The sequence below is a fragment of the Mesorhizobium amorphae genome (assembly GCF_014843845.1).
GTDB lineage: Bacteria > Pseudomonadota > Alphaproteobacteria > Rhizobiales > Rhizobiaceae > Mesorhizobium > Mesorhizobium amorphae_A.
In genome coordinates, this window is the sequence record NZ_JHQS01000008.1 from 57,547 (window position 1) to 115,217 (window position 57,671).

The 57,671-nt window shown below is 63.8% G+C and carries 53 protein-coding genes (2 of these 53 only partly in view); 33 read left to right on the plus strand and 20 right to left on the minus strand.

The window, feature by feature from the left end:
• The 3 genes from DH08_RS04365 to DH08_RS04375 form a co-directional block, all read left to right on the plus strand.
• Positions 1-1,279 carry the 3' portion of a long-chain-fatty-acid--CoA ligase gene (locus tag DH08_RS04365; RefSeq protein ID WP_192178074.1) on the plus strand. Its footprint begins 701 nt before the window's first position, so 1,279 of the gene's 1,980 nt are visible here — the last part of the coding sequence; the start codon falls outside the window, past its left edge; it ends in the stop codon at positions 1,277-1,279.
• 8 nt (positions 1,280-1,287) lie between these two features.
• A complete protein-coding gene (locus DH08_RS04370; RefSeq protein WP_192178075.1) occupies positions 1,288-2,019 on the plus strand; it encodes a class I SAM-dependent methyltransferase in 732 nt (243 codons plus the stop codon).
• 227 nt (positions 2,020-2,246) lie between these two features.
• A complete protein-coding gene (locus tag DH08_RS04375) occupies positions 2,247-2,570 on the plus strand; it encodes a hypothetical protein (RefSeq protein WP_192178076.1) in 324 nt (107 codons plus the stop codon).
• Positions 2,571-2,616: 46 nt separating this feature from the next.
• Here DH08_RS04375 and DH08_RS04380 read toward each other — a convergent pair whose 3' ends face one another.
• Entirely contained in the window at positions 2,617-3,339 is a 723-nt protein-coding gene (locus DH08_RS04380) for an HAD family hydrolase (protein WP_120012245.1), read from the minus strand.
• 5 nt (positions 3,340-3,344) lie between these two features.
• Positions 3,345-4,988 (minus strand): glucose-6-phosphate isomerase, encoded by a 1,644-nt coding sequence (gene pgi, locus DH08_RS04385; RefSeq protein WP_192178077.1) that lies wholly within the window; start codon positions 4,986-4,988, stop codon positions 3,345-3,347.
• Positions 4,989-5,239: 251 nt separating this feature from the next.
• Between pgi and pdxR the strand changes: the two genes are divergently transcribed.
• Both pdxR and DH08_RS04395 read left to right on the plus strand, forming a co-directional pair.
• Positions 5,240-6,733, plus strand: a complete 1,494-nt coding sequence (gene pdxR / locus DH08_RS04390) for a MocR-like pyridoxine biosynthesis transcription factor PdxR (RefSeq protein WP_006202854.1) — start codon at positions 5,240-5,242, stop codon at positions 6,731-6,733.
• Between the two features lie 197 nt (positions 6,734-6,930).
• Positions 6,931-8,520, plus strand: coding sequence for a trimethylamine methyltransferase family protein (locus tag DH08_RS04395; RefSeq protein ID WP_192178078.1), 1,590 nt, complete (start codon positions 6,931-6,933; stop codon positions 8,518-8,520).
• A gap of 21 nt (positions 8,521-8,541) precedes the next feature.
• Here DH08_RS04395 and DH08_RS04400 read toward each other — a convergent pair whose 3' ends face one another.
• Positions 8,542-8,940 (minus strand): hypothetical protein, encoded by a 399-nt coding sequence (locus tag DH08_RS04400; protein WP_192178079.1) that lies wholly within the window; start codon positions 8,938-8,940, stop codon positions 8,542-8,544.
• A 162-nt stretch (positions 8,941-9,102) separates the two neighbouring features.
• Here DH08_RS04400 and DH08_RS04405 point away from each other — a divergent pair, with 162 nt between their 5' ends.
• Positions 9,103-9,522 carry a GFA family protein gene (locus DH08_RS04405; RefSeq protein ID WP_006202851.1) on the plus strand — a complete coding sequence of 140 codons (420 nt, stop codon included), beginning with the start codon at positions 9,103-9,105 and terminating at the stop codon, positions 9,520-9,522.
• A gap of 111 nt (positions 9,523-9,633) precedes the next feature.
• On the opposite strand, the gene DH08_RS04410 is transcribed toward DH08_RS04405, so the two are convergent.
• Positions 9,634-11,439, minus strand: a complete 1,806-nt coding sequence (locus DH08_RS04410) for an IlvD/Edd family dehydratase (protein WP_192178080.1) — start codon at positions 11,437-11,439, stop codon at positions 9,634-9,636.
• A gap of 148 nt (positions 11,440-11,587) precedes the next feature.
• Here DH08_RS04410 and DH08_RS04415 point away from each other — a divergent pair, with 148 nt between their 5' ends.
• On the plus strand, positions 11,588-12,037 hold the full coding sequence (locus DH08_RS04415) for an SRPBCC family protein (protein WP_192178081.1): 450 nt from the start codon (positions 11,588-11,590) through the stop codon (positions 12,035-12,037).
• Positions 12,038-12,049: 12 nt separating this feature from the next.
• On the opposite strand, the gene DH08_RS04420 is transcribed toward DH08_RS04415, so the two are convergent.
• Complete coding sequence (locus DH08_RS04420) at positions 12,050-13,219, minus strand: Mrp/NBP35 family ATP-binding protein (protein WP_246800685.1); 1,170 nt, start codon at positions 13,217-13,219, stop codon at positions 12,050-12,052.
• Positions 13,220-13,414: 195 nt separating this feature from the next.
• On the opposite strand from DH08_RS04420, the gene DH08_RS04425 reads away from it, so the two are divergent.
• The 7 genes from DH08_RS04425 to DH08_RS04455 all read left to right on the plus strand — a co-directional run bounded on the left by DH08_RS04425 (position 13,415) and on the right by DH08_RS04455 (position 20,970).
• A complete protein-coding gene (locus tag DH08_RS04425) occupies positions 13,415-13,792 on the plus strand; it encodes a VOC family protein (RefSeq protein WP_181056397.1) in 378 nt (125 codons plus the stop codon).
• A gap of 60 nt (positions 13,793-13,852) precedes the next feature.
• Positions 13,853-14,752, plus strand: coding sequence for a LysR family transcriptional regulator (locus DH08_RS04430; protein WP_006202846.1), 900 nt, complete (start codon positions 13,853-13,855; stop codon positions 14,750-14,752).
• Between the two features lie 134 nt (positions 14,753-14,886).
• Positions 14,887-15,366: a formate dehydrogenase subunit gamma gene (locus DH08_RS04435; protein ID WP_006202845.1), complete on the plus strand. Its 480-nt coding sequence runs from the start codon at positions 14,887-14,889 to the stop codon at positions 15,364-15,366.
• Positions 15,363-16,919, plus strand: coding sequence for a formate dehydrogenase beta subunit (locus tag DH08_RS04440; protein WP_192178083.1), 1,557 nt, complete (start codon positions 15,363-15,365; stop codon positions 16,917-16,919). Before DH08_RS04435 ends, DH08_RS04440 begins: the two co-directional genes overlap by 4 nt.
• A 10-nt stretch (positions 16,920-16,929) precedes the next feature.
• A complete protein-coding gene (fdhF, locus tag DH08_RS04445; RefSeq protein WP_192178084.1) occupies positions 16,930-19,839 on the plus strand; it encodes a formate dehydrogenase subunit alpha in 2,910 nt (969 codons plus the stop codon).
• A 2-nt stretch (positions 19,840-19,841) separates the two neighbouring features.
• Positions 19,842-20,672, plus strand: coding sequence for a formate dehydrogenase accessory sulfurtransferase FdhD (fdhD, locus tag DH08_RS04450; RefSeq protein ID WP_192178085.1), 831 nt, complete (start codon positions 19,842-19,844; stop codon positions 20,670-20,672).
• The gene (locus DH08_RS04455; RefSeq protein WP_192178086.1) at positions 20,662-20,970 is read left to right on the plus strand and encodes a formate dehydrogenase subunit delta; all 309 of its coding nucleotides are present in this window, start codon (positions 20,662-20,664) and stop codon (positions 20,968-20,970) included. Before fdhD ends, DH08_RS04455 begins: the two co-directional genes overlap by 11 nt.
• Before the next feature lie 73 nt (positions 20,971-21,043).
• On the opposite strand, the gene DH08_RS04460 is transcribed toward DH08_RS04455, so the two are convergent.
• Positions 21,044-21,514 (minus strand): VOC family protein, encoded by a 471-nt coding sequence (locus DH08_RS04460; protein ID WP_192178087.1) that lies wholly within the window; start codon positions 21,512-21,514, stop codon positions 21,044-21,046.
• 263 nt (positions 21,515-21,777) lie between these two features.
• On the opposite strand from DH08_RS04460, the gene ilvD reads away from it, so the two are divergent.
• Entirely contained in the window at positions 21,778-23,622 is a 1,845-nt protein-coding gene (gene ilvD, locus DH08_RS04465; protein WP_192178088.1) for a dihydroxy-acid dehydratase, read from the plus strand.
• A 42-nt stretch (positions 23,623-23,664) separates the two neighbouring features.
• Here ilvD and DH08_RS04470 read toward each other — a convergent pair whose 3' ends face one another.
• Positions 23,665-25,419: an ABC transporter ATP-binding protein gene (locus DH08_RS04470; RefSeq protein ID WP_192178089.1), complete on the minus strand. Its 1,755-nt coding sequence runs from the start codon at positions 25,417-25,419 to the stop codon at positions 23,665-23,667.
• A 176-nt stretch (positions 25,420-25,595) separates the two neighbouring features.
• Here DH08_RS04470 and DH08_RS04475 point away from each other — a divergent pair, with 176 nt between their 5' ends.
• The 3 genes from DH08_RS04475 to DH08_RS04485 all read left to right on the plus strand — a co-directional run bounded on the left by DH08_RS04475 (position 25,596) and on the right by DH08_RS04485 (position 28,310).
• Entirely contained in the window at positions 25,596-26,888 is a 1,293-nt protein-coding gene (locus tag DH08_RS04475; protein WP_192178090.1) for an amidohydrolase family protein, read from the plus strand.
• A gap of 115 nt (positions 26,889-27,003) precedes the next feature.
• Positions 27,004-27,258 (plus strand): hypothetical protein, encoded by a 255-nt coding sequence (locus tag DH08_RS04480; RefSeq protein WP_192178091.1) that lies wholly within the window; start codon positions 27,004-27,006, stop codon positions 27,256-27,258.
• Positions 27,259-27,386: 128 nt separating this feature from the next.
• Positions 27,387-28,310, plus strand: a complete 924-nt coding sequence (locus tag DH08_RS04485; RefSeq protein WP_192178092.1) for a DMT family transporter — start codon at positions 27,387-27,389, stop codon at positions 28,308-28,310.
• Positions 28,311-28,322: 12 nt separating this feature from the next.
• Here DH08_RS04485 and DH08_RS04490 read toward each other — a convergent pair whose 3' ends face one another.
• Positions 28,323-29,225, minus strand: coding sequence for a phosphotransferase family protein (locus tag DH08_RS04490; RefSeq protein ID WP_192178093.1), 903 nt, complete (start codon positions 29,223-29,225; stop codon positions 28,323-28,325).
• A 102-nt stretch (positions 29,226-29,327) separates the two neighbouring features.
• Here DH08_RS04490 and DH08_RS04495 point away from each other — a divergent pair, with 102 nt between their 5' ends.
• Positions 29,328-29,960, plus strand: coding sequence for a class I SAM-dependent DNA methyltransferase (locus DH08_RS04495; RefSeq protein WP_192178094.1), 633 nt, complete (start codon positions 29,328-29,330; stop codon positions 29,958-29,960).
• Between the two features lie 17 nt (positions 29,961-29,977).
• On the opposite strand, the gene DH08_RS04500 is transcribed toward DH08_RS04495, so the two are convergent.
• The 3 genes from DH08_RS04500 to DH08_RS04510 are packed head-to-tail and all read right to left on the minus strand — an operon-like array spanning position 29,978 to position 33,731.
• Complete coding sequence (locus tag DH08_RS04500) at positions 29,978-32,431, minus strand: GcvT family protein (RefSeq protein WP_192178095.1); 2,454 nt, start codon at positions 32,429-32,431, stop codon at positions 29,978-29,980.
• The gene (locus DH08_RS04505) at positions 32,428-33,312 is read right to left on the minus strand and encodes a phosphotransferase (protein ID WP_192178096.1); all 885 of its coding nucleotides are present in this window, start codon (positions 33,310-33,312) and stop codon (positions 32,428-32,430) included. Before DH08_RS04505 ends, DH08_RS04500 begins: the two co-directional genes overlap by 4 nt.
• Positions 33,309-33,731, minus strand: coding sequence for a hypothetical protein (locus DH08_RS04510; protein WP_192178097.1), 423 nt, complete (start codon positions 33,729-33,731; stop codon positions 33,309-33,311). The genes DH08_RS04505 and DH08_RS04510 overlap by 4 nt, the downstream gene beginning before the upstream one ends.
• Here DH08_RS04510 and DH08_RS04515 point away from each other — a divergent pair.
• From DH08_RS04515 to DH08_RS04545, 7 genes are all read left to right on the plus strand, one after another.
• Positions 33,730-34,506: a DeoR/GlpR family DNA-binding transcription regulator gene (locus DH08_RS04515; protein ID WP_192178098.1), complete on the plus strand. Its 777-nt coding sequence runs from the start codon at positions 33,730-33,732 to the stop codon at positions 34,504-34,506. The two genes, DH08_RS04510 and DH08_RS04515, sit on opposite strands and share 2 nt — an antisense overlap.
• Positions 34,507-34,553: 47 nt before the next feature.
• On the plus strand, positions 34,554-35,465 hold the full coding sequence (locus DH08_RS04520) for a LysR family transcriptional regulator (RefSeq protein WP_192178213.1): 912 nt from the start codon (positions 34,554-34,556) through the stop codon (positions 35,463-35,465).
• Positions 35,466-35,607: 142 nt separating this feature from the next.
• Positions 35,608-36,762, plus strand: coding sequence for an ABC transporter substrate-binding protein (locus DH08_RS04525; RefSeq protein ID WP_192178099.1), 1,155 nt, complete (start codon positions 35,608-35,610; stop codon positions 36,760-36,762).
• Positions 36,763-36,979: 217 nt separating this feature from the next.
• Entirely contained in the window at positions 36,980-37,978 is a 999-nt protein-coding gene (locus DH08_RS04530) for an ABC transporter ATP-binding protein (protein WP_192178100.1), read from the plus strand.
• Entirely contained in the window at positions 37,975-38,943 is a 969-nt protein-coding gene (locus DH08_RS04535) for an ABC transporter permease (RefSeq protein WP_192178101.1), read from the plus strand. The genes DH08_RS04530 and DH08_RS04535 overlap by 4 nt, the downstream gene beginning before the upstream one ends.
• Positions 38,933-39,748: an ABC transporter permease gene (locus DH08_RS04540; RefSeq protein ID WP_192178102.1), complete on the plus strand. Its 816-nt coding sequence runs from the start codon at positions 38,933-38,935 to the stop codon at positions 39,746-39,748. Before DH08_RS04535 ends, DH08_RS04540 begins: the two co-directional genes overlap by 11 nt.
• Before the next feature lie 25 nt (positions 39,749-39,773).
• The gene (locus DH08_RS04545; protein ID WP_192178103.1) at positions 39,774-41,201 is read left to right on the plus strand and encodes a gamma-aminobutyraldehyde dehydrogenase; all 1,428 of its coding nucleotides are present in this window, start codon (positions 39,774-39,776) and stop codon (positions 41,199-41,201) included.
• 140 nt (positions 41,202-41,341) lie between these two features.
• Here DH08_RS04545 and DH08_RS04550 read toward each other — a convergent pair whose 3' ends face one another.
• Positions 41,342-42,934: a peptide chain release factor 3 gene (locus DH08_RS04550; RefSeq protein ID WP_192178104.1), complete on the minus strand. Its 1,593-nt coding sequence runs from the start codon at positions 42,932-42,934 to the stop codon at positions 41,342-41,344.
• A gap of 142 nt (positions 42,935-43,076) precedes the next feature.
• Here DH08_RS04550 and DH08_RS04555 point away from each other — a divergent pair, with 142 nt between their 5' ends.
• Complete coding sequence (locus DH08_RS04555; RefSeq protein ID WP_192178105.1) at positions 43,077-44,150, plus strand: NAD(P)/FAD-dependent oxidoreductase; 1,074 nt, start codon at positions 43,077-43,079, stop codon at positions 44,148-44,150.
• Here the strand turns inward: DH08_RS04555 and DH08_RS04560 are convergent.
• The 3 genes from DH08_RS04560 to DH08_RS04570 all read right to left on the minus strand — a co-directional run bounded on the left by DH08_RS04560 (position 44,144) and on the right by DH08_RS04570 (position 46,762).
• A complete protein-coding gene (locus DH08_RS04560; protein WP_192178106.1) occupies positions 44,144-45,517 on the minus strand; it encodes an amidase in 1,374 nt (457 codons plus the stop codon). The genes DH08_RS04555 and DH08_RS04560 overlap by 7 nt on opposite strands.
• Before the next feature lie 177 nt (positions 45,518-45,694).
• Complete coding sequence (locus DH08_RS04565) at positions 45,695-46,495, minus strand: class II glutamine amidotransferase (protein WP_192178107.1); 801 nt, start codon at positions 46,493-46,495, stop codon at positions 45,695-45,697.
• A gap of 15 nt (positions 46,496-46,510) precedes the next feature.
• Complete coding sequence (locus tag DH08_RS04570) at positions 46,511-46,762, minus strand: DUF6356 family protein (RefSeq protein ID WP_006206866.1); 252 nt, start codon at positions 46,760-46,762, stop codon at positions 46,511-46,513.
• Between the two features lie 114 nt (positions 46,763-46,876).
• On the opposite strand from DH08_RS04570, the gene DH08_RS04575 reads away from it, so the two are divergent.
• The 5 genes from DH08_RS04575 (at position 46,877) to DH08_RS04595 (ending at position 50,386) form a co-directional block, all read left to right on the plus strand.
• Entirely contained in the window at positions 46,877-47,347 is a 471-nt protein-coding gene (locus tag DH08_RS04575; RefSeq protein WP_192178108.1) for an Lrp/AsnC family transcriptional regulator, read from the plus strand.
• 84 nt (positions 47,348-47,431) lie between these two features.
• Positions 47,432-47,917, plus strand: a complete 486-nt coding sequence (dut, locus tag DH08_RS04580) for a dUTP diphosphatase (RefSeq protein ID WP_192178109.1) — start codon at positions 47,432-47,434, stop codon at positions 47,915-47,917.
• A complete protein-coding gene (locus DH08_RS04585; protein WP_192178110.1) occupies positions 47,917-48,573 on the plus strand; it encodes an HAD family hydrolase in 657 nt (218 codons plus the stop codon). The genes dut and DH08_RS04585 overlap by 1 nt, the downstream gene beginning before the upstream one ends.
• Before the next feature lie 78 nt (positions 48,574-48,651).
• The gene (locus DH08_RS04590; RefSeq protein ID WP_192178111.1) at positions 48,652-49,503 is read left to right on the plus strand and encodes a hypothetical protein; all 852 of its coding nucleotides are present in this window, start codon (positions 48,652-48,654) and stop codon (positions 49,501-49,503) included.
• A 79-nt stretch (positions 49,504-49,582) separates the two neighbouring features.
• Complete coding sequence (locus tag DH08_RS04595) at positions 49,583-50,386, plus strand: isocitrate lyase/PEP mutase family protein (protein ID WP_192178112.1); 804 nt, start codon at positions 49,583-49,585, stop codon at positions 50,384-50,386.
• Between the two features lie 41 nt (positions 50,387-50,427).
• On the opposite strand, the gene DH08_RS04600 is transcribed toward DH08_RS04595, so the two are convergent.
• Together DH08_RS04600 and DH08_RS04605 are read right to left on the minus strand one after the other, a co-directional pair.
• Entirely contained in the window at positions 50,428-51,126 is a 699-nt protein-coding gene (locus tag DH08_RS04600) for a sulfate transporter family protein (protein ID WP_192178113.1), read from the minus strand.
• 76 nt (positions 51,127-51,202) lie between these two features.
• Complete coding sequence (locus tag DH08_RS04605) at positions 51,203-52,087, minus strand: DMT family transporter (protein ID WP_192178114.1); 885 nt, start codon at positions 52,085-52,087, stop codon at positions 51,203-51,205.
• Between the two features lie 390 nt (positions 52,088-52,477).
• Between DH08_RS04605 and DH08_RS04610 the strand changes: the two genes are divergently transcribed.
• Positions 52,478-53,470, plus strand: coding sequence for an adenosine kinase (locus DH08_RS04610; protein ID WP_192178115.1), 993 nt, complete (start codon positions 52,478-52,480; stop codon positions 53,468-53,470).
• A gap of 216 nt (positions 53,471-53,686) precedes the next feature.
• Here the strand turns inward: DH08_RS04610 and DH08_RS04615 are convergent, their stop codons facing one another.
• The 3 genes from DH08_RS04615 to DH08_RS04625 form a co-directional block, all read right to left on the minus strand.
• Positions 53,687-54,670 (minus strand): sensor domain-containing diguanylate cyclase, encoded by a 984-nt coding sequence (locus tag DH08_RS04615; protein WP_246800681.1) that lies wholly within the window; start codon positions 54,668-54,670, stop codon positions 53,687-53,689.
• Positions 54,671-54,912: 242 nt separating this feature from the next.
• Entirely contained in the window at positions 54,913-55,722 is an 810-nt protein-coding gene (locus DH08_RS04620) for a hypothetical protein (protein ID WP_192178116.1), read from the minus strand.
• Positions 55,723-55,912: 190 nt separating this feature from the next.
• Positions 55,913-57,671, minus strand: partial view of an NADP-dependent malic enzyme gene (locus DH08_RS04625; protein WP_192178117.1) — the 3' portion only. The gene runs 521 nt beyond the window's last position; the window shows 1,759 of its 2,280 coding nt (coding positions 522-2,280); its start codon lies beyond the right edge, outside the window; the stop codon is at positions 55,913-55,915.

Consider the following 57,671-nt stretch of genomic DNA (forward strand, 5'->3'; position numbering starts at 1 on the left):
CGCCAATACGCTGCAGGCGGTGATCGCCAGGACGGCGGTCAAGCATGTCGTTATCGCCGCAATGGGCGACATGCTCGGCGCTCTCAAGGGGACGATCGTCAACCTCGTCGTGCGCCGGGTGAAGAAAATGGTGCCGGTATGGTCGCTGCCCGGCCATGTCAAGTTCAACGCGGCGCTCAAGGCCGGCGCCGGCGTCGCCTTCAAGCCGGCCAAGGTGGCAGCCGACGATATCGCCTTCCTGCAATATACAGGCGGCACCACCGGCGTCTCGAAGGGCGCGACGCTGCTGCAATCCAACGTGCTCGCCAATGTCGCGCAGAACGCGCTCTGGCTCGAGGACGCCTATACGGTTAGGCCGCGACCGGCGCATCCCAACTTCGTCTGTGCGCTGCCGCTCTACCATATCTTCGCGCTGACGGTGAACGCGCTGATGGGCATGCAGCAAGGCGCCCAGAACGTGCTCATTCCCAACCCGCGCGACATCCCCGGCTTCGTCAAGGAACTGCAGAAATACCCGATCCACATTTTCCCGGGCCTCAACACGCTGTTCAATGCGCTGCTCAACAATGAGGATTTCCGCAAGCTCGATTTCAAGCCGCTGGTGCTGACGCTAGGCGGCGGCATGGCGGTGCAGAAGGGCGTCGCCGAGCGCTGGAAGGCGCTGACCGGCTGTCCGGTCAGCGAGGGTTACGGATTGTCGGAAACCTCGCCGGTGGCGACCGCCAACAAGTTCAGCGCCGGCGACTTCACCGGCACGATCGGCCTGCCACTGCCCTCGACCGAGATCGCCATCCGCGACGACGACGGCAACAATGTGCCGCTCGGCGAAATCGGCGAGATCTGCATCAAGGGGCCGCAGGTGATGGCCGGCTACTGGAACCGGCCGGACGAGACCGCCAAGGTTATGACCAAGGACGGTTTCTTCAAGTCGGGCGACATGGGCTTCATGGACGAGCGCGGCTTCACCAAGATCGTCGACCGCAAGAAGGACATGATCCTGGTCTCCGGCTTCAACGTCTATCCGAACGAGCTGGAAGAGGTCGTGGCCCAGCATCCGGGCGTGCTCGAAGTGGCGGCGATCGGCGTGCCGGACGAGCATTCGGGCGAAGTGCCGAAGCTGTTCGTGGTCAGGAAGGACCCGGCGCTGACCCTCGAAACCCTAACCGCCTATTGCCGCGAGAACCTGACCGGCTACAAGCGGCCGAAATACATCGAGTTCCGCACCGAACTGCCGAAGACGCCCGTGGGCAAGATCCTGCGGCGAGCATTGCGGGACTAGACGCGATCTTGAACGATGGCACTGGCACCGGCGGGATAGCGGATAGTCGACATCCCGACCCGACGACGTTCATCAAGGCGAATTTGCGCCTTGCGCCTGTTCCGGCGCTTCCCGAAATCCGGCTCTACACGGCCCATCCCGGCAGCGGGCTGAGGCGGCTGCTCGAGCCGGACGGGAACGATGTCGAAGCGGACGAAGCCGCCGATATCGATCAGGCCGAGCCTCTGCCGCCCTACTGGGCCTATGCCTGGGCCGGCGGCGCGGTGCTTGCACGCTACATACTCGACCGGCCGCAGACGGTGGCGGGGCGGCGCGTGCTCGACCTCGGCGCCGGTTCGGGCCTCGTCGGCATCGCCGCGGCAAAGGCCGGCGCCAGCACGGTGATCGCGGCCGAGATCGACCGCAACGGTGTTGCCGCGCTCGGCCTCAACGCGGCGGCGAACGGCGTTGCTATTACCTTGATCGGTGAAGACATCACCACCGGCCTGCCACCGGCGGTCGATCTCGTTCTTGCCGGCGACGTGTTTTACGGCCGTGAGGTAGCGCTGCGGGTTACCCCGTTTCTCGACCACTGCCTGGCAGCCGGCATCGAGGTGCTGGTCGGCGATCCCCGTCGCGCCGACTTGCCGCTGTCCCGGCTGCGGTTGCTCGCCGAATACCAGGTGCTGGATTTCGGCGACGCGAAGGGAGCTGCGACCAAGTCGAGCGGCGTGTTTTCCTTCGAGGCGGAAGATCGCTAGCGCTCGGATCTGAATGAGCGGGTTCGGCCCATAGCACACATTAGGCGTGAAGCGACTGGACCAAGAAATCTACTTATGGTTGAGATAGCGGCAGCTGAGGCATTTGCTACACTCGGTGCATCCGTCCAGCTGAGAGAGTTCCTTCTTTGCAAAGGTACTGATGCTAAATGATGCGTCTTTCTTCAGTGCTAGTGACGGTCGTTGTCGTGGCATGCTCAGGGTCCGCGTTGCCAGCCTATGCCGCGGAACACAGTACGCCGCACGCCACCACCTTGGATGACCTGCCTCCGTTGAAGCTCGCTATCCAGCGACACCTCGTGATCGAGGCTAATCCGACCGTATACATCGCCCAAGCTCGTATAGGAGAAAGCGGCACCATTTATCTCTGCGGGTTAACGGACGGAGGAAATTTTCGACCGGCGGTTCTATTTTTCGCCGAAAAGCGCAACGGGACTATCGAAATAATGGCCTTGGACAAAAATCCAAAGGTCGATGACATCGCGAAAACACTTTGCGACACACACGGGTTTCGTACTCCCATTCCGGGATAGAACGGGCTTGATGTCCCGCTTCCACTCGTTGCCCAGGCCTTGGCCGTCAGACCGTCTCCTTGACCCGCGCCGAAAGAAAGCCGGGTAGGTCCGCAACCGAATCCAGAACGACGTCGGCGATCGACGACAGCGATTCGCGCGTGCCGGTGCCGGAGAGCACGCCGACCGCCAGGCCGCAGCCGCCGGCCCGCGCCATTTCGAGGTCGTGGCGGTTGTCGCCGACCATGGCGATCTCCGCCGGCCTGAGCCCGGTCAGGTCGCAAAAGGCGAGGATCGTATCCGGCGCCGGTTTCGGCCTTGCCACAGAGTCGTAGCCATAGGCGGCGTCGAAAAGCTGCGCCACGCCGAGCGTCACCAGGGTCTTTTCGGCGCCGCTGGTCGAATCGTTGGTGGCGACGCCGAGCCTGTAGGATCTCTTGTGAAGCGCCCTCAGCGAATCGACGATCCCGGGCAGCTCCACCGCCATGGCCGAGCCCTGGACCGAGGTGATCTCGTTGAAGCGGGCGACGGCAAGCATCTGGTCCTCGTCGGACAGGCGCGGGAACCACAGTTCGACGACATCCATGTTCGAGCCGGACGCGAAGATCGAATCCGGCTTGAAGCGCTTGTTGACGAAATCGAAGCCCGCCGCGGCCAGCAGCCTGTCGGCCTTCCAGCGATCGCCTTCGGCGGCATCCATGGCCATGAAATCCGCGATGCCGAGCCATGTCGCGTTGAAGTCGACAAGCGTGCCGTCCTTGTCGAACAATATGCCCTTGATATCCGCCAAACTTTTCACTCCTGGCCGCGCAAGCGGTGAATGTGTTCCACCAGTCCGGCAGTCGAGGCGTCCCGCTTTGCGGCATTCTCCTTGCCTTCCACGACAGGCAGCAGGCCGGTCGCTAGTTCCTTACCGAGCTCGACGCCCCACTGGTCGAACGAATTGATGTCGAACAGCGTGCCTTCGACGAAGACGCGATGCTCGTAGAGCGCGATCAGCCGCCCGAACGTATGCGGGTCGAGCTTCCTGTAGAGGATGGTCACCGAGGGACGATCGCCTGAGAAGACACGGTGCGGCGCGATCTTGTCGACATCGGCCGGCTTCATGCCCTTGGCCAGCATCTGCGCGCGCGCTTCCTCCAGCGTGCGGCCCTTCATGAGGGCTTCCGATTGCGCCAGGCAGTTGGCGAGCAGCAGGTCGTGGTGATGCTTGAGATCGGGTTCGTGGCCGACGGCGGCGGCGAGGAATTCGACCGGAATGAAATCGGTGCCCTGATGCAGCAACTGGAAGAAGGCGTGCTGGCCATTGGTGCCGGGCTCGCCCCAGACCAGGGGGCCGGTCGGCGTGGCGACCGCGCCACCATCAAGGGTCACGCTCTTGCCGTTCGATTCCATGTCGAGCTGCTGCAGATAGGCCGGCAGCCGGGACAGGCGCTGGTCGTAGGGGATGACCGCGCGGGCCGGATATTTGCAGACGACGCGGTGCCACCAGCCGATCAGCCCCATCAGCGCCGGCAGGTTCTGTTGCAGCGGCGCGGTGCGGAAGTGCTCGTCCATCTCATGTGCGCCGTCGAGAAAGGCCCGGAAATTCTTCGGGCCGATGGCGATCATCACCGGCAGGCCAATGGCGCTCCAGACCGAGTAGCGACCGCCGACCCAGTCCCAGAAGCCGAAGACGCGGTCGGCCTCGATACCGAACTTCGCCACCAGGTCGAGTGCGGTCGAGACGGCGGCGAAATGCTTGCCGACGGCTTCCTTGCCGAGCGCCTTCTGCACCCACTTCCTGGCCGTCTCGGCATTGGTCATCGTCTCGACCGTGGTGAAGGTCTTGGAGGCGATGATGAACAGCGTGGTTTCGGCGGACAGGCCCTTCAGTGTGTCGTGGATATGGGCGCCGTCGATGTTGGAGACATAATGCGCGCGCGGCCCGTCGTGATAGGGCGCCAGCGCCAGGGTCGCCATGGCCGGGCCGAGATCGGAACCGCCGATGCCAATGTTGACGATGTCGGTGATCTTCTTGCCGGTGGCGCCGGCCGCCTTGCCGGAGCGCACGGCGTCGGCAAAGGCGCCCATCGCGTCGAGGACGGCGAGGACTTCCGTCTTCACATCCTGCCCGTCGAGCACCACGCCCTTGCCGCTGAGGTTGCGCAGCGCCGTGTGCAGCACGGCGCGGCCTTCGGTGACGTTGATCTTCTGACCTGCGAACATAGCTGCGCGGCGGCCCTCGAGATCGGCGGCCGCGGCCAATTTCTCCAGCAGGTCCATCGTCTTCGCATCGACCGCGCATTTCGACCAGTCGAGCAACAGGTCGCCGTCGGTGGCGGAGAATGTCTCGAAGCGCTTGGGATCGGCGGCGAAAGCTTCGCGCATGCTGGCGGACGCGGCTGTGCGATGATCGCGCAACGCGGCGAACTGTTTTTGAAAGGACGATTGATCCACTGCAAACTCCGAGACCTGAGCCATCATTAAGGGCCGGATGTTTCCGGCGCGTGTCGTCGCGACAATGTATCGAGCCGAATTCCATCCGGTTCAATGCGCGGCGGTACGCAGTGCAGCATCAAAATCACGTGAAGGATCACTGGCATAAATCCCAGCGATCAGAAAAATTGATTGGCGCAACCCCTTGTGCCACGGTTACGTTCGGCTGGTCCAGCCAAGCAAAAAAGGCTGGCCATCGAGGAACAATTCCCATGCCACAGCGTAACGACACGGCCATATGGTCCGGCCTGTTCCGGATTTCTGCGGAATCCGGGCAGACCCTGCAGGCACAGATCCGTCAGGCGATCGTCGCGGCCATCCTCGACCGGCAGATTGCCGCTTCGATGCCGCTTCCGTCCTGCCGCATCCTGGCCGAAAAACTCGGCGTCGCCCGCGGCACGGTGGTGCTGGCTTTCCAGCAGCTGGTTGATCAGGGGTTCCTGGTGGCGCGCGAACGGCGCGGCCATTTCGTCAACCCGGACGTGCTGGCGACGCCGGCCAAGCCGCACCAGAAGGCGCCCGACCAGGCCAACGAGATCGATTGGAAGGCGCGCCGGCAGATCGCCGCCAGCGACATGCCGCCGCCGGCCAAGCACGACAACTGGATCAAGTCGTCCTACCCCTTTGTCTACGGCCAGTTCGACCCGGCGCTGTTCCCGACAGCCGAATGGCGCGAGTGCAACCGCATGGCGCTGGCCGTGCTCGAGATCCGCAACTGGGCCTCCGACATGGTCGACCGCGACGATCCGCTGCTGATCGAGCAGATCCAGGCGCGGCTGTTGCCGCGGCGCGGCATCTTCGCCAATCCGGACGAGATCATCGTGACGCTGGGCGCCCAGAACGCGCTCTATATGCTGGCTTCGCTGCTGATGACCAAGGGCTCGAAGGTGGCTATGGAAGATCCGGGCTACCCCGACGCACGTTCGATCTTCCGGCTGGCGGGCGCCGACATCCAACCGGTTCCGGTCGACCAGTCCGGCATCGTCACCTCGTCCATCCCCAGCGATTCCGGCTTTGTCTTCGTGACGCCCAGCCACCATTGCCCGACCATGGTGCCGCTGTCGGCGGAGCGGCGGCAGGACCTTCTGGCGCGCGCCAACCGCCACAACCAGATCATCATCGAGGACGGCTATGACAGCCAGTTGCTCGACGAGGCGCCTCAGCAGGCGCTGAAGAGCCTCGATCGCTCAGGCCGCGTCGTCTATGTCGGCTCGATGTCGAAGACCTTGGCTCCAGGTCTGCGGCTTGGCTACATCGTGGCGTCGGCCGGGCTGATCGCCGAGCTTCGCGCGCTGCGCCGCTTCATGCTCCGGCACCCGCCGGCCAACAACCAGCGCGCCGTCGCGCTGTTCCTGTCGCTCGGCCATCACGAGGCGCTGGTGCGGCGGCTGTCATCCGCCTTCGACGAGCGGCGCAAGCGTCTGGTCCATGCGATTTCCGCCTTCCTGCCGGAATGGCGTTCGACCGACTCGGCCGGCGGCACGTCGCTCTGGCTCGAAGGGCCGCGTGGCACCGATTCGCGCGGCCTGGCCGAGGCGGCTGCGTCGCGCAGCGTCATCATCGAACCCGGCGACCGCTTCTTCGACCGGACCGAAAAGCCGTCGCGTTTCATGCGCTTGGGTATTTCCTCGATCGCGCTGCAGCACATCGAGCCCGGCATCCGCGAACTGGCGACGGCGGCAGGCCGCAGGCCGGCGGCAGCCTGACAGGCTACTTGGAGCCAATTCAAAACGGGGCCGGAAACGGCCCCGTTTTCTTTAGCGCCCTGGCATATGCGACGGGACCCGCTGGCTCATAGGCTGTACCAATGCCGGCGGCATAGTCGATGCATAAAGGGGACGAAGCAGGCCGATGGTGGACCAACCGCCGCCTCCTGCTTCGCGGCTAAAGGTGGAGTGCCTCCATGTCAGTGGCTCTTGAGAAGCAGGAAGCGTCGAGCGACCAACGTTCGCGGCGCTCAGGCGGGCGCGAAGCGCGTCGCGCCATGCGAGCGGCACCGCTCGCCGACGATATCAGGCCGGTGCGCGCCGGCCTCGAAGGCGGCAGTTATGGACCGCTCGGCGAGAACGATCGCGAGCGCATCCACGAGGCGGTGCTGACGCTGCTGGAGACCGTTGGCTTCGCCAACGCCATTCCCTCCTGCATCGAGGCGCTGACCAAGGCTGGCGCCACCTACGGCGATGATGGGCGCATCCGCTTCCCGCGAGCGCTGGTGCTGGACACCATCAAGAAGGCGGCGCGGCATTTCACGCTGCACGGCCAGGACCCGAAGCACGACATGCTGATCAAGGGCAAGCGCGTGCATTACGGAACGGCGGGTGCTGCCGTGCACCTGGTCGACGTCGAGAAGCGCGAATACCGCGAGTCGCTTTTGCAGGACATCTATGACGCCGCCCGCATCGTCGAAGGGCTCGACAACATCCACTTCTTCCAGCGGCCGATGGTGCCGCGCGACATTCCCGATCCGCTCGATATGGACTTCAACACGCTCTACGCCTGCGTGATGGGAACGTCCAAGCATGTCGGCACCTCGTTCACGGTGCGCGAGAATGTGCAGCCGGCGCTTGAGATGCTTTACGCGATCGCTGGCGGCGAGGAGAATTTCCGCGCCCGGCCATTCGTGTCGAACTCGAACTGTTTCGTCGTGCCGCCGATGAAGTTCGCCGAGGACGCCTGCGGCGTGCTCGAAGCCTGCGTCGAAGGCGGCATTCCGATCCTGCTTTTGTCGGCCGGCCAGGCCGGTGCCACGGCGCCGGCGGCGATTGCCGGCGCGGTGGTGCAAGCGGTGGCCGAAGTGCTTGCCGGCCTCGTCTATGTCAACGCCATCAAGCCCGGCCACCCGGCGATCTTCGGCACCTGGCCATTCGTCTCCGATCTCAGGACCGGCGCCATGTCGGGCGGCTCGGCCGAGCAGGCGGTACTGACCGCGGCCTGCGCGCAGATGGCGCAATTCTACGATTTGCCGGGCGGCTCGGCCGCCGGCATGACGGATTCGAAATTGCCCGACATCCAGTCCGGCTATGAAAAGGGCATCACCGATGTGATGGCCGGTCTGGCCGGGCTCAACCTCGTCTACGAATCGGCCGGCATGCATGCCTCGCTGCTCGGATTCTGCCTGGAAAGCCTGATCATCGACAATGACATGCTGGGCCACTGCCTGCGCTGCGTGCGCGGCATCGAGGTGACCGACGAGGCGCTGTCGATCGACACCATCGCCGATGTCTGCCTGAAGGGACCGGGTCACTATCTCGGCAACGAGCAGACACTCAGGCTGATGCAGACAGAATATTTCTATCCGGCCGTCGGCGACCGTTTCTCGCCGAAGGAATGGAACGAAAAGGGCCGGCCCGACATATTGCAGCGGGCGATCATCGAGAAGAAGCGCGTGCTTGCCGAACGCTTCCCGCGCCACGTGCCGAAGCTGGTCGACGACAAACTGCGCGCCCGCTTCGGCGAGATGATCAAGCTGCCGCGCGGCGGCATGGGCGGTTGAGGCGCCTGTCTCGGAAACCGGTCAGTCGGCGCTCAGCCTGTATTGCTCGACCACTTCGGCGCTGATCAGCTTGGCATGCAGCGCCATAAGCACGATCTGCGCATCGAAACTGTCGCCGACGTCGAGGGCCGCCTCGATCCGGCGTTCCGCATCCAGCCGCCGCTCGGTGCCGTTGGCCTGCTCGAATGTCTGCGGCCCGGCGATGCAGTAGGCGAAAAGCTGCGCCATGGATCGATAAGCGTCTGACGGCGGCTCGTCGGGCCAGTGATCCTTCATCAGATTGACGATGGTGAGCTTCACGCCCTCCGGAACAAGGGCTGGATGAAGGTCGGCACCGCGCAGCGCCGCGTCGAGCTCCCTGAGGTCCCCCGAGCGGCCGAACATTCCAAGAAAACCAAGGGAAGAGCGCCGTTTTGTCATGATGATCCTGTTCCGCTTTCAAACAATATGGGCAGCGCGCGCCGCTATTGCACATGCAGGCGGATTGCCAGGAGCGATCGGGTGCCTATCTGGCGTAGCTGCAAACATGAGTCTGGCTTCGCCGACCATCGACGGGACAGTGCAATTCTGCGAGGAGAACCCATGAAGAAGACCTATCACGGCAGCTGCCATTGCGGCGCGGTGCATTTCGAGGCCGATCTCGACCTCGCCGAGGGCATCCGCAAATGCAACTGCAGTTTCTGCTGGAAGCTCGGCTACAGGAAATCCTTCACGGCCTTCGAGGCGCTGCGCGTAACGGATGGCCGCGACCGGATGCGGGAATACAAGGCGAGCCCATCCAACTGGCCGGAAGGCGACATCAACCATTATATGTGCCCGAACTGCGGCGCGAACTTCTTCTCCCGCGGCTACCTCGATTTCATGGGCGGCAATTTCTGGGCGGTGAATGTCGCCTGCCTCGACGATGTCACCGAGGAGGAACTCGCCGCCGCGCCGATCATCTACGAGGACGGCAAACGCGACCGGCAAGACCAACCGCCCGAGATTACCGGATATTTGTGAGCGGGTCCCGGACCAAACCAGGAAGGCACGTCGTCAGGCCAGGCGTAAAAAGGGCGGCTTGATCAGACCAAGCCGCCCTTTGTCGCTTGCACGAGCGCCGCGATGTGCCGCTCAGTGGTTGTCGCGCGGCACGCCCCTGGTGTGCGCCACATCCTGGTATTTCACCGCCGGCTTCAGCACCATGCCGGCCGAAAACTGGTCGACCATGCCGCGCTGGATCTCTTGCCACGGCGTCTGGTGCTGCGGATAGTGATAGCCGCCATTGTTCTGCAGCGCCGCGCGCCGCGTGGCGATCTCTTCGTCGCTGACGAGGATGTTGGCGGTGCCCTTGTTCAGGTCGATGCGGACGCGATCGCCGGTCTTGAGCAACGCCAGGCCGCCGCCGATCGCGGCTTCGGGCGAGGCGTTGAGGATCGACGGCGAGCCCGACGTGCCCGACTGGCGGCCGTCGCCGATGCAGGCCAGCGCATGGATGCCCTTCTTGATGAGATAGGCCGGCGGCTGCATGTTGACGACCTCGGCACCGCCCGGATAGCCGATTGGACCGGCCCCGCGCATGAACAGGATGGTGTGCTCGTCGATGCCTTGCGCCGGATCGTCGATACGGGCGTGGTAATCCTCCGGCCCATCGAAGACCATGGCGTTGCCCTCGAAGGCTTCCGGGTCTTTCGGGTTGGACAGATAGCGCTCGCGGAATTCCGGCGAGATGCCGCTGGTCTTCATGATCGCCGAATCGAACAGATTGCCCTTCAGGTTGATGAAGCCGGCATTGGCCTTGAGCGGCTTGGCGACGGTGCGGATGACGTCGGCGTTCTCGTTGGCCACGCCCTTGCAGTTGTCGCCGATCGACTTGCCGTTGGCGGTCATCGCTTCGGGGTGCGGCAACAGCCCGGCCTTCAGCAGTTCGGCCACAACGGCCGGCACGCCGCCGGCGTGGTGATAGTCCTCGCCGAGATATTCGCCCGTCGGCTGCAGGTTGACGATCAGCGGCACGTTGAGGCCGACCGTCTGCCAGTCGTCATTGTCGAGCGGCACGCCGAGATGGCGGGCGATGGCATTGAGATGGATCGGCGCGTTGGTCGAGCCGCCGATGGCGGAATTGACGACGATGGCGTTCTCGAAGGCCTGCCGCGTCATGATGTCGGACGGCTTCAAATCCTCATGCACCATCTCGACGATGCGCTTGCCGGTTTCGTAGGAAATCTGGCCGCGCTCGCGGTAGGGTGCGGGAATGGCGGCCGAACCCGGCAACTGCATGCCAAGCGCCTCGGCCAGCGAGTTCATGGTGGTGGCGGTGCCCATGGTGTTGCAATAGCCGGTGGACGGCGCCGAGGAGGCGACGATGTCCATGAACTCGTCATAGTCGATCTCGCCGGCCGACAGGCGCTGGCGGGATTCCCAGACGATGGTGCCGGAGCCGGTGCGCTTGCCCTTGTGCCAGCCATTGAGCATCGGGCCGACCGACAGCGCGATCGCCGGGATGTTGACCGTGGCCGCCGCCATCAGCATGGCGGGCGTTGTCTTGTCGCAACCGATGGTGAGCACGACGCCATCGAGCGGATAGCCGTACAGCACCTCGACCAGGCCGAGATAGGCGAGGTTGCGATCGAGGGCTGCGGTCGGGCGCTTGCCAGTCTCCTGGATCGGATGGCACGGGAACTCGAAAGGGATGCCGCCCATCGAGACGATGCCCTCGCGCACGCGCTTGGCCAGTTCGATGTGGTGGCGGTTGCAGGGCGACAGATCGGAGCCGGTCTGGGCGATGCCGATCAGCGGCTTGCCCGACATCAGCTCGGCGCGCGTCAGCCCGTAGTTCAGGTAGCGCTCGAGATAAAGCGCCGTCATGCCCGGGTTATCAGGGTTGTCGAACCACTCCTGCGAGCGAAATTTCTTCTTATCTGTGGGGGCGCCGGCCATCATGGTCTCCATATTTGTAGGACAAATCGATATGGCAACGCGCCGAAGCAGGCAAGAGGCATGCGCGATCCGAACCAACACTTTGGTGCGATAGACACAACAGCGCCCCTGCGCTAGGGCTTCGAGCCAATCTTTCCGGGAGGTTTTGATGGCTTTGGTGATCGAAGGCGAGGAACGCATCGCCGCACCCCTGCAAAAAGTGTGGGAAGCGTTGAACGATCCCGAGATCCTCAAGGACACCATCCCCGGCTGCCAGAGCCTCGAGATGAAGTCGGCGACCGAGATGGCGGCGACCGTGGTGCTGAAGATCGGGCCGATCAAGGCGACGTTCAACGGCGAGGTGACGCTGAAAAACCTCAAGCCGCCGCATTCCTATACGATCCAGGGCGAGGGCAAGGGGGGCATCGCCGGCTTCGCCAAGGGCGGCGCCGACGTGACGCTGACATCAGACGGGCCGGACACGACGGTGCTCAAATACGCTGCCAAGGCCGATGTCGGCGGCAAGATCGCCCAGCTCGGCAGCCGGCTGATCGAATCGACCTCGAAGAAGCTGGCGGGGCAGTTTTTCTCGAGCTTTGGCGAGAAAGTGGGCGGCTGAGCCGCGGCCGACCTACTCGAACACGATGCTTGGCACCGCGGCTTCCGCCGCGCCGCGTTCCTCATTGACCCGGTCCCATACCTTAGCTGCGATATCCCGATAGATCTTCGCTTCGGCGCTCTCCGGCTTCGAGACCACCACCGGCGTGCCGGCATCCGAGCTTTCGCGGATGCCCATTTCGAGCGGCACCTCGCCGAGGAAGGTGACGCCGAGGCGCTCGGCTTCGCGGCGGGCGCCGCCATGGCCGAAAATGTCGTAGCGCTTGCCGGTGTCGGGCGCGAGGAAGTAGCTCATGTTCTCGACGATGCCGAGCAGCGGCACGTCAACCTTCTTGAACATGTTGAGACCTTTTCGCGCGTCGATCAGCGCGAGGTCCTGCGGCGTCGAGACGATGACGGCGCCGGCCAGCGGCACCTGCTGCGCCATGGTCAGCTGGGCGTCGCCGGTACCAGGCGGCATGTCGACGACCAGCACGTCGAGCGGACCCCACTCGACCTCGCGCAGCATCTGCGTCAGCGCCGACATCACCATCGGCCCGCGCCAGATCATCGGCGTCTCTTCGTCGACGAGGAAGCCCATCGACATCACCTTGAGGCCATAATTCTCCATCGGTTTCAGGATCTTGCCGTCGACAGTCTGCGGCCGGCCATGGATGTTGAGCAGCCTTGGCATGGACGGGCCGTAAATGTCGGCGTCGAGCACGCCCACCTTCAGGCCGTTGGCCGCCAGCCCAAGCGCCAGGTTGACGGCGGTGGTCGACTTGCCGACGCCGCCCTTGCCGGAGGCAACCGCGATGATCGCCTCGATGCCGGGCACGCCACGCTTGCCGTGGCTGTGCGAGGCCGGCGCCTGCGGCGCAGGCCGCTGGGGTGCTGCCGGCGCCGGCCGTGGTGCGGGACGCGGCGGAACCGGAGCCTCCATGCCACCGCCTTTCTTCTCGGCGGTCAGCGCGACGATGGCGCCGGCAACGCCGGGGATCGCCTTGACCACCCGCTCGGCAGCGGCGCGCAGCGGCTCCATTTCCTGCGCGCGGGCAGCGGGAACGGTGATCGAGAAGAACACTTTGCCATCGGCGATGAAAATCTCGGAAACCATGCCGAGGTCGACGATATTGCCGGTGAAGTCCGGCCCGTTGACCGTCTTCAGGCGCTCGATGACGATTTCCTTGGTAACGGACATCAGGTCTTCCTTATGCAAGCTCGCGCCTGAGATAGTGCAGTTTCCGGACAGAACCAAGCCGTGGAGCAACGGCCGGCCTGGTGTGCCCCGGAAAACGACGGAAGCTGTCGGATTTGCCTGATCGACGGTCGCCAACCATCCGGCGCGACCTATCTGAAGGAGCAGCATGAGCACGACATCAAGGGAAGGAGACGGATCATGCTCGCAAACAGCAACGCAACGGCCAATCTCGCGGTGAAGGACCTGGCGAAGGCAAAGGCCTTTTACGAAGGGACGCTGGGCCTCAAACAGGTGGACGACATGGGCGACGAACTGGTCGTGTACAAAAGCGGCGACACCGTCATCAATGTCTATCATTCAGAATTCGCCGGAACCAACAAGGCGACGGCGGTGACCTGGACGGTCGGCGACGAGATCGGCAGCGTCGTCAAATCGCTAAAGTCGAAAGGCGTGGCCTTCGAGCACTATGAGATGCCCGGCCTTTCGCTCGAAGGCGATATCCATGTCGGCTACGGCATGAAGGTCGCCTGGTTCAAGGACCCGGACGGCAACATCCTAAACCTGGTGGACAAATAGGCGGCCAAGCAGCGCGAGCATGATCTGGCGCAGCCGCGCCGTGCCGGATAGCTTGCGCCGATGATCGACAAGCTGGAATTCTTCATCGCTCTGGCCAAGGAAGAGCATTTCGGCCGGGCCGCGGAAGTATGCGGCGTTACCCAGCCGACGCTCTCGGCCGGCATCAAGCAGCTGGAAGGCCAGCTTGGCGTCATGCTGGTGCTGCGCGGCTCGCGCTTTCAGGGGCTGACGCCGGAAGGCAAGCAGGTGCTGGTGTGGGCGCGCCGTATCGTCGGCGACAGCCGCACCATGCGCGAGGAGATGCGCGCGGCGCGACACGGGCTTTCCGGCCGCATCCGCATCGCCGCCATCCCGACGGCTTTAGCCATGGTGGCGCGGCTGACGACGCCGTTTCGCGAAAAGCATCCGGGCGTCACCTTCTCGGTGCTATCGCGAACCTCGATCGAGGTGCTGTCGCTGCTCGGTAATTTCGACATCGATGCCGGCATCACCTATCTCGACAACGAGCCGCTGGGGCGGGTGACCAGCGTGCCGCTCTATGACGAGCGCTATCAACTGATCACGGCGGTGGGAAACCCCTATTCCGACCGCGACAAAGTGACATGGGCGGAAATCAGCCAATTGCCGCTCTGCCTTTTGACGCCGGACATGCAGAACCGCCGCATCATCGACCAGCATCTGGCGGAGGCCGGCGTGCAGGTGCGGCCGACGCTCGAATCCAACTCGATGATCGTCTTGTTTTCGCATATCCGCACCGGCAAATGGTCCTCGATCATGCCGCTCAACCTTGCGGAAACATTCGGCTTTTCCGAACCGATCCGGGCCATTCCGATCGTCGAACCGGATGCCAGCCATACTGTCGGGCTGGTGGCGACGCCGCGCGAGCCGCACACGCCGCTGGTCCAGGCGCTACTGGACGAGGCGATGGCGCTGGCGGACGATTTCCACGCCCGCCGCTGAGCTAGACAGTGCTGGCTGAACAGGCTTGATAGAAAATATCTATCAAGCAACGGATCAGCTTTATTGATTCCAGAGGTTTCCTCTGATTTTGTAAAGACTTAGCGATAAAAGCTATCGACCAGGGAGGGCGCTGCATGACGATGCAGCCTGCAAGTACCGAGATCGCATCGCGCACGGCGGCGATCGTCCAGGAATTGAAGGACCTCGAAGGTCCGCTGCTGCCGATCCTCCACGGCATCCAGGAAGAGTTCGGCCATGTGCCGCACGACGCGCTGCCAGTCATTGCCGATGGGCTGAACCTGTCCCGGGCCGAAGTGCACGGCGTCGTCACCTTCTATCATGATTTCCGCGCCAAGCCGGCCGGCCGGCACGTGCTCAAGCTCTGCCAGGCCGAAGCCTGCCAGTCGATGGGGTCGGACGCCGTCGCCGCCAAGATCAAGCAGTTGCTCGGCATCGGTTTCCACGAGACCACCCGCGACGGATCGGTTACACTGGAGCCGGTCTATTGCCTCGGGCTTTGCGCCTGTTCGCCTTCAGCAATGCTGGACGGCGAGGTGATCGGGCGGCTCGACGACGAGAAGATCGAAGAGATCGTCGCGGAGGTACGCTCATGATCCCGCGCATCTACATTCCAGGTGACTCCGGCGCGCTGGCGCTCGGCGCCGAGAAGGTCGCAAAGACGATCGCCAAGGAATTGGCCGAACGCGGCATCGAGGCCAAGATCGTCCGCAATGGTTCGCGCGGTGCCTATTTCCTGGAGCCGATGGTCGAAGTGGCGACCGCCAATGGCCGCGTCGCCTACGGACCGGTGAAGCCTTCCGACGTCAAGAGCCTGTTCGACAGCGGCTTCCTCAAGGGTGGCCATCACAAGCGCTGGCTGGGCGCGCCGGACAAGATTCCGTTCCTGGCCAAGCAGACGCGCCTGACCTTCGCGCGCTGCGGCATCAACGACCCGCTGTCGCTCGATGCCTACAGGTCGCTGGGCGGGCTGAAGGGCCTGCAGAACGCTGTGGCCATGGCGCCGCTCGACATCGTCAAGCAGGTGACGGAGTCCGGTCTGCGCGGCCGCGGCGGCGCCGGCTTCCCGACCGGCATCAAGTGGAAAACGGTGCTCGATACCGCCGGCGACCGCAAATACATTGTCTGCAACGCCGACGAAGGCGACAGCGCCACTTTCGCCGACCGCATGATCATGGAGGGCGACCCCTTCGTACTGATCGAAGGCATGACGATCGCCGGTATCGCCACCGGTGCGACAAAGGGTTTTGTCTATATCCGCTCGGAATATCCGCATGCGGTGGCGACGATGAACCGGGCTGTCGAGGTCGCGCGCAAGGCCGGCGTGCTCGGCACCAATGTGCTGGGTTCGCCCAACGCCTTCGACATGGAAATCCGCGTCGGCGCCGGCGCCTATGTCTGCGGCGAGGAAACCTCGTTGCTGAACAGCCTGGAAGGCAAGCGCGGCGTGGTTCGCGCCAAGCCGCCGCTGCCGGCAATCCAGGGCTTGTTCGGCAAGCCAACGGTGATCAACAACGTCATCTCGCTGGCCTCGGTGCCGATCATCATGGACAAGGGCGCCGCCTTCTACAAGGATTACGGCATGGGCCGCTCGCGCGGCACGATCCCGATCCAGATTGCCGGCAACGTCAAGCATGGCGGCCTGTTCGAGGCGGCTTTCGGCATGACGCTGGGCGAAATCGTCGACGAAATCGGCGGCGGCACGGCGACCGGACGGCCGGTGAAAGCGGTGCAGGTCGGCGGACCGCTCGGCGCCTATTTCCCGCGTGCCTTGTTCGACACGCCGTTCGATTACGAAGCCTTCGCCGCCAAGGACGGGTTGATCGGCCATGCCGGCATCACCGTGTTCGACGAAACCGCCGACATGCTGAAGCAGGCACGTTTCGCCATGGAGTTCTGCGCCATCGAAAGCTGCGGCAAGTGCACACCCTGCCGCATCGGCTCGACGCGTGGCGTCGAGACCATCGACAGGCTCGCGGCGGGCATCGAGCCGGAGAAGAACCTCGCTCTGGTCACCGATCTCTGCAACACGATGAAGTTCGGATCGCTGTGCGCACTGGGCGGCTTCACGCCCTACCCGGTGATGAGCTCGATCACCCATTTCCCCGAGGATTTCAAGCCGGCGCCGACGCGCGTGGCGGCTGAATAGGAGCTGGCAGATGAACATCAAGGCCGACTTCCCGATACTCATCGAAGAGATCGATTTCGGAACCCCGCAATCGAATGCGGAACAGCAGGTCACGCTGACCGTCGATGGCCGCAGCATCACTGTGCCGGCGGGCACGTCGATCATGCGGGCCGCAATGGAGGGCGGGGTCGAAATCCCGAAGCTCTGCGCCACCGACATGCTGGACTCGTTCGGTTCGTGTCGCGTCTGCCTCGTCGAGATCGAGGGCCGCGGCGGCACGCCGGCGTCCTGCACGACGCCGGTTGGCGAAGGCATGGTGGTCAACACGCAGTCCGAGCGGCTCGATGCCATTCGCCGCGGCGTCATGGAGCTTTACGTCTCCGACCATCCGACAGGCTGGAACGAGAAGGCTGGAACCGGCGCCAGCGAGTTCGACGTTGTGGCAAAGTCGGTCGGCCTGACCGAGAATCGCTTCGGCGTCGAGGGTCGCAACCACGTCAAGGAAAACGGCGTCGCGCCCGGTCATGGTTCGCTGGCGGTCGACTACATTGCCCGCGATGAATCCAACCCCTATTTCACCTATGATCCGGCGCAATGCATCGTCTGCTCGCGTTGCGTGCGGGCTTGCGAAGAGGTGCAGGGCACCTTCGCGCTGACCATCGAGGGCCGCGGTTTCGAATCGCGCATGGTCGCCGGCATGCACGAGGATTTCATCGCCTCCGAATGCGTGTCCTGCGGCGCCTGCGTGCAGGCCTGCCCGACCGACGCGCTGCGCGAGAAAACGGTGCTTGAGAAGGGCCTGCCGGAGCGCTCGGCGGTCACCACCTGCGCCTATTGCGGCGTCGGCTGCTCGTTCAAGGCCGAAGTGAAGGGCGACGAGGTCATCCGCATGATGCCCTACAAGGAGGGCAAGGCGAACCACGGCCATTCCTGCGTGAAGGGCCGTTTTGCCTATGGCTACGCCACGCACAAGGACCGCATCCTGGCGCCGATGATCCGCGAGAAGATCTCCGATCCCTGGCGCGAAGTGAGCTGGGAAGAGGCTGTTGCCCATACGGCCAAGGAGTTCCGCCGCATCCAGTACCAGTACGGACGCACCGCGATTGGCGGCATCACCTCCTCGCGCTGCACGAACGAGGAAACCTACCTCGTCCAGAAGCTGGTGCGGCAGGGCTTCCGCAACAACAATGTCGACACCTGCGCACGCGTCTGCCATTCGCCGACCGGCTACGGGCTCGGCCAGACCTACGGCACCTCGGCCGGCACGCAGGATTTCGACTCCGTCGATTTCACCGACGTTGCCGTCGTCATCGGCGCCAATCCGGCATCGGCCCATCCGGTGTTCGCCTCGCGGCTGAAGAAGCGGCTGCGCCAGGGCGCCAAGCTGATCGTGCTCGATCCGCGACGTACCGAGATGGTCAAGTCGCCCCATATCGAAGCCGCCTATCACCTGCCGCTGAAGCCCGGCACCAATGTGGCGGTGCTGACGGCGCTGGCGCATGTCATCGTCACCGAAGGTCTCTTCGATGAAGCCTTCATCCGCGAGCGCTGCGACTGGGCGGAATTCCAGGATTGGGCGTCTTTCGTCGCCTTGCCGGAAAACAGCCCCGAAACCGTCGGCAAATTGTCCGGCGTCGATCCCGAGCTGATCCGCGGCGCGGCGCGTCTCTACGCCACCGGCGGCAATGGCGCGATCTATTACGGCCTCGGCGTGACGGAACACAGCCAGGGTTCGACCACGGTGATGGCGATCGCCAACCTCGCCATGGCCACCGGCAATATCGGCCGTCCCGGCGTCGGCGTGAACCCGCTGCGCGGCCAGAACAACGTGCAGGGCTCGTGCGACATGGGCTCCTTCCCGCACGAACTGCCCGGCTATCGCCATATCTCGGGCGAGGCCGTGCGCGACATCTATGAGAGCCTGTGGGGCGTGAAGCTCGACGACGAGCCGGGCCTGCGCATCCCCAACATGCTCGATGCCGCCGTCGACGGCTCCTTCAAGGGCATCTACATCCAGGGCGAGGACATCCTGCAGTCCGATCCCGACACCAAGCACGTCGCCGCAGGGCTAGCCGCGATGGAATGCGTCGTCGTGCACGACCTCTTCCTCAACGAGACGGCGAACTACGCGCATGTCTTCCTGCCGGGCTCGACCTTCCTCGAGAAGGACGGCACCTTCACCAATGCCGAGCGCCGCATCAACATGGTGCGCAAGGTCATCGAGCCGAAGGCGCGCTACGCCGATTGGGAGGCGACGCAGGAGCTTGCCCGCGCGATCGGGCTGGACTGGAACTACCGGCATCCCTCCGAGATCATGGACGAGATCGCCAAGACGACGCCGAGCTTCGCCAACGTCTCCTTCGAACTGCTCGACCGTGTCGGATCCGTGCAGTGGCCCTGCAACGAGAAGGCACCGCTCGGCACGCCGATCATGCATGTCGACGGTTTCGTGCGCGGCAAGGGCAAGTTCATCCGCACCGAGTATGTGGCGACGGACGAAAGGACCGGGCCGCGCTTCCCGCTGCTGCTCACCACCGGGCGGATTCTGTCACAGTACAATGTCGGCGCGCAGACCAGGCGCACCGAAAATGTGATGTGGCATGCCGAAGACATGCTGGAGATCCATCCGTACGATGCCGAGAACCGCGGCATTCGCGAAGGCGACTGGGTGCGGATGGCGAGCCGTTCCGGCGAGACGACGTTGCGCGCGCTGATCACCGATCGCGTCTCGCCAGGTGTGGTCTATACGACCTTCCACCATCCGGACACGCAGGCGAACGTGATCACCACCGACTTCTCGGACTGGGCGACCAACTGTCCGGAATACAAGGTCACCGCCGTGCAGGTGGCGCCGTCCAACGGCCCGACCGAGTGGCAGAGGGATTATAACGAGCAGGCGCGCCAGAGCCGCCGCATCGCACCGCTGGAAGCGGCGGAGTAACCTTGGCCGCGCGCCGCAAAGCAACGACGCAGATATCGCGGCTGGCGCACCGCGCCGGCGGAACGGCGGTCGCGAACCGCATGGTGCCGGAGGAGACGCCGGTGGCGTTCTCCTTCGCCGGCACGACGCATGCGGTGATGATGGCGAGTCCGGCCGATTTCGATGATTTCGCACTCGGCTTCTCGCTGACCGAGGGCATCGTTGCCGCTCCTGACGAGATCGAGGCGATCGAGGTCGAGGATCTTGGCGCCGGCATCGACATCCAGATCCGGTTGAAGGACAAGGCCAATACACGCTTCCAGGCGCGGCGGCGCCGGCTTGCCGGCCCGGTCGGCTGCGGGCTGTGCGGCATCGAGTCTATCGAAGAGGCCATGCGCTCGGTCGACGCGGTCGGTGCGTCAAAGCTTACGCTTGATGCCGACGATATCGTCCGTTCGGTCAAGCTTTTGTCGAAGGTGCAGCCGTTGCACACGGAGACCGGCGCCGTGCATGCCGCGGGCTTCTATATCCCCGGCAAGGGCATCGTCATGGCGCGCGAAGATGTCGGCCGCCACAACGCGCTGGACAAGCTGGCTGGCGCGCTGGTCAAGGCCGGCATCGATGGTGCGTCGGGCGCCGTGGTCGTGACGTCGCGCGTGTCGGTCGAGATGGTGCAGAAGACGGCGGCGATCAGCTCGGCCTTCATCATTGCCGTCTCGGCGCCGACGGCGCTTGCCATCCGCACGGCCGAGGCCGCCGGGATGACGCTGGTGGCGTTGGTTCGCGGCGACGATTTCGATGTTTTCACCCACCCGGACCGGGTGGCTCCCGGAGTTGCCAAGCATGTCGCATGACGAAGAACACATTATGAGCACCAAGGAAAAGCTGGTGCGCATGGCCAACCAGATCGCCGATTTCTTCCATTCCAAGCCGCGCGAGGAAGGCATTGCCGGCGTTGCCGAGCACATCAACAAGTTCTGGGAACCGCGCATGCGGCGGCAGCTGTTCGAGATGCTGGACGGCGGCACCGAGAATTTCAACGAGTTGGTGGTGGCCGCCTCCGCCAGGATCAAGCGGCCCAAGGCACCAGAACAGGCCGACAAGAACATCGGCTACACCGGGCCTGCCCCGGCCGAGAACGCAGCCCGCTGAAATAGCCTGACAACAGCAACAGCGCGCCGATCCGCCTTCCCCCACTTGTGGGGGAAGGCAAGTGCGCCTCCACTCACCCCTTCGCCGCCTCTTCGATCTTGGCGATGTCGATCTTGCTCATCTGCATCATCGCTGACATCACCCGGCCGGCCTTGGCCCGGTCCGGATCCAGAAGCAGGCGCGGCAGTTGCTCCGGCACGACTTGCCAGGAGACGCCGAACCTGTCCTTCAGCCAGCTGCATTGCGACGGTTCGCCGCCGCCGTCGATGAGCCTGTCCCAGAAATAATCGACCTCTTCCTGCGTCTTGCAGTCGATCGACTGCGACATGGCCTCGTTGAACTTGAATTGCGGTCCGCCGTTGAGCGCCTGGAACTGCACGCCATCGAGCTCGAACGAGGTCACCAGCACCTTGCCTTCATCTGCATGACCCTTTGGCCAGCGCATCACGCTCAGCACCTTCGAGTTCTTGAAGATGGAGACGTAGAAATTCATCGCCTCTTCGGCCTGGTCGTCGAACCACAGGCAGGTGGTGATCTTTTGCATGTCGTGCTCCTCGGGTTGCTTCGTTTGCCATTGCGGTAACGGCTGACTCCGAGAATGGTGCCATGCCGTCTGCCCAAGGACGGCCGTGCCGAACGCGATCCGACAATGGCATGCAATTTTTTCGGAAAGTCCGGTTTTTCGGGAAAATCTGGCGCAGCGCAAAATTGTGGCCAGACCAGACTATGACGTCTATAACGCCTGCGATCCGAATTCAGCGCCGCCACGCGCCGCATGGAGCGCAGCCCGCCAGCTAAGGAAAGTTCATGCCTGCCTATCGTTCCCGCACCACCACCCATGGCCGCAACATGGCCGGCGCCCGCGGCCTGTGGCGCGCGACCGGCATGAAGGATTCGGATTTCGGCAAGCCGATCATCGCCGTGGTCAATTCCTTCACCCAGTTCGTGCCGGGCCATGTCCATCTCAAGGATCTCGGCCAGCTGGTCGCGCGCGAGATCGAGAAGGCCGGCGGCGTCGCCAAGGAGTTCAACACCATCGCCGTCGACGACGGCATCGCCATGGGCCATGACGGCATGCTCTATTCGCTGCCGTCGCGCGAGCTGATCGCCGACTCGGTCGAATACATGGTCAATGCCCACTGCGCCGACGCCATGGTCTGCATCTCCAATTGCGACAAGATCACGCCCGGCATGCTGATGGCCAGCTTACGCCTCAACATCCCGACCGTCTTCGTCTCCGGCGGGCCGATGGAAGCCGGCAAGGTGGTGCTGGCCGGCAAGACGCAGGCGCTCGACCTGGTCGACGCCATGGTCGCCGCCGCCGACGACAAGATCTCGGACGAGGACGTCAAGATCATCGAGCGCTCGGCCTGCCCGACCTGCGGCTCCTGCTCCGGCATGTTCACCGCCAATTCGATGAACTGCCTGACCGAAGCGCTCGGCCTGTCGCTGCCGGGCAACGGCTCGACGCTCGCCACCCACGCCGACCGCAAGCGCCTGTTCGTCGAGGCCGGGCATCTCGTCGTCGATCTCGCCCAGCGCTATTACGAGCAGGACGACGAGACGGCGCTGCCACGCAGCATCGCCTCAAAGGGCGCTTTCGAGAACGCCATGACGCTCGACATCGCCATGGGCGGTTCGACCAACACCGTGCTGCACATCCTCGCGGCAGCGCATGAGGGCGAGGTCGACTTCACTATGGAAGACATCGACCGGCTGTCGCGGCGTGTTCCGGTGCTGTGCAAGGTCGCGCCGGCGAAGTCCGACGTGCACATGGAAGACGTTCACCGTGCCGGCGGCATCATGGCCATCCTCGGCCAGCTCGACCAGGCCGGGCTGATCAACCGTGACCTGCCGACGGTGCACACCGCGAGCCTCGGCGAGGCGCTCGAGCATTGGGACATTTCCCGCACTTCGAGCCAGAACGTGCGCGATTTCTTCCTGGCGGCACCCGGCGGCGTGCCGACGCAGGTCGCCTTCAGCCAGGACCGCCGCTGGGACGAGCTCGATCTCGACCGAGAGAAGGGCGTCATCCGCTCGGCGGACACGCCCTTCTCAAAGGATGGCGGCCTTGCCGTGCTGAAGGGCAATCTGGCGCTCGACGGCTGCATCGTGAAGACCGCGGGCGTCGACGAATCGATCCTGAAATTCACCGGTCCGGCGCGGGTGTTCGAAAGTCAGGACGCCTCGGTCAAGGCGATCCTGTCCAACGAGGTCAAGGCCGGCGATGTCGTCGTCATCCGCTATGAGGGACCGCGCGGCGGCCCCGGCATGCAGGAAATGCTCTACCCGACCAGCTATCTGAAGTCGAAAGGCCTTGGCAAGGCCTGCGCGCTGATCACCGACGGCCGCTTCTCCGGCGGCACGTCGGGCCTGTCGATCGGCCACGTCTCGCCGGAAGGGGCGGAAGGCGGGCTGATCGGCCTGGTCCGGGAAGGCGACACGATCGAGATCGACATCCCCAAGCGCAAGATCCACCTGGCGGTTAGCGAGGCCGAACTGACTGCGCGGCGCGCGGCGATGGAGGCGAAGGGCGCGACGGCCTGGAAGCCCGAGGAAAAGCGCAAGCGCAAGGTTACGACGGCCCTGCGCGCCTATGCTGCCTTCGCCACCAGCGCTGACAAAGGTGCGGTCAGGCACGTGCCGGACTAAGGACCGCTTTACCTTCTACCCTTGTGGGAGAAGGGAGGCGCCTCACGGCATCAGCTGATATTCATAAAGCTTCTGATAGAGCCCGCCCTGCTTGAGCAAGATCTTGTGCGGGCCGCTTTCCACGACCTTGCCTTTCTCCAGCACGACAATCGTGTCGGCCTGGTGCACGGTCGACAGGCGGTGGGCAATGACGATGGTGGTGCGCCCGACCGTCAGCTGCTGCAGCGCGTCGCGGAACAGGGCCTCGGATTCGGCGTCGAGCGCGCTGGTTGCTTCGTCGAGCAGCAGGATCTCGGCATTGCGCAGCATGGCGCGGGCGATCGAGATGCGCTGGCGCTGGCCACCCGAAAGCAGCGCGCCATTCTCGCCCACATCCGTCTCGTAGCCTTTCGCCTGGGCGCTGATGAAGTCGTGCGCATTGGCCGCCTTGGCGGCAGCGATCACCTCGTCGTTGGTCGCGTCCTGACGCCCAAGCCGGATGTTGTGCATGATGGTGCCGGCAAACAGGAACGTGTCCTGGCTGACATAGGCGATCTTTTCCCTGACCGAAGCCAGCGTTGCGTAGGAGATGTCCTGGCCGTCGAACCGCACCTCGCCGCTTTGCGGATCGTACATGCGCATGATCAGGTTCAGTATGGTCGACTTGCCGCTGCCCGAAGGCCCGACCAGCGCCGTCATCTTGCCGGCCGCAAGCGTCAGGTCGAATCCTTCGAACACAGGTTGGCTTTCCGGATAGGCGAAGCTGACCGCGTCGAAGCGGATCTCGCCCGGACCGGGCTGCAGCGGTTTGGCGCCGGGCTTTTCGGCAAGCGTCAGCGGCCGGTCGGCCAGCTGGAACATCATGCGCACGCCGACGATGCCGGTTTCCAGCGAAATGCGCACGCGCGCCAGGCGCTTTGCCGGCTCATAGGCGAGCAGCAGCGCCCCGATGAAGGCCATAATGTTGCCCGGCATCTGGCCGCCCCGCACGACCAGGAAGCCGCTGACGAAGACGGCCCCGGCGATTGCCAGCCCGGCGAGCGTCTCCATCACCGGGCTGGTGGCAGCCTCCAGCGTCGCGATGTTGTTGGCGCGGTTCTCCACGTCCGACACGGCCTTGTACATACGCTTGCGCATCGCGCCTTCGAGACCGAAGGATTTGACGACGCGCACGCCGATTGCCGTTTCCTGCATCACATGCACGATCTGGCCGAGCGAGCGGAATTCCTGGGCCGCAATCTTGCGCACACGCTTCAGGATGCGGTTGACGCCGTAGATGGCAATGGGCCCGACGACGAAACAGATCAGGGACAGCGCCGGCTGCTGCCAGACCATGACCGCCACCAGGACAACCAGCGTCACCAGGTCGCGCACATAGGATGTGACGACGAGGTCGAGGACGCTGCGCGCGGCCTGCGCATTGTTGGTCATGCGGGTGATCAGGTCGGACGACGAGGTCGAATGGTAGAATTCGATGCCTTGCGCCAGGATACGGTCGTAGATCTTGCGTTGACGGTCGGCGATGATGGCGTTGCCGACCCGGCTCATGAAATAAGCCTGGATGAAATTGGCGAGGCCCTTGAGGATGAAGATCGTGGCGACCCCCGCCGCAATCAGGTTGATGCGGTCGATCCTCTTGTAGACCACGAATTCGTTGGTGATCTGGCTCAGGATCCAGGCGCTGGCGCCGGTCGTAGCGGCCACCACCAGCATAGACAGCATGGCGGCGCCATAGCCGAACTTATGCTCTCGGAAGGATTCCTTGACCAGCCTTGCGATAAGGCGCTGGTTCTCCGTCGAGCGGAAGAAGCGAAACAAACGGCTGATCCCATGCCTGGCTGATACGAATTTCGGTTTCGCCATCTGGGCGAGAGGCGGCTTATAAAGCGAGTTGCTGCCGGATGGAACCTTTCGCCGCCGCGAAAGGAAATGGCTGCGGCAGGGTGACTTTTGCGCCACGATGGGACGTTGATTCTTCGAGGGGATGATCACAGATGGATTTCGACCTCATCGTGCGCGGCGGCACGCTGCCTGACGGCAGGGTTGCCGATATCGGCATCACCGCTGAGACGATCGCAGCGATCGAGCCCGACCTGAACGCTGACGCGGGCACAGTCATCGATGCGCATGGCGACCTGGTCGCACCGCCTTTCGTCGATCCGCATTTCCACATGGATGCCACGCTCTCCTACGGCATTCCGCGCATCAATGCGTCCGGCACCCTGCTGGAGGGCATATCGCTATGGAGCGAGCTGAAGCCGCTTCTGACGCACGAGGCGGTGCGCGAGCGCGCGCTCGCCTATTGCGACTGGGCCGTATCGATGGGCCTTCTCGCCATCCGCACCCATGTCGATGTCTGCGACGATCGCCTTTTGGCGGTGGAGGCCTTGCTCGACGTCAAGAAGACGGTCGCGCCCTATATCGACCTGCAGCTGGTCGCCTTCCCGCAGGACGGGCTCTATCGTTCGCCGACGGCGCTTGAGAACACCGTCCGCGCGCTCGACATGGGCGTCGATATCGTCGGCGGCATTCCGCATTTCGAACGCACCATGGCCGACGGCACGCGTTCGGTGACGGAACTCTGCGAAATCGCCGCCAGGCGTGGGCTGATGGTCGACCTGCATTGCGACGAGACCGACGATCCGCTGTCGCGCCATATCGAGCAGCTTGCCTATGAGACGCAGCGGCTCGGCCTGCAAGGCAGGGTGGCCGGTTCACACCTTACCTCCATGCACTCGATGGACAATTATTACGTCTCCAAGCTGTTGCCGCTGATCGCCGAGGCCGGCGTGTCGGCCATCCCCAATCCGCTGATCAACATCATGCTGCAAGGCCGCCACGACACTTTTCCCAAGCGCCGCGGCCTGACGCGCGTCAAGGAAATGCTCGCCATGGGCATCCGCGTCGGCTGGGGCCAGGATTGCGTGCTCGATCCCTGGTATTCGCTGGGCACGGCCGACATGCTCGACGTCGCCTTCATGGGCCTGCACGTCGCCCAGATGTCGAGCCCCGCCGACATGGCGCGCTGCTTCGACATGGTCACCAACGTCAACGCGGCCATCATGGGGCTCGATCATCTCGGCCTCGCCGTCGGCAAGCGCGCCAGTCTCGTCGTCCTCGACGCCGGCAATCCGGTCGAGGCCATTCGTTTGCGCCCTGAACGTCTCTGCGTCATCGCCAGGGGCAAAGTGGTTGCCAAGCGGACGAAGCAGGAAACCCGCCTGTCGATCGCCGGCCGACCGACACAGGTGAGCCGTCGGCACAAGGCAGCCGGCTCCCTGTCATAGGCGAGCCGAGCCTTTCAGGCCCAAAAGGCCAGCCTCTCTGCATCAAGGCTCTCCGCTTCGTCTGGCCATAATTAAGTCTACAATAAGCCTCCACTTTGGTTCGAGGAGGATCACCATGTGGCAAAAGACTGTGATGGCGGTTGTGCTGGCGGCGGCTTGTGCGGGCTGCATGTCGGCGGAGGACCGCCGCGCCGCAGATGAGGCGAAATGCCGGTCCTACGGCTTCACCAAGAAGAACGACGCCTTCGCCGAATGCCTGCAGCGCATCGACCTCGATCGGCGCGCGGAACTCCGAAGCGCATCGGCTTTCGATCCCTGGGACAGGCCGATCCTCTATCGCCCGATCATCATTCGGCCGCAGCCTAAATAGCGGATCGTACCGACGCGGCCTGCCGAAAGCGCACGGAAGGCATAGAACCAGCCGATTTCCGCCGCTGGTCTTATCGACTCCCTCGAATTCCGCTCGTCAAATCGGCCGCTTGCGTCTACGGAGCCGGCATGGCTACCTCCCTTGCCCGCAATCTTACGATCAGGAACGTGCTTTTGGCCGGCATCTTGCTGATGCTGGCCGGCGATTTCCTGTTTGCGCTCAACGACGCGATGGGCAAGTGGCTGGTCGCCAGCTTCTCCGTCGGCCAGGTCGTGCTGATCCGTTCGGTCGGCGCCTTTTTCGTGCTCGGCCCGATGATCGCCAACCAGGGCGCCGGCAAGCTGTTCAAGATGGAGCGTCTGGAACTGCAGGTCCTGCGCGTGGTGATGACGACGCTCGACACTGCGCTGTTTTACGCCGCCGTCGTCTATCTGCCGCTCGCCGACGTGATGAGTTTCTACATGGCAGGACCGATCTATGTCGCGGCGCTGTCGCACTTCCTGCTTGGCGAAAAGGTCGGTTGGCGCCGTTGGGCGGCGATCCTGGTCGGCTTCTGCGGCGTCCTGATCATGTTGAAGCCGTCTTCGGCGGCGTTTTCGCTGTCCTCGATATTCGCGCTCGTCGGCAGCATCTCCTTCGCCTTCGCCATCATCCTCAACCGGCGGCTGCGCGGCACCAGCGACACCACTCTGGTCACCTGGCAGACCATCGGCACGCTGGTCGTTGGCGGCGTGCTGAGCATCGGCGCGTGGCAGACGCCGTCGGCGCTCGACTTCGGCGCCATGCTGCTGCTCGGCATCGTCTCCTGCGCTGCTCACCTGATGATCACCAGGGCGCTGAAGCTGGCGCCGGCCTCGACGCTGGCGCCGCTGCACTACACGCTGCTCCTGTGGGCGGTTGTCTTCGGCCTGGTCTTCTTCGGCGACGTGCCCGGTCCGCGTATCCTGATCGGCTCGGCCATCGTCGTGCTCGCCGGTCTGTTCATCTTCCACCGCCAGAAGGTGGTCGACACCGTGGTACCGCCGGAGAACGTGCCGAAGGGCGTGAACTGAACCGAGCCGGGCTTAACCCTGGCGCACGGCCGCCAGATGCCGTGAAAATTCCGGCGTCTCCATCAGCGCCTTGCAGCGGGCGAAGCGGCCGTCAGCATAGGCGCGGAAATCGTCGACCGGATTGTTGTTGGCAAGCTGCAGCAGTCCCCACAGTGTCCACAACAGATCGCACATTGCCTTGTAGATGACGACGCGGCCGCGCTCGACCGGTTTCGGCTGGCGACCGAAATAGGCGCGCATCAGTTCTTCATCCTGCGCGGTATCGAACTTGCCTTCGACCGAGAGGTCGCCGAGATCCCAGAGCGGATCGTTCATCCCCGAATATTCCCAGTCGACGATCCACATCCGCTCGCCGGTGTCGAGAAAGTTCTCGCACAGCGGATCGCAGTGGCAGGCGGCAAGCGGCAGCGGATGGGCAGCAAGTGCGGCACGCACGGTTTCGGCCTCGCGCACGACATCGTGGTAGCCATGCGGCAACGCCACGTCCTTGGTCGACAGCACCTTCAGATAATCGTCGATCATCGCAAACAGCTCGAAGCGGAAAGGAAACACCGCACCGGAAGTGTGCAGCTTGCGGAAGACCTCACCCGCGCGCGCCTGGCTGCCCGGACGCAGTTTGAACTTTTCCGGCGACATCGTCTCGGCGCCGGCGATGAACCGGCTCACCATCACGCCCGTGCCGGCGTCGACATGCAGCACCTGCGGACTGACGCCGGCCTTCGCCGCCTCGCGCGCCGCCACGGCTTCATTGGCGCGGTTGATATACTCCTCGGTGCCTCTGCCGGGGATGCGCAGGCAGAAATCACCGGCCCTGTAGACAAGATTGGTGAGGCCGCCGAGCCGTTCCAGCGGTCCCTCATAGCCGGCCAGCGCTGGAATGGTGGCCAGTGCCGCGCGTGCTATCTCATCCGCCATCGCCTCGATCCCCCTTCACGCCTTTATTATCGCGGCGACGGTTCCACAGTTTTCGCCGTTTGGCTATCATCCCGTGACAGGCAAAGAGTCGGGCGAGCGGCAATGGCACACAGCAAGCAGAACACTGCGCTCGGCGCGGCCTATGCGGCAAAGCGACCCGAGGAGGTGGCGGCGCTCTACGACAGCTGGTCCGACACCTACGATGCCGACATGTCGACCGCCGGCTATCGCCATCCGACGATCTGCCTCGCTCTGCTCGCCCGCCATCTGCCCCGCGGGGCAGCCCCGCTTCTCGATGCCGGCGCCGGCACCGGGCTCAGCGGCGAATGGCTTGCCATCACCGGCTACCCGCAAGTCGAGGCGCTCGACATTTCCGAGGGCATGCTGGCCAAGGCGGCGGCCAAGGGTATCTATTCGGCGCTTCACTGCCTGGCGCTCGGCGGGCCGCTGCCTTTCGCGGACAATGCCTATGCCGGAATCGTCTCGGCCGGTGTCTTCACTTCGGGCCATGTCGGCGCCGAAGGACTGGACGAGCTGATCCGCATCTGCCGGCCGGGCGGCGCGATCGTGCTGACGGTCAAGAACACGCTGTGGGAGGCGGGCTTTGCCGCGCGCATCGCCGAATTGGAGGCGCAAGGCGTCGTCACGCGCGACGAGGAGACGGCGCCCTATGTCTCCATGCCGGGCGAGGCCGATACCGTGCCCAGCCGAGGTCTTGTCCTGCGCGTCATCTGATCGAGACTGGAGAAGGCCTAAGCCCTGATCCTTTCTCCCGCCGGATCATACAGCGGCTCGAGATGGATCTTTGCCCGCGTACGTTCCATCGCCACCACCAGCTCGTAGTCGCCGGAGGCGAGGAAGTCGTCGCTTATGCCCTCGGCATTGCGCACATAGCCGAAGCCGACATTCTTGGCCACCGTATAGCCATAACCGCCGCTGGTGAGATAACCGACCGGCGCGCCGTTGCGCAGGATCGTCTCGCGACCGACCAGCACGATCTCCGGATCGTCGACCGTGAAGCCGGCAAAGCGTTTCTTCGGCGCGTCGCCATTGACCTTCTCAAGTGCCCGCCGGCCGACGAAATCGGTGTTCTTCCTCAGCTTCACCGCCCAGCCAAGGCCGGCCTCCCGAGGCGTGTCGTTGGGCGTGATGTCCGAGCCCCAGGCGCGATAACCCTTTTCCAGCCTGAGCGATTCCAGCGCCCGGTAGCCGACCGGGCGGATGTCGTATGTCTTGCCCGCCACCATCAGCGCGTCGAAGATCTCGCCGGTTGCCGTGATCGGCACATGCAATTCCCAGCCGAGTTCGCCGACATAGGTGACGCGTAGCGCACGAATTGTATGGCCGGCAATGGCGAACTCGCGCGCATGGCCGAATGGGAAGGCGGCGTTCGACACATCCGCGTCGGTCACTGCTGAAAGCACGTCGCGGGAACGCGGTCCCATCAGCGACAGCGTGCCGAAATCCTCGGTGACGTCGCTGAAGGTGACGTCGAGATCCTTGCCGACATGGTCGTCAATCCACGCGAAATCATGCGTGCGGAAACCTGTGCCGGTGACGATGTAGAACTCTTCTTCGCCAAGCCGCGCCACGGTCAGATCGGCCTCGATGCCGCCGCGCGTGTTGAGAAGCTGCGTGTAGGTCAGCCGGCCGACCGGCTTGGCGACATCGTTGGCGCAGATCCAGTCCAGCGCCTTCTGCGCATCCGCGCCGGTCATCTCGTATTTGGCGAAGGACGACTGGTCGAAAATGCCGACCTTCTCGCGCACATGCCTGTGCTCCTCGCCAACCGCCGAGAACCAGTTCGGCCGGCCCATCGAATAGATGTCTTCCGGTTTGCTGCCCTCGGACGCGAACCAGTTCGGCCGTTCCCAGCCGAGTTTCGAGCCGAACACAGCGCGATGCATCTTCAGCCGCTCATAGAGCGGCGAAACAATGCGCGGCCGTCCCGACAGGTACTCCTCATGCGGGAAACCAATCGTGTAGTGCTTGCCATAGGCTTCCAGCGTGCGGTCGCAGACCCATTGCCGGTCGCGGTGCAGGCCGGAAAACCGCCTGATGTCGACCACCCATAGATCGAGCGGCGCTTCGCCATCGACCACCCATTGCGCCAGCACCCAGCCAGCGCCGCCGCCGGAGGCGATGCCGAAGGCGTTGAAGCCGGCGCCGACGAACATGTTGGCGCATTCAGGCGCCGTGCCGAGGATGAAATTGCCGTCCGGGGTAAAGCTTTCCGGACCGTTGATCATCTGCTTGACGCCGACGGTCTCCAGCGCCGGAACGCGCGCAATCGCCTGGCTCATATGCTGCTCGAAATGATCGTAGTCGTCGTCGAACAGACGGAATTCCCAGTCGTTCGGAACGTCGCCCCCGGGGAGATCAGTCATCCAGGCCTGCGGGTTCGGCTCATAGCCGCCCATCACCAGCCCGCCGACCTCTTCCTTGAAGTAGGTACGGCGGTCGGGGTCGCGGATGGTCGGCGCGTCGGTCGCCAGGCCCTCGATCTTCTCGGTGATGATGTACTGGTGCTTCACCGGCTGCAGCGGCACGTTGATGCCGGCCATGGCACCCACCTGCCTTGCCCATTGCCCGGCGCAGTTCACCACCTTGTCGCAGGCAATATCGCCTTTGCTGGTCTTCACCGCGGTGATGCGTCCGTCCTTCATCTCGAAGCCGGTGACGCGGACATCCTCGAACAGTTTCGCGCCATGCATGCGTGCGCCCTTGGCCAGCGACTGCGTAATGTCGGACGGGCTTGCCTGTCCGTCGGTCGGCAGCCAGTTAGCGCCGGCGAGATCACCGGTCTCGAGCAGCGGCCACATTGCCTTGACCTCGGCCGGCGACAGCAACTGCATGTCCATGCCGAAGCTTTTGGCCGTCGTCGCCAGCCTTTTGTATTCGGTCCAGCGGTCGGCATTGGTGGCCAGCCTGAGGCATCCGGTCATCTTCCAGCCGGTGGCGAGACCGGTTTCGGCCTCCAGCCCCTTGTAGAGCTCGACTGAGTATTTGAGCACGCGGGTGATCGAAGCCGACGAGCGCAACTGCCCTACAAGGCCTGCCGCATGCCAGGTCGAGCCCGAGGTCAGCTTGCCCTGTTCCAGCAGCACGACATCGGCCTTGTGGTCGCGCGCCAGATGATAGGCCGTCGAACAGCCGATGATGCCGCCGCCGATGACGACGATCCCGGCATGGCTGGGCAAGGTCATGTCAGTATCCCGTATTTTGTCCGGTAGTTTTCCAGCGCCGCTTCCAGCCGCGTCAGGTTTTCCTCGGTATAGGCGATGTAGTCGATGCCCGGCGCGTCGAGGTAGAGTTCGGAGACCATGCTCCACATCGCCTCGCGCAGCAGCGAGGCGCATTGCATGGCCGCATGCGAGCGGCGGATCGCTTCGTCCGGCTCCTTCATGAAGTAAGCCGTGAGCAGGGCGAAGGATTCCTGGTCGCTCAGGCCGGCATTCGAGGCAGCCCCAGCAAGGTCGAACATAGCGGTGTTGAAGCCGGCATATTCGAAGTCGATCAGCCACAGCCTGCTGCCGTCGTCGAGAATGTTGGCCGGCAAAAGATCGTTGTGACCGAAGACGATCGGCAGCAGCTTCTGTGCCCGCTCGAGCTCGTCCGCCAGCGTCAGGAGATAGGGCAGGTCGCCCCGCTTGCGGCTGCCGCCTTCCTCCAGCGTGCGCGCATAGTCGCGGATGACGTGGAACACCCAGAACATGAAGCCGGCGCCGGAGATGTGGTTGGGCATCTCGCGGTGGAAACCGCGCATCAGGGCCGCGACGCGGCCGATGTTGGCGCGCACGTCTTCGGCCGTATAGGTCCTGGCGCCCAGATATTCCGTCACCATGATGCCCGGCTCTGCATAGCGGACTGCAGGTGCGAAGCCGGCGGCATGGGCCGCCCGTGATGTCATAACTTCGCGCTCGCGAAAGACGTGGTGGAAAGGATAGTCCTGGCCGAAGCGAACGACATGCCGCCCGGCCGCGTCCTTGACCACATAGTTGGCGTTGCTGAGGCCGCCCGGCAGCGGCGCAATCTCGATGCTGCCGGTCCAGCAAGGCAGGGCGCGGATGCGGTCTTCGGCAATCACGGGATCATCCCTGGTTCGGCTGACCTTCGACAAAGCGCCGCACATAGCGCAACGCTGGCGGGGAGAAACACAAAAACCTCGTCGGTGCGGGACGCCGGGTCATTATCCCGCACCGCACCGACGAGCCCCTTTTGGCCAGGTATTTGAGCCCCCGGCATCCGCCCCCGCGGATCTGAAAATTCCTTGCGCAGGCCCGTTCCAGACGGTCTGGCCGGTGCGTTTGCGTGCGGCTCGGCATCAACCTCCAGTGGCAGTTCTGAGCCTGTCACGCAATTGATCTCACGCCAGTGCTGACCGGCTGTCAATGAAAAGCTGTGACTTTTTTTGGGTGTTTTGCCCGAAAACATAAGCAATTCCTTTAAAAACGTTTGAATTGCCTTAGAATCGGTCAGCAGCGCAAGTCCCCGGGAAAGCCGCATGGTCCACTCGAAACGGCATGGCGAGATCCTGCGCCTCCTGCAGGAGGAGGGCACCGTCAGCATCGCCAGCCTGGCCGACCGTTTGGGGGTGTCTCTGGAAACCGTGCGGCGCGACGTCAAGCCGCTCACCGGCGACGGTTCCGTCCTCAAGATGCATGGCGCCATCGGCCTGCCGTCACTGGTCGGCGAGGCGCCGTTCGAGCGGCGCATGCGTGACAACGCCGACGCCAAGCGCCTCATCGCCCGCATGGTCGCCGCCACCATCCGCGACGGCGAATCGATCATGCTCGACACCGGCACGACGACGTCGTTCCTCGCCCGCGAGCTGCTCGGTCACCGGCGGCTGACGGTGGTCACCAATTCGTCCGACATCGCCCGCACTTTGGCCACCATCAATGGCAACAAGGTCTATATGGCCGGCGGCGAACTGCGCAGCGATTCCGGCGCGGCCTTCGGCGCCTCGGCCATCGAATTCGTCAGCCGCTTCTCCGTCAGCCACGCGGTGATCTCCATCGGCGCCGTCGACGCCGTGGCGGGCGTCATGGACTATGACCTGGATGAAGCCGAGTTCGCCCGCATGGTGCTGTCGCGCGGCCAGCGTTCCCTCGTCATCACGGACCACTCTAAGTTCGGCCGCCAGGGGCTGGTCCAGGTCTGCGGCTTCGACGGCTTTTCCGAACTCGCCACCGACCACCCACCGCCGCACGACATAGCCGCCGCCCTTGCCGAGTCCGGCGCGCGGCTGAGCATTGCGAGCGCCGAAGCCGGGTTCTGATACCCCGGCCACTTCCCAGCGCGGCCTTCGTCGTGCTTAGTCCGGCCATGGCCTTCACCATCCGCCAACTGCAGTTCTTCGTCGCCGTCGCCGAGCAAGGCACGGTGTCGGGCGCCGCCCAGAACCTGTCGATCTCGCAATCCTCGGTCACCGAGGCGATCAAGGAGCTTGAGAGTGATCTCGGCGTCGAGCTGTTCGAGCGCCATCCGCGCGGCCTCAACATCACCCACAAGGGCCACCAGTTCCTGCGCCACGCGACCAAGATCCTGGCCGATGTGTCCGATGCGCGGCGCGCCTTCTTCGGCGACCAAATGGTGGCCGGCGGCCGCCTGCAGCTCGGCGTCACCTCGCTGGTCGCCGGCTATGTGCTCTCCGACCTTCTCGCCCGCTACCGTCGCGCCTATCCGGGCGTCGAGGTCTCGGCCATCGAGGACAATGGCGATTACCTTGAACACCTGCTGATCGGCGGCAAGCTCGACATCGCCGTCATGGTTACCTCGAACCTGCGCGACCGCACCGCACTGCAGTCGGAAATCCTCGAGGTCTCGGCCTACCGCTTGTGGGTGCCGCTCAGCCACAAGCTGGCCAGCGCCGACATCATCGGCATCGGCGACATCGCCGGCGAACCGCTGATCATGCTCACCGTCGACGAGATCGAGGAGAACACCGGCAAGCTTTTGGTGGCGATTGGCGCCAAGCCTCATGTTGCCTTCCGCACCCGCTCGGTCGAAGCGGTACGCAGCCTGGTTGCCACAGGTGCCGGCGTGGCGCTGCTGCCTGACCTCGTCTACCGGCCGTGGTCGCTGGAAGGCGACCGTATCGAATCGCGCGACATTTCCGGCACTCTGCCCGTGGTCCAGGTCGGCATGGTCTGGCGCCGCGGTTCCAGCCTGCCGCAGGCGGCGCGCGACTTCATCGGCCTTGCCCAGTCGCAGCGCACGGTCCGCCAGCGGCCCTGACAAGGCCCGGCCTCGACCTATCGGTAAAACCGATATCGACTTTCTGATAAATGAATTTGCGAAACCGGAAATTTCGCCGCACCTTTCATTTCAGGGACCAAAGCCGCCGCGAGAGTGCGGCCCCTAAAATGGGAGATCGACGATGAATTCATTCCTGAAGTCATGCACTGCATTGACGGTTGCGCTGACCTTCTCCGGCCAGGCCATCGCCCAGGTCAAGGAGCTCGGCAAGGGCGAGGGCGAGGTCAATATCGTCGCCTGGCCGGGCTATATCGAGCGCGGCGAAACCGACAAGGGCTATGACTGGGTGACGTCCTTCGAGAAGGACACCGGCTGCAAGGTCAACGTCAAGACAGCCAACACGTCGGACGAAATGGTGTCGCTGATGAATGAGGGTGGCTTCGATCTGGTCACGGCCTCGGGGGATGCCTCGCTGCGGCTCGTCGCCGGCAAGCGCGTGCAGCCCATCAACACCGATCTCGTCCCGAGTTGGAAGACGGTCGACGACCGGCTGAAGGATGCGCCCTGGTTCACGGTCGACAAGGTGCATTACGGCGTTCCCTACCAGTGGGGTCCGAACGTGCTGATGTACAACACCGAAGTCTTCAAGGAAGCGCCCAAGAGCTGGAACGTCGTCTTCGAGGCGATGGACCTGCCCGACGGCAAGCCGAACAAGGGCCGCGTCCAGGCCTATGACGGACCGATCCACATCGCCGACGCAGCCAACTATTTGATGTTCCACAAGCCGGAACTCGGCATCAAGGATCCCTACGAGCTGACCGAGGACCAGTACAAGGCCGCACTCGACCTGCTGCGCGTCCAGCGCACGCTGGTTGGCCGCTACTGGCACGACGCCGCCATCCAGGTCGACGATTTCCAGAACGAGGGCGTCGTGGCCTCGGGCTCGTGGCCCTACCAGGTCAACACGCTGGTCGCCGCCAAGAAGCCGGTCTCTTCGACCATCCCCGAGGAAGGCGTCACCGGCTGGGCCGACACCACCATGATGGAGGCCGACGCGGCCCATCCGAACTGCGCCTATATGTGGCTCGAGCATTCGCTGTCGCCGAAAGTGCAGGGCGATGTCTCGGCCTGGTTCGGCTCGCTGCCCGTGGTGCCCGCCGCCTGCAAGGGCAATGAACTGCTTGGCGAAGAAGGCTGCAAGACCAACGGCTACGACAATTTCGACAAGATCAAGTTCTGGAAGACGCCGGTGTCGAAATGCGCCAGCGAAAACAACCAGTGCGTGCCTTATTACCGCTGGGTGTCGGACTATATCGGCGTCATCGGCGGCCGGTGATTTCGCCCATTGCCCTACCCTTTGTGGGGAGGGCCAACGCGTAACGTTGGGGTGGGGTCAGCGAGGTGGGGGGATTCTCGGCAAGTCTTGCCAGATCACCCCCACCCGCGACTTCGCGCGACCTCCCCATAAGGGGCGCGCAGTTCGCTGGCCCCGCCCGCAATCCGTGGCGGCGCTGGCGATATCGACAAATCAACCGGCAACAGACTGACAGCCCATGACCTCCGCCGTCTCCTTCCAAAAAGTCTCCCGCCATTTCGGCAGCGTGCGCGCCGTCGATGCGGTCGATCTCGACATCGCGCCGGGCGAATTCTTCGCCATGCTCGGCCCGTCCGGGTCCGGCAAGACCACCTGCCTGCGACTGATTGCCGGTTTCGAGCAGCCGACCGCGGGCTCGATCTCGATTTTCGGCGAGCGTGCAGAGGGCGTCCCGCCCTATCGCCGCAACGTCAACACCGTCTTCCAGGACTATGCGCTGTTCCCGCATCTCAACGTGCTCGACAATGTCGCCTACGGGCTGATGGTCAAGGGCATCGGCAAGCTGGCACGGCAAAAGGCGGCCGAAGAGGCGCTGTCGCTGGTGCGGCTGCCGGGCTATGGTGCGCGTCGGCCGGGTCAGCTTTCCGGCGGCCAGCGCCAGCGCGTCGCGCTGGCGCGTGCCCTGGTCAACCAGCCCAAGGTGCTGCTGCTCGACGAGCCGCTCGGCGCGCTTGATCTCAAGCTGCGCGAGAACATGCAGGACGAGCTGAAATCGCTGCAGAAGGCGCTTGGCATCACCTTCGTCTTCGTCACCCACGACCAGGGCGAGGCGCTGTCCATGGCCGATCGCGTCGCCGTCTTCAACGACGGCAAGATCATGCAGATCGGCACGCCGGAGGATATCTACCAGCGGCCGAAGACGCGCTTCGTCGCCGATTTCGTCGGCTCCTCCAACGTGCTGCCGCCGGATTTCGTCCAGCGCTATTCCGGCCAGCACCGCTGGGGCAGCCTGCGCCCCGAATCCATCCGCGTCGGCCGCGGGGCCAAGGGCGACGGCGTTGCCGCCCGTCTCGTCTCGACCAATTATCTCGGCGCTACGACAAGGCTGGCGCTCGATGCCGACGGGCTGAGGCTGCACGCCATCGTGCCGGCAGGCACTGCGATGCCGGAGGAAGGTGAAGCGGTCGTGCTCACCTTCAATCGCGAACATCTGCATCTGATGGACGAGCCGACATGACCCTTGACGCTGCCATGCCGCGCACCACCGCCCCCGCCATCCTGCCGGGAAGCGGCGGCCTGCGCGGCACGCTGTCCGACCTTTTCTGGCGCCGGCCGCAACTCCTGCTTTTGCTCATGCTGCTGCCGCCGGTGCTGTGGCTTGGCATCGTCTATATCGGCTCGCTGTTTGCGCTCTTGCTGCAGAGCTTCTTCTCGATCGACGAGTTCTCCGGCCTGATCAACCGCGAGTTCACGCTGAAGACCTATGGCGACCTGTTCCAGGCCGCCAATCTCGACATCATCCTGCGCACGGTGACGATGGCGGCGCTGGTCACGCTGGCTTCGGCGATCATCGCCTTCCCCATCGCCTACTATGCGGCGCGCTATGCGCGCGGCCGCTGGAAGGCCCTGTTCTATCTCGGCGTCATGCTGCCGCTGTGGTCGAGCTATCTGGTCAAGATCTATGCCTGGAAGCTGATCCTCGCCAAGGAAGGCATCCTCACCTGGCTGCTCGCCAAGCTGCACCTCCTGTGGCTGCTCGATGGCTGGCTGTCGCTGCCGATTGTCGGCGGCAATTCGCTGTCGGTGTCCTTCACCGGCACCTTCATCGTTTTCGTCTATGTTTGGCTGCCATTCATGATCCTGCCCGTTCAGGCCGCCCTCGAGCGCGTGCCCGGCAATCTGGTCGAGGCCTCGTCCGATCTCGGCGCCTCGCCCGGCCAGACCTTCCGCAACGTGCTGTTTCCGCTGGCGCTGCCCGGCATCGTTGCCGGCTCGATCTTCACCTTCTCACTGACATTGGGCGACTATATCATCCCGCAGATCATCGGCACGTCACGGCTGTTCATCGGCCAGGCCGTCTATTCGCAGCAAGGCACTGCCGGCAACATCCCGCTCGCCGCCGCTTTCACCGTGGTGCCGATCGTCATCATGGGCTTCTATCTGTGGGGCGCCAAGCGCATGGGAGCCTTCGATGCGCTCTGACCGCGGCCCGTCGGCCCCTCTCGGACTGAAGATCGCCGCTGCCTGCGGCCTGCTCTTCCTGCATCTGCCGATCCTACTGATCTTCGTCTATGCGTTCACGACCGAAGAGAAAAGCTTCGTCTGGCCGCCGCCGGGGCTGACCACGCAATGGTTCGCCGTCACCTGGAATCGTCCGGATGTGTGGGAAGCGCTTTCGCTGTCGGTCCGCGTCGCGGCCATCTCCACGGCCATCGCGCTGGTGCTGGGCACGCTATGCGCCGCCGCTGTCTCGCAGACGCGCTTCTTCGGCCGTGAAACCATTTCGCTGCTGGTCATCCTGCCGATCGCGCTACCCGGCATCATCACCGGCATCGCGCTGCGTTCGGCTTTTTCGCTGGCCGACATCCCGTTCTCGTTCTGGACGATCGTGCTCGGCCACGCCACCTTCTGCGTGGTCGTCGTCTACAACAATGCCGTCGCCCGTTTCCGTCGTACCTCAGGCTCGATGATCGAAGCCTCGATGGATCTCGGCGCCGATGGCTTCCAGACCTTCCGGCATGTCGTGTTGCCCAACATCGCCACGGCTCTGCTAGCCGGCGGCATGCTGGCCTTCGCCCTTTCTTTTGACGAAGTCATCGTCACCACCTTCACCGCCGGCCAGCAGCAGACCGTGCCGATCTGGATGCTGGAGGAACTGATCCGTCCCCGCCAGCGCCCCGTCACCAATGTCGTGGCCATGGTCGTGGTGCTGGTGACGCTGCTGCCCATACTTCTTGCCTATTACCTGACCCGCGACGGCGACCAGATCGCCGGTTCGGGCAAATAACCCAAAGAATAAGGGAGAGATTTCCATGGACACCCAGATGCTGATCGGCTCGATCTTCGACAAGGGCACCGAGACCGAGGAGCCGATCCTCAATCCAAAGACCGGGGCGACCATTCTCAACCTGCCGGAAGCCAGCCCGGCGCAGATCGAGGCGGCAGTGGCTGCGGCGGAAAAAGCGTTCGTCTTGTGGTCGCGCACCACGCCGGCGCAGCGCTCAGGCTATCTGCTGAAGATCGCCGATCGCATCGAGGCCGAAGCGCAAGAATTCGCCGCGCTCGAGGCGTTGAATTGCGGCAAGCCTATCAATGCCGTGCTCAATGACGAGATCCCGGCGATCGTCGACTGCTACCGCTTCTTTGCCGGCGCTGTCCGCTCCATGCCAGGCGTGGCCGCCGGCGAATATCTGCCCGGCCACACCTCGATGGTCCGCCGTGACCCGATCGGTATCGTCGCCTCGATCGCACCGTGGAACTATCCGCTGATGATGATGGCATGGAAGCTGGCGCCGGCGATCGGCGGCGGCAACACCGTCGTCTTCAAGCCGTCCGAGCAAACGCCGCTGACGGCGCTAAAGCTGGCCAAGATCCTCGCCGATGTCCTGCCGGAAGGCGTCGTCAATGTCGTGCTCGGCCGTGGCGATAGCGTCGGCAACACGCTGATCAACCATGCCAAGGTCAATATGATCTCGATCACCGGTGACGTCGCCACCGGCAAGAAGGTGCTGCAGGCCGCCGCCAAGTCGGTCAAGCGCACGCATCTCGAACTCGGCGGCAAGGCGCCAGTCATCGTCTTCGACGACGCCGATCTCGGCGCCGTGGTCAACGGCCTGCGCGCCTTCGGCTACTACAATGCCGGCCAGGACTGCACCGCTGCCTGCCGCATCTATGCCGGCAGGAAGATATACGACAAGCTCGTCGCCGATCTCTCCTCGGCCGTTTCGACCATCAAATACAACCGCCCCGACGACACAGAGAACGAGATCGGGCCGCTGATCTCGCGCCGCCAACGCGACCGCGTCTCCAGCTTCGTCGAGCGCGCCTCGGAACTGAAACACATCGAGATCACCACCGGCGGCAAGCCGGGCGAGGGCTCGGGTTTCTTCTACCAGCCGACGGTCGTTGCCGGCGCGCTGCAGGAAGACGAGATCGTGCGCCGCGAAGTGTTCGGTCCGGTCGTTTCGATCACACGCTTCTCCGAGGTCGACGAGGCCGTGAACTGGGCCAATGACAGCGACTACGGGCTGGCGTCGTCGGTGTGGACGAAGGACGTCTCGCGCGCCATGGCAACGGCAGCCCGCCTGCAATACGGCTGCACCTGGATCAACACCCATTTCATGCTGACCAACGAGATGCCGCATGGCGGAGTGAAGCAGTCGGGCTACGGCAAGGACATGTCGCTCTACGCGCTTGAGGACTACACCGCCGTGCGGCATGTGATGGTGGCGCATGGGTGAGGAGTGGTCCGCGTAGCGGACGAAAAGCCAACGATTTGGCTTTTCGAACGACGAACGCCCGGAGCCATAGCGGAGGGCCGGGAGCCCGTCGCAGCACCTTCCCTTCTCCGCTTGTAAGGTGAGAGGGGAAGGGCCGCAGCTTACGCTGCCTTGTCGCGCACCTGATAATCCTTCACCGCGGCAAACCGGATCGCCTTCCAGCGCTCGGCTTCGTAGTTGAGCGAGAAGGCGTGCTGGGCCAAAAACACCGGGTCGTTGTCGAGATCGCGAGCGATGTCGCCGCGATGCGCCTCGATGAAACGCTGGACCTCGGCCTTGTCGTCGGACGATATCCAGCGGCAGACGGAAAAGCGCGACATCTCGAAATCGACGGGCAGCGTGTATTCGAAGTTCAGCCGTTCCTTCAGCACGTCGAGCTGCAGCGCGCCGACGACGCCGACGATGGCCGGTGAGCCGTCCTCCGGTGAAAACAGCTGCACGACGCCTTCTTCGGCCATCTGGTGCAGCGCTTCCTTGAGCTTCTTGGCCTTCATCGCGTCGCCGAGGCGAACGCGGCGCAGGATTTCCGGAGCGAAATTAGGCACGCCGCGGAACAGGATCTCCTCGCCCTCGGTCAGTGTATCGCCGATGCGCAGCGTGCCATGGTTGGGAATGCCGACGACGTCGCCGGCAAAAGCCTCGTCGGCGGTGACGCGCGTGCGGGCGAAGAAGAATTGCGGCGCCGACAGGCTCATCGGCTTGCCGGTACGCACCAGTCTGGCCTTCATGCCGCGCTCAAGCTTGCCCGAGCAGACGCGCACGAAAGCGATGCGGTCGCGGTGGTTCGGGTCCATGTTGGCCTGGATCTTGAAGACGAAGGAGGTCATCTTGTCCTCGGTCGCCTCGACCTTGCGGCTGTCGGCCTCCTGGGCGCGCGGCGGCGGCCCGAAGGCGCCAAGCGCCTCGATCAGGTCGCGCACGCCGTAGTTGCGCAGCGCCGAGCCGAAATAGACCGGCGTCAGATGGCCCTCGCGGAAAGCATCGATGTCGAGCGGGCGGCAGGCTTCGCGCGCCAGTTCCAGTTCCTCGATGAAGGCCTCGCGCTCATTGTCCGGCAACAGACCGGCGACGCGGTTGGAATCGGGACCGTTGACCGGCGTGCGCTCCTTCTCCTCGTCGCCCCTGCGCACGGCATTCAGCGCCAAATGATAGGTACCGGAAAAAGTCTTGCCGCGGCCGATCGGCCAGGTGATCGGGGCGGTATCCAGCGCCAGCTTCTGCTCGATTTCGTCGAGGATCTCGAACGGATCGCGGCTTTCGCGGTCCATCTTGTTGACGAAGGTGATGATCGGGATGTCGCGCAGCCGGCAGACCTCGAACAGTTTCAGCGTGCGCGGTTCGATGCCCTTGGCGGCATCGATGACCATGACGGCGCTGTCCACCGCCGACAGGGTGCGGTAGGTGTCGTCGGCGAAATCCTCGTGGCCGGGCGTATCCAAGAGGTTGAAGACATTGTCCTCATATTCGAAGGTCATCACCGAGGTGACGACCGAAATGCCGCGCTCGCGCTCGATCTTCATCCAGTCGGACCGGGTCTGGATGCGGTCCTTCTTGGCCTTGACCTCGCCGGCAAGCTGAATGGCGCCGCCGAACAGCAGCAGCTTTTCGGTGAGCGTGGTCTTGCCGGCGTCGGGGTGGGCGATGATCGCGAAAGTGCGGCGGCGCGATACCGCCTGTTCGATGTCTTCAGCCAATTTTTGGAATCCTGTCTGTGGCGCGGGCTTCTAGCAGCGCTTTCCCGGCCTGTCGACGGTTTTGGGCGGATGGGCCCCGACCGCGCTTGAGCTTGGACCGCCGCAATGGCATCAGGGAGCTCAATTCGGAGTGAGTTCAGCATTGAGCAAAGCGAAGGAAGTCATCGTCATCGGCGCCGGCATCATCGGCGCCTCCATCGCCTGGCATCTGGCCAAGGCCGGAGCGCGGGTGACGGTGATCGCAGATAGCGGCGCCGGCGGTGTCGCGACACCGAATTCCTTTGCCTGGATCAATGCCAGTTGGGGCAATCCGGAGATCTATTTCCGGCTGCGCACCTTCGCGATGGCCGAATGGACGCGGCTGGCAAGGGACCTGCCCGGCCTGCCGCTGGCCTGGTGCGGCAGCCTGTGCTGGGACATGCCGGTGGACAGGCTGGAAGCGCATGCCGCCGAGCATTCGTCCTGGGGCTATGGCGTCGAGCGTATCGGCCGCGAACAAGCGGCGCGCATCGAACCCAATCTCGTAGAGCCTCCCGACTTCGCCCTCCATGTCGCCGAGGAAGGCGTGGCCGAACCGGTCGCCACCGCGAAAGCGCTGCTGGCCGATGCCGAACGGCGCGGCGCGAGAATGATGGTCGGAGCCGTCACCGCCCTGGTGCACAGCAATGGCAAGGTCACCGGCGTGGCGATTTCGGGGCAACGGATTGCCGCGGACGAGGTGGTGATCGCTGCCGGCGCCGGTGCTCCGGCCATCGCCGCGACGACCGGGATCAACCTGCCGATCGAAACGCCGGCCGGCCTGATCGCCCACTCGCGCCCGTACAAAAAGCTGCTCAACGGCCTGGTGATGGGCGAGCCGCTGCATATGCGCCAGACGCTGGAGGGCCGCATCATTGCCGGATCCGATTTCGGCGGCGGCGATCCCGGCATGGACCCCGAAGCCACCGCGCGGGATCTGTTCACGACGGCGAAGAGCATGCTGCGCGGTGCCGACGGGCTGGAGCTGGATTTTCACACGATCGGTTACCGGCCAACGCCCATCGACGGTTTTCCAATCATCGGCCGCGCCGACGGCGTCGCCGGCCTCTACGTCGCGGTCATGCATTCCGGCATCACGCTGGCGCCGGCTGTCGGTCTGTTTGCCACCCGCGAAATCCTCGACGGCGAGCGTGATCCGCTGCTTGCGCCCTATGGGCTTGGCCGCTTCGCTCAATAGCCCGGCGGGCGGCGAAAGCCGCCGGTGAGCGGTTCGATTGCCTTGGCGATGCCGAGCAGCCGCGATTCCGACCAGCGCTTGCCGACTAGCTGCAGGCCGATGGGCAAGCCATTGCTGTCCTGTCCGCAGGGCATCGACAGTGCCGGATGGCCGGAATAGTTGAAGACCGCGCCATAGGCGGGCAGGATCCAGTAGCTTTGCTGCTTGCCATCCACATTGATCGGCGTTCCCGGTTCGCAATGCGGAAACGCCGTGCACATCGCGACCGGGCACAGCAAGGCATCGCAGTCCACGAAGAAGCGGTCCCAGGCGAGGATCGAGCGGTCGCGGCGGGCGAGCGCCTCGAACCAGCGGGAGACAGTCGAAGGCTGCTCGGGCGATTCCGGCTGCGCTGCCTCCAGCATCATGCCGATCAGTTCGCCGCCCTGTTCCAGATCGTCGTGCAGGTCGAGCTTAGGCAGTTTGGCTTCTTCGACGGTGGCACCCTCGCCCTGCAACTGGCGGGCAAGGTTTTCGACGGTAGCGCTGATCTCGCCGGCCACCGGAAAGCCGGGAAAGGTAGCCGCGATGGCGATGCGCAGCGATTTGAGGTTGAGCGTCTCCATGGGCTCGACCGGCACCGGCGCGAGGTCGGTGTCGCTTCCGTCCGGTCCGGCGATGATCTGGTGGATCAAAGCCAGGTCCTCGACGGTCCGCGCCAGCGGGCCGAGACAAGACATCAGCCGCACGCTGCGCGCAGCGCCGCCGGGATCGGGAAAGGCGCCGGCCAGCGAGATTCGATGCTCGGTCGGCTTCAGGCCGTAGACGCCGCAGAAGCTGGCAGGCAGGCGGATCGAATCCTGCATGTCGGTGCCGACCTCGAACGGCGTCATGCCCGTTGCGACCGCCGCGGCCGCGCCGCCGCTGGAGCCGCCGGCGGTACGGTCGAGGTTCCACGGGTTGCCGGTGCGGCCGAACAGCGGATTGTCCGACTGCCAATCACCCAGCATCGTCGCGACATTGGTCTTGCCGACAAGAACGCCACCAGCTGTCTTAAGCCGCACAACGACTGGGCTGTCCGCCTTCGCCGTGTAGTCGGCGAAAGGCGGGAAGCCGACCGTGGTCTTCATGCCTGCCGTTTCGTGCATGTCCTTCAGCGTGAAGGGCACGCCATGCAACGGGCCGAGGGCGTCGCCGCGCGCCAATACTGCGTCGGCCTCTTTCGCACGCTCGCGGGCCCCTTCCCTGTCAAGAATGACGACCGCGTTGACCGCTCCGTTGTGCCGGTCGATCTGCGCCAGATGCACCTCCAGCGCTTCGACGGCGGAGATATTTCGTGCGGCGATCGCGGCAGCGAGTTTGATGGTGGAGGAAAAGGCGAGGTCCATGACAATACTCCGGCTGGCGGCCGCGCTTGTCCATCAAGATGGCGGGCTGCGGCTCGGCTTCAAGCGAAGTTCAGCATGGGAGGGCGTTGTGGCGCTTGATTGGTATTGCGCTGGATCCGTCGAGGTCGACGCGCTACGGCGCCCCCCCTGTCCTGCGGGCGTGGCGGCAATTTGCAATTAGACGACGAGTGCCAGCTTGGCCGACGCGGGCGCGAAGGCACGAATGGCCATGCCATCGCTGCCGATGGTGACGAAGCTCGATGGCGGGATCGCCTGCCAGTCGCCGCCGTCGCGGTCGAAGGGCTCCGACACGATGCAGCGGCCGCCACCATTGCGGAAGATGGAGGTGTAGAGCGTCGGCGCGTGGACGTCGGTCGCGTAGCGCACGGCGTAGAGCGCCTGCCCATCCGAAAAAGCGGCGGTGAGCCTCAAAGCCGGCTCAAGACCGGCGCGGCGGGAGGCTTCGATGACGCGGCTGGTGGCACGCGACACTGCCCCTTGCGGATCCGCCGAAAGACCCTCGTCGATCATCAAGAGAAAAAAGAGTTCGGAATCGGTGGTGCCCTCGCGCTGGTCGAAAACGGCGTCGGAGAGCGAATTCTCCAGCGCGCGGCGAATCTTTTCGAAGCCGCCGATCTGGCCGTTGTGCATGAACGACCAGTTGCCGGAGATGAACGGGTGGCAATTCATGCGGCTGGTGGCGCCGCCCGTCGAGGCGCGCACATGGGCGAGGAACAGGCCGGATTTGATCTGCCGGCACAGGCTCTTCAGGTTGGGATCCGACCAGGCCGGCAGGATGTCGCGGTAGAGGCCGGGCTCCGGCCGGTCGCCATACCAGGCGAGACCAAAACCGTCGCCATTGGTCGGCGACTTGGCTTCCTGGGCGCAGTGGCTCTGGGCGATCAGCGAGTGGCAGGGCGCCGTGACGATGTCTTCGAGGAAGACCGCTTCACCAAGATAGGCCGCCCACCGGCACATCGCTTCTACCGTCCGTTATGCGCGATCCATCAGAGCCGCCGGCTCCTTGGTCGCGTGCGAGCCTCTGTTGTGCGTCCGCTCGTAGAGTTCGCGGACGATTCGGCTTGCCGTAGTCTCGAACAGAAACGGCAAGAAAGCGTGAACGAGCGCGGCACCCGCAGCCATCGACAGGCGCGAGCAGAACCACGCGGCGAAGGCCATATGGCTGAAATAGCTCTCGCCGACCTTGGCCGGGTGCGAGGTGAAGAGCTTCGAAAGCTGCGTCATGGTGATCCTCCTGCCGGGATAAGCCCCGATGCTGGGTATCCTGCCACGGGCCGAAGGTTCAATGGTCTCAATTTGTCCTTGTCATGACCTACAATTTGGGACATTCATCCCAATATGTCGCAGGAAATCGACGAAATAGACCGAAGATTGCTGGCCGAGCTGCAACGTGACGGCACGCTGTCGGTCGACCAGCTCTCGGAAAGAGTGTCGCTGTCGCGCAATGCCTGCTGGCGACGGGTCAAACGGCTGGAAGAGGACGGCGTCATCACCGGGCGAGTGGCGCTGGTCGATGCCGACAGGGTTGGACTCGGGCTATCGGTGTTCATCCTGATCCGCACCTCCAACCACGATCCCGACTGGCTGCACAAATTCCGGGCCGCGGTGACCGGCTTTCCCGAGATCACCGGCGTCTACCGCATGTCCGGCGATCTCGACTACGTGCTGCGCGCCCGAGTCGCCGACGTGAAGGCCTATGATCGGCTCTACCAGCGGCTGATCGCCAAGGTGCCGCTGTCCGACGTCTCGGCCTCTTTCGTCATGGAAGAGATCAAGGAAACGACGGTCGTGCCTGTGGAACTGCGCTGAACCGGAACCGTCACAAAAGAAAGGAGTTGATAGCCTTGCGGCCGAGTTGACCGAATCGGGATTCGTGCCGATAGGAATGGCTTTATGCGCGCAGCCCTTTATCCCACTTCCGTCATCGGCCCCTCCGTCGGTTTCGTCAGGTTACCCCATGGCGAAGGCCTGCCGCTTCCAGCCTATGAAAGCGCGGGCGCAGCCGGCATGGATCTGCGCGCTGCGGTGCCGGACGACCGTCCGTTGCTGATCCTGCCCGGAAAACGCGCTTTGGTGCCGACCGGGCTGATCCTGGAAATTCCGGAGGGCATGGAAGGCCAGGTTCGGCCACGTTCGGGCCTTGCCTTCAAGCATGGACTTACTGTCCTCAATTCACCGGGCACGGTCGACAGCGACTATCGCGGCGAGGTGAAGGTGCTGCTGATCAACCTCGGCGACGAGGACTTTGCCGTGACGCGCGGCATGCGGATCGCCCAGATCGTCTTTGCGGCGGTGACCCAGGTGGCGATCGAGGAGCGCTCGCTCGCCGGCGGTACAGCGCGCGGCTCTGGCGGATTCGGATCGACCGGCACCGCTTAATGGGAACACCTAAACTCGTCATTTTCGACTGCGACGGGATCTTGGTCGATACCGAGAACCTTGCCAATCAGCGCCTCGCCGAATGGCTGAGCGCCGCCGGTTTCACAACCACGCTCGAATACTGCCGCAAGCATTTCTCCGGCCGCAGCATGGTCTCGGTGCAGCAGGAGGTCGAGGCGACCGGCGTGAGCCTCGGCGCCGATTTCGTCGAGCGCTGGAATGCAGGCTTGCCGGACCTGTTCGCGCATGGTGTCGAGGCGATCCCTTATGTGCGCGAATTCATCGAGAAAGTGCGGGCGGCCGGCATCGACTACTGCGTCGCCTCTTCGGCGCGGGTGTCGAAGATGCATATCACGCTTGGCCAGACCGGGCTGCTGCCGCTGTTCGAGCACGCCATGTTCTCTTCGACCATGGTCGGGCGCGGCAAGCCGTTCCCGGACCTGTTCCTCCATGCCGCGAAGACGATGGGCTTCGCGCCCGCCGACTGCATCGTCATCGAGGACAGCGTCGCCGGGACCGAGGCCGGCATAGCCGCAGGCATGCGCGTTTTTTCCTATCACGCCGATCCGTATTCCGATCCCGACGGCTTGGCCGAGGCCGGCGGCATCCTGTTCGACGACATGCGCGAACTGGCCGGCCTGGTGCCGATCCACTGAGCTGATTTCGGCCAGCGGACCTTGCTGTATGCCTCGTTTGTCCGTGCTAGCTTGATGCCCGCCAGCCCGGGGCCACGCATGAACCTTTTGCTTCGCTTTGTCCTTTTCTGCCTGTTGCTGCCTTGCCTTGGGGCGACGGCGGGTGCGCAAGGCGTCAGCTTTCCCGATCTGGATACTGCCCTGCCCGGCCAGCAGGATGTCACCTATCTCGACCTTGCCAGAATGGTCATTCCGGATGTGAAGAGAGGTACGGACGGCTTTTATGGCGGCACCTTGCCGATCGATATGCGCCACATCGAGGGTCCGGATAGCGGTGGCTCGCCGCCGCCGACATCGAGCCTCCCCAACGCCGCCGTGCTCGACATCAAGACCGGCGGCAAGGACCGGCTGACGATGCTGTTCGACCTCGGCGACTCTCCCGACAGCGCCGAAGGCTTTGCGGTGCTGGCACTCTACGATCTCAGCGGCAAACCGAAACTGCTCGACGCCGTCAATGTCGCCGTCGACAGGAGCAGCTATTTCCGTGAACCGAACAGACTTTCGCTTGGCGCCGGCGACGATGCCGTCGTCACCATGAGCACGCATTTCAACTCGAACCAGGGCTATGTTGGCACAGCACTGATCATGGTCCGCGACGACCGCTTCCAGCTGATCGACATGATCTACACGTTCGATGAAAATGTCTGCGCCTACAGGCGCACGCAACACCTGGCGTTTCAGACAAGTGGCGACAATCAACCCTATGCGGCGATCAAGGTGACGGTCACCGACGCCACCGTGCCCGGCGAGGAGGATTGCGGGGAAGCTCGGTCGGAGGCTTCCTCGCACGATATCTCGGTCACCTATAACTGGGACAAGGTGGTGTCGCGCTACGTGAAGGACTCCGACGCGTTCGAGCGTTTGTCAGCAGAGAACGCCAAACGCTTCTGACCCAAACGCATTCGTTTGCCCGGCGGAAACCGGCACGATAGACTCCGCATCACAATTCCGTATCTGAAGGAAACTCTTCATGGACAAGGGCAAGATCTTTCGCGACCTGCATGCCTCGACCTTCGTCATGCCCAACCCCTGGGATGTCGGCACGACGAAGCTTCTCGCCTCGTTCGGCTTCAACGCGCTGGCGACGACCAGCGCCGGCTTTGCCTTCTCGCGTGGCCTGCCTGACGGCGCGGTGACGTTCGACGCCATGATCCACCATTGCCGCGAGGTGACAGCGGCGACCAGCCTGCCGGTCTCGGCCGATCTCGAGCGCGGCAAGGGCGACAGCGCCGAGCGTGCCGCCGAAACCATCTTCGCGGCCGAAGCCGCCGGCCTTGCCGGCTGCTCGATCGAGGACCACACCGGCGATCCCGACAAACCGATCTACGATTTTTCGCATGCGGTCGAGCGCGTCGCAGCAGCGGTCGAGGCGGCGCGGGCGCTGAAGCGCGATTTCGTCTTCACGGCGCGGGCCGAGAATTTCCTGTGGGGCCGGAACGACATCGACGACACGATCAAGCGGCTGCAGGCTTTCGAGAAAGCCGGCGCCGACGTGCTCTACGCGCCCGGCCTCGGCGATATCGAGACGGTGCGCACCGTGTGCTCGGCGGTGAGCAAGCCGATCAATGTCATGGCGCGGCCGGGCTTCACCGTCGCCGACCTTGCCCAGGCAGGCGTCAAGCGGATCTCGCTCGGGCCGTGGCTGACCAATTTCGCCTTCGGCATGTTGGAGACGGCGGCGCGCGAGATCCAGGAGGAAGGCACTTTCGGCTTCACCCGATCCGCCATGCCGTTCGGCAAGCTGCAGACGCTGTTTGGCAAGTCCGGCGAATGACGCCTACCGTCGTCGACGTGGCGGCGAGCCGCTGAGGATATTCACCGGCGGCTTTCGCGTGCCGAGACCGCCTTGTGGAGATGCACCATGATGGCGGCCGCGAAGAGCGGCGTCACAAGGTTGAGCAAGGGCACGGCGAGGAAAGCGGCGATGACCAGCCCGGCGAGAAACACCGTGCTGGCATACTTTCTGCGCAGGCCCTTGGCCTCCTCCTCCGGGCGAAAGCGCATGGCGGCGAATTCGAAGAACTCGCGCCCGAGCAGGTAGCCGTTTACGATGAAGAAGGCGGCTATGTTGATGCCCGGCACCAAAAGCAGCAGCAGGGCGACGATGTTGCCGAGGATGACGACGCCGAAGAATTTTATCGACAGCACCAGCGAGCGTAGCGCCGGCACGGCGCGTCCGGCCGGATCGCCGGGATAGTCGGTGCGCTCGACCACTTCGGCGACATCATCGAGGAACAGGCCGGCAATGATCGCCGTCGCCGGTGCGATGAGCAACGCCATCCCGAAGGCAAGAGCGATGGCGGCGATGATGCCGCTCAGCCATCCGGCCCAGGACGGCAAGCCGGGCAGCAGCGTCTCGACCCACGGCAGGGCCAGCCAATCGACAAGACCCGTCAGACCGAACCACAGCGCGACCAGCGCCAGCAGGGTCAGCCCGAGCGTCTTCAGGAAAACCGCTCGGAATTCGGGAGAGAATAGCTGACTGGCAGCGGCGCGGGCAGCGTCAAGGATCACGGCGTTTCCACCCCCTGGGACAAAACGGACATCTCCGAGATAGGCGGAGACCCGACAGGCCACAAGAGCGACTTACCTACCCGGCAAGTGCTGCCTTGCGGGCCGGGATGGTCATGGCCGCCACACCGGCGACGACAAAACCCATGCCGAGCCAGGCCGTCGGGCCGAGGCTCTCGCCGAGGAAGAGCGCGCCGATGCCGACGCCGATCGGCACGCGCAGATAGGCCTGCGACGTCGTGCCGACCGAACCCAGCGTGTGGATGAGGCGGAAAAAGATCGAGAACGCGAGCGCGGTGGAAAAGACCGACAGTCCAAGCAGCGCAAGGACTGACGCGGTCGAGGGCGAAAGCGTCCAGGGCCGGTCGAAAATGAGACTCAGAGGGATGAGGATTGCCGTGCCGCAGATCATCGAGCCGGCGGCGGGCAGCATCGGGTCGAGTCCCCTGAAGTTGCGCCCGAAAATAGCGGCACCCGCGTAGCTGACGGTGGCGGCGATGACGGCAAGCTGCGCCCAGAGCTGATGGCCAAGGCCGCCCAGCGCTTGCGCGCCGACGATGAGACATATGCCGGCGATGCCCGCGCCGACGCCGACCAGCTTGCGCAGCGTCACCGGTTCGTGGCGGGTGATCAGCGCCGTCAGCAGGAAGGTGAAGATCGGCGAGGTCGCGTTGAGGATGGTGGCAAGGCCGGCATCGATGGAGCGTTCGGCGGCGGCAATCAGCGTGAATGGGACAACGCTGTTCAGGCAGGCCTGGAACATGAACCGGCGCCAGGTCACCGCATCCCTCGGCATGGCGAGGCCGCGCCAGCGGATGAGAGCGAGCAGGATGCCGCCGGCGATCAGTGTCCGCCCTGCGATGAAGGTCACCGGCGGGATCGTCTCGACGCCGACCTTGATGAAGGAGTAGGACGCACCCCAGAGCACGGCCAGCACACCGAGCAGGGCCAGTTCGGTGGTCATGTTGGTCTTTTCGGGCACTGCCGGTTCGCACCTCGGAAACTTCGATCGGTCCCGCTTCTAGCTCAAGAAGAAACGAAAATGCTTCGATCTGGATGCAACCATAGCTGCCACGGTCTAAGCTGCCATGGTCCAGTTCGATCCGACGGCTGCCGCAGCGAAGTGCCAATGGCAGCCACAGGTCGGCGTCGCGGAAGACAATGCCGATTTTCGGGGTAGGCAAAGCGGCTCCAACTCCAGAGCCTGATCCAGCCCGATTGAATCGGGCTGGGGCTCTATTTTCTGTTTGACCATGATCTTGTCCGAAAACCGGGTTCCACTTTTCGGGATCATGGTCTAAACCCGCGCGCGGCCGGCATGGCAGAAAGCCGGTGGTTGTTGGCGGAGATATTGATGCCGGACTATGACGTGCTTTGCATCGGCAATGCCATTGTCGACATCATCGCCCAGTGCGACGAGGCGTTCCTCGAGACCAACGGCATCATCAAGGGGGCGATGAACCTGATCGACACCAGGCGCGCCGAGCTGCTCTACAGCCGGATGGGCCCGGCGATCGAGGCGTCCGGCGGCAGCGCCGGCAACACGGCGGCGGGCATTGCCAGCTTTGGCGGCCGCGCCGCCTTCTTCGGCAAGGTGTCCAACGACCCGCTCGGCGAAATCTACACCCATGACATCCAGGCCCAGGGCGTCGCCTTCGATACCAAACCACTCGAAGGCGAACCTCCGACGGCACGCTCGATGATCTTCGTCACGCCGGACGGCGAGCGCTCGATGAACACCTATCTCGGCGCCTGCGTGGAGCTCGGCCCGGAGGACGTCGAGGCCGACAAGGCCTCGGGCGCTGCGGTCACCTATTTCGAGGGCTATCTGTGGGATCCGCCGCGCGCCAAGGAGGCGATCAGGCAGACCGCGCGGCTGGCTCATGCTGCCGGACGCGAAGTGTCGATGACGCTGTCGGATTCGTTCTGCGTCGACCGCTACCGCGACGAGTTCCTCGACCTGATGCGATCGGGCACCGTCGACATCGTATTTGCCAACAGCCACGAGATCAAATCCCTCTACCAGACCGCTTCCTTCGAGGTGGCGCTGGCCGCCATCCGCAAGGACTGCAAGATCGCCGCCGTCACCCGCTCGGAAAAGGGCTCGGTCATCGTGCGCGGCGACGAGACCGTCACCATCGAGGCGACGACGATCAAGGACCTGGTCGACACCACCGGCGCCGGTGACCTCTACGCCGCCGGTTTCCTCTACGGCTACACGACGGGACGCAGCCTGAAGGACTGCGGCGACCTCGGCTCGCTGGCGGCCGGGCTGGTCATCCAGCAGCTCGGTCCGAGGCCGCGGCAGAATTTGCGTCGCGAAGCCGAGCAGGCGGGGTTGTTGTAGTCCCGCCGCGTCACCCCTGACGGGCATCAAACGACGCCACCTGTCGCGCGCCTTACGACAATTTCGACCCCAGCAACGCCGACGCGATCGGCGGCATCGTTCGCTTCCAGCGCTCGTTCTGATCGGAGCCCGCAATCTCGACAAAAAGGCCTGCGGCAAACGCCGCGGGCCTTTATCATTTCGAGGAGCGCTACGGTGTTGCGATGAGCGCGCCGCTCAGGCGGTCCGGCGATGCTTGCTGGCCGCAGGCTCCAGGGCGTCGGCGGTGACCAGCCGGTTGCGGCCGTTTTTCTTGCCGACATACATCAGCCGGTCGGCCAGCGCGACCAGAGCGTCGCCGTCGCCGGCTTCGGATGGATAGATGGCGACGCCGATGGTGCAGCTGACCTGGATGTCGCCGTTCGGCGCCGGAACCTTGATGCGAAGCCGTTCCAGGACGCGTTCGGCGACGCGCACGGCCTTTTGCCTTGCCTGGTCCGCTTGCCCCGAAAACAGCAAGGCGAACTCGTCGCCACCGAGCCGCGCCACGAAATCGTCGCTGCGCAGGACGGATCGAAGGTGGTTCGACACGCCCTGCAGCAGCGCGTCGCCGGCCTCGTGGCCGAGCGTGTCGTTGACCTCCTTGAACTGGTCGAGATCGATGAACAGAAGACCGGCCGTCTGGCCGTTACCGGCGCAGCGGGCGACCACCGATTTGAGCTCGTTGTGGAAGGCGCGCCGGTTGGGCAGGTCGGTCAACAGATCGTGGTTAGCCGAATGGTCGCTCTGCTGCTTGGCCAGCTCGATCTCGTGCTTTTGCGCGGAGAGCTCCTCGTTGGCGACCTTCAGATCCTGCAGCAGCTGGGCGTTGAGGTCCTCGACAACCTTGCGGTCGCTGATGTCGACGACGAACCCTTCCAGGAATTCGAGCTCGCCGGCATCGTCCCAGACGCCGCCGCCGATCTCGCGGACCCAAAGCGCTTCGCCGACCTTGGGCACGATGCGATAGTCGACGTTCCAGTTGCGGCGCGCCTCGAGCGCTGCGTCGACGGCAGCATAGACGGAGGCAAGATCGTCCGGGTGGATGGCCGAAACATAGTCGCGCACGGCATTGTGCACGAAATCCGTGGGCGGATAGCCGCTGACGGTGAAAATGCCGTCGCTGATATAGAGCATGGTGTAGGATTGATCGTTGCGGCAGCGGTAGAGATAGCCGTCCATGCGGCCGGTGATGCTGAGCAGCGCGTCGAGCCGCTCGTCGTGGTAGGCCTGTGGCCGACCGCCGATACAGAAACCCCGTCATGCTTCATGGCCGCACCCCCATTTGGCGGTCTGAGCGCGCCGCAGATGCCGTTACGGCAAGTCGGCAAAGAGGTTCTATATCCGCTGAGTATTATCAATCTGTTATGGGGGTGTGGATTTGCCGAGGCGTGCGGCGACCGACTAGCTACCAGCGGAATAGGTCACGCATCAGGCCCCACTAAGGTTCTATTCCCAACGCAAGCCTGCTCTTTGACAGGAACCTGCTCGATTATTCCAGCCGACTTATCCGAAAATCTCTTGATTTGTCCGCGTTTGTATTTGGAAATCATTCCTGACTCCCACGCTTGGTAGCTTCTCGTTTTAAGATTTCGTTTTGTTGAAATGATCTGTTCAAAATGCCGATCAAAATCACGCTCAAAGGCGTTTGGAGAAGATACCAAATCGTGAATCAGCATAGCGAGAGCTTCGAGTAACGACAGCTTAAACCTAACCGATAGGGCATTTTCTTTTTTTATTGCCGCTATCATCGGCCCAGATATATCTGTCTCTTCCGAATTTAGAGGGCGACTCCACTGCCCGTGCGCTAATGTATTCCTCATTTCAATAACCGGAGTTAGTTCACCCGAAATAACATCTGAAAGCGCACCATACCTCATCAATGCTGTAGGTTTTAGTGTCTGTTCTGACAGCTTTGCTTTTGGCACGTTATAACGTTTGCGATAGCCTAGTTCGAGTGACGAATGCCACGATTCAATCTGTGAGCGCTTGTCGAATATTTGCTTGCGGGCTGAGTCGTCAAATCCCGAGGATTCATATAGAAGCTTTTTAAGGCGGCATTCGGCCCAAGCTCCTGTGAGTAGCAAGAGGATTTTGATCAGAGTGTCCGCTGATAGCTTATCCTCTCTCGCAAGCGCTGCACGCAGCTCTCGCTCCGTGTGCATGATGCCATCGTGTACGGCCTTCAGATTCAGGACGTGGGCTTTGTACAAATCCGGAGCGCTGAGGGCCATTAATCCAGAACTCCCGGCCACCAAAAGGCAAATATGACTTGCCCTTTGGTGGCCGGGAATCGAACCCGACTAGACTCCTTGCGGCATGTTTCCATTACACCATCACCCAAGCTTTCGATCGCACAATCCGTAGTACTGGGCAAGTAATCACGAGTCAGTCATTGACTGCAGAACCTTCCTTACTGGAACGTCAAGCCCCCGCCGTATAGGCCGCGATCGCCGCCATGTTGACGATGTCTGAGTCCTTGGCATTCAGCGAAACGATCTGCACCGGCTTGTTGAGGCCGACCAGCAGCGGGCCGATGACGGTCGAGCCGCCGAGCTCCTGCAGCATCTTGGTCGAGATCGAGGCCGAGTGGAACGCGGGCATGATCAGCACGTTGGCGGGGCCGGTCAGGCGGATGAACGGGTATTGCGCCATGGCGCGGGCATTGAGCGCCACGTCGGCGGCCATCTCGCCGTCATATTCGAAATCGACGCGGCGCTTGTCGAGGATGCGCACCGCTTCCTGCACGCGCTCGGAGCGTTCACCCTGCGGATGGCCGAAGGTGGAGTAGGCGAGCATGGCGAGCCTCGGCTCGTAGCCCATGCGGCGGGCAAAGCCTGCCGCTTCCTCGGCGATGTCGGCGATCTGCTCGGCATTCGGCATATCGTGCACGGCAGTGTCGGCGACCAGTACCGTTCTGCCCCGCGCGAGCACGATCGACACGCCGATGACGCGGTGGCCGGGCTTGGCGTCGATGATGCGACGGATGTCGTCGAGCGCCGTGGAATAGTTGCGGGTGACGCCGGTGACGATGCCGTCGGCATCGCCCAGCGCCACCATGCAGGCGGCGAAATGGTTGCGGTCATTGTTGATCAGGCGCTGGCAATCGCGAAACAGGAAGCCCTTCCTCTGCATGCGTTCATAGAGATAGTCGGTATAGATGCCGTTGCGGCGCGACAGCCTGGCATTGATGATCTCGATGCCTTGCTTGTTGAGCTCGATGCCGGCGTGCTTGGCGTTTTCCTTGATGACGTCGTCGCGGCCGAGCAGGATGGCGGTGCCGAGCTTCTGGTTCACATAGGAGACGGCAGCGCGCATGACCTGCTCCTCCTCGCCCTCGGCGAAGACGATGCGCTTGGGCTGGCGACGCACGCGGTCATAGATGCGCTGCAAGGTCGAGGCTATCGGGTCGCGGCGGGCCGAAAGTTCCTGCGCGTAGCGGTCGAGATCGAGGATCGGCTTGCGGGCGACGCCCGACTCCATCGCGGCCTTGGCGACCGCAAGCGGGATGGCCGCGATCAGACGCGGATCGAACGGCACCGGGATGATGTAGTTGGGGCCGAATTTCGGCCGGTTGCCCTGATAGGCGGCGGCGACGTCGTCGGGCACGTCCTTGCGCGCCAGTTCGGCCAGCGCGCGTGCGGCAGCGATCTTCATCTCGTCATTGATGGTGGTGGCCCTGACATCCAGCGCGCCGCGAAAGATGTAGGGGAAACCGAGCACATTGTTGACCTGGTTCGGATAGTCCGAGCGCCCGGTCGCCATGATGGCGTCGGTGCGTATCTCGGCCACTTCCTCCGGCGTGATCTCCGGGTCGGGATTGGCCATGGCGAAGATGATCGGGTTCTTGGCCATCGACTGCACCATCTTGGTGGTCAGCGCGCCCCTGGCGGAGAGGCCGAGGAAGACATCGGCGCCATCCAGCGCCTCGGCCAGGCTGCGCGCCTCGGTCTTGACGGCATGCGCCGACTTCCACTGGTTCATGCCTTCGGTGCGGCCCTGGAAGACCACGCCCTTGGTGTCGCACAGGATGATGTTTTCCGGCGAAAAGCCCATCGCCTTCATCAGCTCGATGCAGGCGATGCCTGCCGCCCCCGCGCCGTTGCAGACCATCTTCGTGGTCTTCATGTCGCGGCCGGTGATCTCCAGCGCGTTGATCAGGCCGGCGGCCGAGATGATGGCG

Coding starts and splice junctions, on each gene's coding strand:
- DH08_RS04500 (WP_192178095.1), bottom strand. CDS start 32,431: ATGACCTTGCCCAGCCATGCCGGGATCGTCGTCATCGGCGGCGGCATC.
- DH08_RS04405 (WP_006202851.1), top strand. CDS start 9,103: ATGAAGAAGACCTATCACGGCAGCTGCCATTGCGGCGCGGTGCATTTC.
- DH08_RS04515 (WP_192178098.1), top strand. CDS start 33,730: ATGGTCCACTCGAAACGGCATGGCGAGATCCTGCGCCTCCTGCAGGAG.
- DH08_RS04485 (WP_192178092.1), top strand. CDS start 27,387: ATGGCTACCTCCCTTGCCCGCAATCTTACGATCAGGAACGTGCTTTTG.
- DH08_RS04605 (WP_192178114.1), bottom strand. CDS start 52,087: ATGACCACCGAACTGGCCCTGCTCGGTGTGCTGGCCGTGCTCTGGGGT.
- DH08_RS04455 (WP_192178086.1), top strand. CDS start 20,662: ATGTCGCATGACGAAGAACACATTATGAGCACCAAGGAAAAGCTGGTG.
- DH08_RS04495 (WP_192178094.1), top strand. CDS start 29,328: ATGGCACACAGCAAGCAGAACACTGCGCTCGGCGCGGCCTATGCGGCA.
- DH08_RS04425 (WP_181056397.1), top strand. CDS start 13,415: ATGCTCGCAAACAGCAACGCAACGGCCAATCTCGCGGTGAAGGACCTG.
- DH08_RS04540 (WP_192178102.1), top strand. CDS start 38,933: ATGCGCTCTGACCGCGGCCCGTCGGCCCCTCTCGGACTGAAGATCGCC.
- DH08_RS04560 (WP_192178106.1), bottom strand. CDS start 45,517: ATGGACCTCGCCTTTTCCTCCACCATCAAACTCGCTGCCGCGATCGCC.
- DH08_RS04410 (WP_192178080.1), bottom strand. CDS start 11,439: ATGGCCGGCGCCCCCACAGATAAGAAGAAATTTCGCTCGCAGGAGTGG.
- DH08_RS04415 (WP_192178081.1), top strand. CDS start 11,588: ATGGCTTTGGTGATCGAAGGCGAGGAACGCATCGCCGCACCCCTGCAA.
- dut (WP_192178109.1), top strand. CDS start 47,432: ATGCGCGCAGCCCTTTATCCCACTTCCGTCATCGGCCCCTCCGTCGGT.
- DH08_RS04590 (WP_192178111.1), top strand. CDS start 48,652: ATGAACCTTTTGCTTCGCTTTGTCCTTTTCTGCCTGTTGCTGCCTTGC.
- DH08_RS04520 (WP_192178213.1), top strand. CDS start 34,554: ATGGCCTTCACCATCCGCCAACTGCAGTTCTTCGTCGCCGTCGCCGAG.
- DH08_RS04585 (WP_192178110.1), top strand. CDS start 47,917: ATGGGAACACCTAAACTCGTCATTTTCGACTGCGACGGGATCTTGGTC.
- DH08_RS04395 (WP_192178078.1), top strand. CDS start 6,931: ATGTCAGTGGCTCTTGAGAAGCAGGAAGCGTCGAGCGACCAACGTTCG.
- fdhF (WP_192178084.1), top strand. CDS start 16,930: ATGAACATCAAGGCCGACTTCCCGATACTCATCGAAGAGATCGATTTC.
- DH08_RS04595 (WP_192178112.1), top strand. CDS start 49,583: ATGGACAAGGGCAAGATCTTTCGCGACCTGCATGCCTCGACCTTCGTC.
- DH08_RS04460 (WP_192178087.1), bottom strand. CDS start 21,514: ATGCAAAAGATCACCACCTGCCTGTGGTTCGACGACCAGGCCGAAGAG.
- DH08_RS04525 (WP_192178099.1), top strand. CDS start 35,608: ATGAATTCATTCCTGAAGTCATGCACTGCATTGACGGTTGCGCTGACC.
- DH08_RS04490 (WP_192178093.1), bottom strand. CDS start 29,225: ATGGCGGATGAGATAGCACGCGCGGCACTGGCCACCATTCCAGCGCTG.
- DH08_RS04535 (WP_192178101.1), top strand. CDS start 37,975: ATGACCCTTGACGCTGCCATGCCGCGCACCACCGCCCCCGCCATCCTG.
- pdxR (WP_006202854.1), top strand. CDS start 5,240: ATGCCACAGCGTAACGACACGGCCATATGGTCCGGCCTGTTCCGGATT.
- DH08_RS04510 (WP_192178097.1), bottom strand. CDS start 33,731: ATGCGGCTTTCCCGGGGACTTGCGCTGCTGACCGATTCTAAGGCAATT.
- DH08_RS04575 (WP_192178108.1), top strand. CDS start 46,877: ATGTCGCAGGAAATCGACGAAATAGACCGAAGATTGCTGGCCGAGCTG.
- DH08_RS04475 (WP_192178090.1), top strand. CDS start 25,596: ATGGATTTCGACCTCATCGTGCGCGGCGGCACGCTGCCTGACGGCAGG.
- DH08_RS04615 (WP_246800681.1), bottom strand. CDS start 54,670: ATGGACGGCTATCTCTACCGCTGCCGCAACGATCAATCCTACACCATG.
- DH08_RS04430 (WP_006202846.1), top strand. CDS start 13,853: ATGATCGACAAGCTGGAATTCTTCATCGCTCTGGCCAAGGAAGAGCAT.
- ilvD (WP_192178088.1), top strand. CDS start 21,778: ATGCCTGCCTATCGTTCCCGCACCACCACCCATGGCCGCAACATGGCC.
- DH08_RS04565 (WP_192178107.1), bottom strand. CDS start 46,495: ATGTGCCGGTGGGCGGCCTATCTTGGTGAAGCGGTCTTCCTCGAAGAC.
- DH08_RS04530 (WP_192178100.1), top strand. CDS start 36,980: ATGACCTCCGCCGTCTCCTTCCAAAAAGTCTCCCGCCATTTCGGCAGC.
- DH08_RS04610 (WP_192178115.1), top strand. CDS start 52,478: ATGCCGGACTATGACGTGCTTTGCATCGGCAATGCCATTGTCGACATC.
- DH08_RS04570 (WP_006206866.1), bottom strand. CDS start 46,762: ATGACGCAGCTTTCGAAGCTCTTCACCTCGCACCCGGCCAAGGTCGGC.
- DH08_RS04620 (WP_192178116.1), bottom strand. CDS start 55,722: ATGGCCCTCAGCGCTCCGGATTTGTACAAAGCCCACGTCCTGAATCTG.
- DH08_RS04435 (WP_006202845.1), top strand. CDS start 14,887: ATGACGATGCAGCCTGCAAGTACCGAGATCGCATCGCGCACGGCGGCG.
- DH08_RS04400 (WP_192178079.1), bottom strand. CDS start 8,940: ATGACAAAACGGCGCTCTTCCCTTGGTTTTCTTGGAATGTTCGGCCGC.
- DH08_RS04480 (WP_192178091.1), top strand. CDS start 27,004: ATGTGGCAAAAGACTGTGATGGCGGTTGTGCTGGCGGCGGCTTGTGCG.
- DH08_RS04545 (WP_192178103.1), top strand. CDS start 39,774: ATGGACACCCAGATGCTGATCGGCTCGATCTTCGACAAGGGCACCGAG.
- DH08_RS04440 (WP_192178083.1), top strand. CDS start 15,363: ATGATCCCGCGCATCTACATTCCAGGTGACTCCGGCGCGCTGGCGCTC.